Consider the following 55,623-nt stretch of genomic DNA (forward strand, 5'->3'; position numbering starts at 1 on the left):
GAGCTGTGCGCCATCCGGATACACGCGCGTGTGTACGGCCGGATCGCGTGACGGCGTGTCGATGATGTCGGAGAACAGCCCGCGCAGCGCGACGCCTTGCGCCGGGTCGCCCATCGGGCACAGCAGCAGCACTTGCTCGCCCTTGGCCGGCGGCAGCCACTCGCGCGTGGTGCTGGCCGCGAGCGTCATCCACGGGATCCAGTTGGTCTGCAAGCCTGCGTCCTGCGCATCGGTCGCGTCACCGACCGCGACACGGCAGGTCGGCGGGCAACTCGCGCAATTGACGTCCAGCACCACGCCCTTGCGGATCAGGTTGACGATTAGGCGACAGATTTCGTTGGCATCCATATCGCCCATGTTGCCGGGCACGAGAGCGCGGTGCACGCATTGGCCTATGTCGTGGCGGCCCACACAGCCAACGCATCGTGCCGCGGCACGTAAACCGATCAGACAATGCGGCCTTGCCGCGTTATCGCTTGATCTGCATAAGTTCTACCTCTATCCCTGCCTGTTCCAATGCGCTGTCCGAGATCGTGAATCAACTGCATTCGAGCGATGCACTGCACTTTGCGCGCGAATTGCTCGATCAGTCGATCGATAGGGTTCTCACTGATCCGCCGTACTCATCAGGTGGTCTGCATGCGGGCACGCGTGCACAGTCCCCGATGCAAAAATACATCGGCAGTGATACCAAGACGGTGTATGAGGATGTTAAGTGCGACAACATGGACCAGCGCGCGTGGGCGAGCAAAGGGGTGATCCGTCAGCGCGATGTATATACGCCGGATGTGCGTCCCTGTGCGCTCGGCCTGCCGAAGCGGCACCTGACCGAAAAGCCGCTTGAACTCGCGCGCCAAATTGTGCGGTTGGCCCCTGCGGATGGCGTCGTGTGTGACCTATTCGCCGGCAGTGGCACATTTCTGGTGGCGGCGAAGGAAGCGGGATTAAACTAAATGGGCTGCGGAACCCATGCCCGGTACCGAGACGTGGCGATGCAACGGCTGACGGAGTCAAGCGCAGACGCGCTTCAGTGACGCCTTATTGAAGCGCGCGTTGTCTTAGCAGCTAGGGCGCTTCGTATGCGCGCGGCTGCCGCGGGCCAAATTACTGTATCTGTATCGGATAATCGCGGAACAAATCATAATTCTGAGCGTTCAGCATCGCATTGCGCGTAGCCTCGTCAAACCGGTTACGCTCGAAAAAGGCCTTGATTTCGGTTCTCGCATCCTCCCATTGCTGCTGATTTGATCTCAGCCCAATGATGTGTATACGGTGGATTACTTTCACGATGTCGGGTCCATTGCTGCCATCGAGCAAGCGCATTGCGCGCTGCCAGACCTGTTTTGACAGTGCGTCGTTCAACTGCGGTGTTTCTTCAAGCAGCCCGAGTGTCGCTAATGCGCGCTGCGCAGGCGGCACGCGCTGCAGGGCGGGTTCGAGCAGCGAAAGCTCATACGCCTGCTGATTGGGTGGTATCACCCGTACTAAAGCGCCCGGCAGGTAGCGTAACGCGCTGCCTAGTTGATGATCCGGCAGTGACAGCGTCAAATGCCGCAAATGAGCGAAGTACACTGGCCTTTGTGCCTCTGGCAGCATCGATACTCGATTGGCTAGTGCGCCGATCGGCGCGCCCCGATGCGACGCTGGCAGGCGTTGCATCCATTGGAACAGTGTTTCGTACAACTCAAGGATCGTCGCGTTCTCAAGATCATAACGATAAGAAAAATAGTCGAATGACGAGCCAGATAATGAGAATGCAGCTAGCACTTTGGCTAATACCGTTATCAGTTCCGCCTGTTCAGACGTGTTTAACGCAGGGAGCCGGCTTAGAAAAGCCCGATATCTGCTTTCAATCTGCGATGCGTCAAGCCACACTGGTGGTATACGACCGTAGAATGGTAGCATCGATGCGATGGCGCCCCAGGTGCTACCTTGTTCGGGGGAGCGTCGTTCGGCGTCTGCATACACGAACTTATACAGAGTGTGTTGGTACTGGAGTGGAGTCCCAAGTATGCTCTGAATCATGTCTTTTTGTACCTGCAAGCCTTGCTTTGGCAAGCGGCCCGCGGCTTGAAAAACCGCTTTGAATACCTCGGGCTTCACTTCGTGCTGAATTTTTGCCCGTTGCCATAGCGTCTGAAGCAGCTCAGCGCGCACGGGTTCGGCGCGAATACGCTCAATTTCGGTCAACAACTGTTGTACCGCCGCTCGATTGTGTATCTCCGTCCCCGTGCGATCCAACGGGGCGATATGGGAAATGCGTTTGTGACAAAGCCAGCCTAGTCGCCTTTCTTGCAGTGCGTGATAGGTCTGGCTGTTCACCGTTGCCAAATTGCCGATGTCGTGGGCCGGCATCTGGTCGGCCACTTGTTGGAGAATTTCAGCTGGCAGGTCGTGGAATGTCGTGGGCCGGCTGGTCAACGTGTTAACCAAGGCACTGCTTGGCGGTGACGCGGCGGGTTGCGGGCACGTTTCCAGCACGCAGATGTAGGCCTGCTGATGGTTTAAAGCAGCATTTAGATCGAAGCCCATTTACAAGTTCAGCAAGAGGTTAAACACACGCAGCGCAAAGCGATGCTGCGTCGTAAGATAACTGACAACAGGTGGATAAATATAATCATGAGCCGCAATCGCTAGATTTTAGACGGATAACGCGTTGTCGATTTTAGGGCCTTAGGCCAAGCCATGACGGCGTACAGCCGTTGGCGTGCCGAGCAGGAATAACGGGTTGGCCAGCTAGGGGTCATGGCATGCAAAAGCAGCCAGTTATCGACATATAGGGGCCAGCAGTCGCGCACATATATGAGCTAGCAGTCGCTCGCAAATCAACCTTTGATCGGCGCCGGTCAAGCCGAGCAGCCCACGCGCTGGGTATCGGTAGTACGGTCCGCGCGGTGCAACCCGCTCGCGCTCACCGAACTGATACACGCGGGCAACGCGCGAGACACGGCCAACGAATCCGAGGGTCGATTCGTATTCGCTCACCTCGATGTGCATTAGCCGCGCGGTGCGCAGCTTCGCGAATATCGTACACTTGATTCGTCCGCGCTTGTTACGCAGCCGCTTAGGGCTAACGCGCGCCTTGCGCGACGCATACGCGGTGCCATCGGGATTGCGCTGTGCAGCGATACGGGCCTTTTGAGCCTGCCGCAGCGCCCACGCCGTGCAGTGCAGCGCGGCGTGCGGCCGGTGATAGTCGCGCAAGCAGCGCGCCGGCCCAGTGTTCAAGTGCACTGAGCTCGTTCACGGCTGTACGACCCACAGCATCACTGCCTCGGTCGGCGTGTCGTCGACGTGCTCGATTACGCGCTGGCCCATTGCATCGGTGCGCACTACCACGCTTTCCGTCAGCTTCAGTTTGATCGCGATGTCAGCCGCTTCGTGTTTGCGCAAATCGGCTTCGAACGCTATGCCATTTTCCCTAGCTTCGGCATTGGTGACTCAATCGGGCTGGATCGCACGAACCCATTCAATGATCGCCACCATGATCGCGTCCGCGTCGCCTGCATAGTCCAGGATCAGCACGTTAAGCATGTATCGATACTCAAACGATGGAGAGCGCGTGCCGGTAGCCACCAGCGTGCCCTGGTCGATGAATACGCTCAACGTATCGGGTGCCGACTGCAGGGCCGGCAGTATGGCAGCGTGGCCACGAGCGCTGCCCGTAAGCTCGCGGGCTTATTTATCGCGGTGGGCGTTTTGACATTCGACGATCATGTCGATTTGTGCCGCACACGCGGCCCAGGCAGCGCGGGCAGCCGTGAGCGACTCGGCCAGTTCACCATTCGTGCGCGGCGCCATCGCCGGCATCGTGCACGGCCACACGCGCGCACATTCGTGCCACATAATCGGCGGCGCCGGTAAGGGCGGCACTGGCGTGCACGCGCACCACATCGTCAGGCAGGGCAGTAGTGGCCCAATGGCGGACAGCCTGGTTCTCATCGATCAGTCTCCGGAAGGCCTTCTGGTAGGCAGCAAGCGTTGTGTCGATTGCCTCGCGTGTGCGCGCCAGCTGTGCATGCTGCGCGTCCTTCTCGCGCGCATCGCGCAGCAGTTGCTCGATGGTGGCGTCACGCTCGACGCTTGCCTGTACGGCACGTCGTTCAGCGGTGCGCGCCCCCTCCAATTGCGCAAGCAGTGTGCGGATGACGTGCCACTCGGTGACAATCGTCAGCAGTGCGGCGGTGGCCAACGTCCACCCAAAAAGCTTCCCTCTCATGCGGTCTCTGTCATTCGGCCCCCGTCAGGCGGCGAGCGCGGTGGCCTGCGCGTACTTGCGATACGCCTGAGCAAGCTTTGCGTCGTACAGGTTCCGGGCGTAGCCGGGGCCGTTGTAGAGGCGGGCAAACTGCGTCCATTGACGCTCGCGCAACGCGGCCAGCAGCCGACGGTCCGCTGCCACGAACCGCACGAACGCGTCCAGCTGCTCAGCTTCATTCGCTTCCATGCAGCCGACGAAGTCGTCAACGCTCGCATAGCTGAGCCGCGCCCAATGCTGACCCAGAACCTGAAACGCGCCCCAACTGGCCGACTCGTGCGCGGCGAGCGAGTCGATCTGAGTGGCGATCGTCAGCCGCGTGTACTCCGCCGCACCGCCGTGGTAGCCGCCGCACGTCGGCGCGACGATGTTCGGGTATTGCGCCGCGAGCGGCGCCGGATCGATATGCCGCACTGTCAGCCGCTGCCAAAACACGTGTCGCTCAAACAGGATCGTGGGCCGACCGTTGCGCAAGAAACCGACGCCGCGCGATTCGACGTCTTTGACCGCGCGAATGCACGCGATCGATACGCCGAGCGTGTCGGCCGCGCGCGTCAGATCTGCATCGGTGCAATGCTTGACATCATGCTCGCCGTTGTTCAACGCGATCAGCGTTTGAGGTCCGGCGATGCCGTCGACGACAAGCCCAGTGTGAATTTGCAGCGCGGTGACGGCGGCTTCGGTGGCCGCGTCGTACCGATGCGTGACTTGCGGCCGGTATCCGGCGCGAATCAGTCGCCGCTGCAGGCGCCCGACTTCATAGCCATGATCACCTAAACGCAACAGATTCATCGTGCGGGCGCGCTTGCATCCAGCAGCCGTGCGACGTTGCCATGCGCAGCCCACATCCAGGCCGCCAGGAAGACTGCGGTGACGGCCTCGGATAACCCAGCCGGTCGATCGTATAGCACTCGATCAATAATCGCGCTGCCCAACGCGGCAGCCAGTGCCCACGCAAGCCATGCGATGCCCGCGCGATGACGCGCGCCACGGCGGCGATACGCGAGCACGCACAGCAGCGATGCGCAGTGTGCGGCAAGCGTCATGCAGAATAAGAACGATGGCATTTCAGCGTGCCTTTCGCAGAAAAGCAAGGAAGTCAGCCGAGCGGATGCGCTCGATAAGCTGCAGCGTGATGACGATCACCAGCGCCGCGGCAAAGAATGCGGCGACACCGGTGGAGCGAATCGCCGTCGCGTGCACGATCTCCGGCGCTGCCAGGTAACCCATCACAAGCGAGATCAGCAGGTACGCAACGCGCTTCAGTAAACCGATGTCTTGCGACGACACGACGACAAGCGCTGCGCCGGTAAACGCGCCAATCAGGGCATTGCCGTCGATGCCAGGCATCACGCTGGCTAGGCCAAGGGCGATCGAAAGCACCGCCGCGGTGGTCAGGTTCGGTTCAGTCATATCGGGCGGCCCCCAGGTCAATCAAATAGTTGCACCAGCGGCCTGGTGCTGAAAATCGCGGCGGGCTCGGGCAGCTCAACAACGGTGCCCATCGGCAATACGACGCCGAGATCAGCTAAGCCAGGATTGGCTTGTAGCGCGGCTTCAACGGTGCCGTCGGTGCGGCCATAATGGCGCCAACACAACGCATCGAGCGTGTCGCCTTGTCGTGAAATGATTTTCATCGGATTCGCTTGAATGTTGACCGTGCCATGCCGCTGATCTCGTTGACTGTTTAGCGCACAGTGCATCGTGCTTCGCTATGCGTTTTAACCCGGTCGCTGGCGCGTTGTGTATCGGGTTGGGAGAAAAGTTGCGATGTGGGCAAAGACTGACACAGCGCTGCACCCATGAGCGATGGCGGGTTTGGAATGAATTGTGGTTTGGGTGGGTGGCAAGCCGTACACATGTGTAAGGTTCCTATGCGCGCCTTCGTGCGCCTATCGTTTTTCTCCTCCACGCGGTTTATTTTTTACGTGATCCAATATTGCTAGAGCCTCTATCTGGTCGTGGACTCTGGCCATGGACGTCTCTTTCACGGTGAGGCGAAACCACGTCGACTGGCTCGCGTCCTGTTTCGAGGTGTTCATCAGCCTCTCGCCCCGCGGCATAAAAAAATGGTTAAAAACGTGATGGAAATGGTCACGGTTTGCACTGTCCTGCTCAATCGTTGACATCGGTGTACGCGCCAGACACGCAGCGCTGTGTTGCGTGCGCTCGTGTAAGTGGCTTCGTCGATTGGCCCAGGGGTAGCACCTGCGGCATGGCTTCGTGCGGGGCACGTAGCACGGGCCGGGCATGCCACGTGCCGATAGGGGTCCAGTTCGACCATCCTCTCGCTGGATGCGGGCGCCAGTAGTTCGTTGCCGTCTTTGCTGATCTGCGGGCGTCAGCAGCTCATTGCCGCTTTTGCCGGTCTACGGGCGCCCGCAGCTCGCTACTGCCTTTGCTGATCTGCGAGCGCCAGCAGCTCGTTGCCGTCTTTACCGGTCTACGGGCGCCCGCAGCTCGTTGCTGCCTTTGCCAATCTGCGTGCGTCAGCGGCTCATTGCCGCCTTTATCTATCACCGCAAGCCACCAGCGCTTGTGCCCGTCGGTGTCGCGCTGACAGAAGAATTGTCCCATTGTCTGGGTAAACACTTCCGAGATGCGCAGTCCGCCTAAATAGAGCGGGGCAACAAGCCACCGTGCGCGCCAGTCGTGCGTGCCCTCGCGCTGTGTTTCATGCGGCAGGCGGTCGATAGAGACCTGGACCTGCTGCACAGGCCGCGCTCCAGAAAGCGCGTGATGCGTGGCGCGGCGCGTCGGGCACGCTGGCGAGATAGCGGCAGCGGGTTGCCGGCCAGATAGCTGGGCGTTGACCAGCCAGCTAAACAGCACAAAGGATGACCATCGCCTGGCGCTGGCTAGCGGCGGCCAGCGGCCCATGGAAGGGTCGTTAGCGCAGAGGGTTGTCAGCGCAGATCGTGCTGTGGAAACTTACGCCCGGTCGTAGCCCAACGGATGCGCGGTTATGACTGTAAATTCAACTAACCGACGCTCAACACCATATTTGCTTCACGTACGGGTTCATTTCACGTACGGGCTGGCGTTTTCTGGGAAGATCAGGCGGTAGTTTCTTAAGTCTTCCTGAAATGCATTGCTCTGTTCGAGTTGCTGTCTCAGCGCTTGTCGGGGCTGCGCATAGTCAAATCGCGAGGTCCAGTCTTGAATACGGGCCATCGACTGGATAAAGGCTGCGGCGTCTTTCTGATTCGATAACCGTTTCAGCGGAAGCAAGTAGTCCTCGCGATACACGGTTGGGACAATGATCCGACACAGATTGGCCTCGGAGAGGACACTATTCATCGCGAGGCGCGCCGTGCGACCATTGCCATCCCGAAAGGGATGGACCTCAGTGACCACAAACATCGTCATCAGTGCGCGAGCCATCGGATCAGTGAGCGCGCTGATCCGCTCAAAGCCTTGCTTGAGTGTGCCCGGCACCAATTCAGGGGCGACAAAAAGTGTGTTGCCAGCTTGATTGGACTGCTCCTTCCATTGTCCAGGAAGTTTATCTTGCCTGGCCTCCATCACCAGTGCATTGACGGTTTTGAGCCAATGCAAAAACTGCTCCGCTGTAGTTGCCGTTGTATTGCGCCAAGCAGCGGAGGTCGCCACGCGGAACGTGCCAAGGATGTCATGAGAGTCCTCTGGACGGTTCTCAATAATGGCGCCTTCGAAGATAATTTTTTCTGCCTCAGCTACCTCGAACGTCGTGCCTTCGATGTAGTTTGAGAAATAGGCCTCGAAGAACGCAAAATTTTCCATCGCCACACCTTGCGCAGCAGGGTCAGCGATGTGTTGAAACACGCTCTCGCTGAGCTGCGCAAATAATGTGTCGAAAAGATCGATGCGCTCGGGGTCATAGGGCTTGCCAGCCGCACGCGCTAATGCCAGCTTGCTCTGTAGTCTCTTCTGTTCGTGCGTGCCAAGCATGGCGCCAATGATGCCGTCCAACCGAGACCCTTCCTTTTTCATGCCAAGGGTGTGCGCAACGGCTCTTGCTTTATCCCGTAACTCGTTCAGCTTGACATCACCTCGGATCGTGAGGATTTTGTCGAGTCGCGCTTCCAAGTCATCCTGTGGTAACACCCTTTGTGACGCACCGCGCCCCGTTACCAGGTTGTCAAGAAAGCCACGTGCCTCGCTCGGCAGGGCAATGTTTTTGTACAGCACGTCGGGCGCGGGTGCCTCATACAACGGGCCCGGCCCTGGATAAACTTCGATGAGCAGGCCGGGTAGTTCGAGCGTGCGACGCGTACGCCCACGGCGCACATACAGAACGCCATTGACCGGTCGGTGCTCCAGCGCAGACTTGTAGGCGAGCACAGCATCGGGTAGCAAATGGCTGACAATGGTCGCCCAATTCCGAATGACAACCGCTTCAAGCGGGCTGTCCAGATTGCGTGTGTAGACACCCGCATAAACGCGTCTGAGCGAGCCGGCCTCTACGAGGCGGCGCAGCGCGCGCGCCTGTGCCTCATTCTCGCTTGAGAAAAGGATGTCCGCGGTGCTGTTGTCCGAATTGTGTACCATGCTTTACCCGATATCGGCCTACTTGTCCGAAATATGCTGAAATTATAAGCAATATTGTCCGAAATATAAACGATACAATTCGTGCTGATAGACGAACTGGTCCTCATATGTGAACGACGACCGCGGCTTGTCCAGTCAAAATATTCGCTCCAACTGACGCTTAGCCTCTTTGCAGTAGGCCTCAACGGAGTGTTCGCGCCGGCCATACGCGCGATGGGGGGTCAAGGCGCGTCATGAAGCGCATGAAGCGGAACCCGCCTGCGATCGCGCGATGGCCGAGACGGAAGCCGCCAGGCAAGCTGCCGCTTCCACCGAGGTCCAGCTCGAGACACTGCGCGCGCAGCTCGCCGAATGCCAAGATTCCCTGGCCGTCGATCGATGCGGCGCTTCGCGGGTTTGGCACTGAATGAAGACGCCATGCCTTCGAACACAGCGATGTTGCGGTTTCGCCATTTGCTGGAGTGGCACCAATTGGCGTAGGCGATGCGGACCGAGGTCAACGCGATGCTTGGCGAACGCGCACTGCTGCTGCGCGAAGGCATGAGTGTGGACGCGACGCTGATTCATGCCTTAATCTCGACGAAAAATACGCAGGGCAAACGCGATCCCGAGATGAGCCAGATCCAAAAAAATCAAATCAGTGGTACTTTGGCATGAAGTCGCACATCAGTGTGGATGCTGAATCGGGCCTGGTGCATCGCGTCGTGACGACGACTAAGGTCAACGACAAGCGCTGTTTTGATGAGTTGCTGCACGGCGACGAAACGAGTGTGTGGGCCGATCGCGACTACAACTACCCAGATATCCGCAGGCGCTGCGCCGAGCAAAGCATATCGGCGTGCATCGCGCGACGCAAGCGGTCGGGTGAGCCGCGCTGGCGAATTGAGCGCGAGATTAATCACGTGATCGCCAAGGTTCGCTCGCGGGTGGAACATGCGTTTCGCATCCTCAAACAGCCATTCAGCTATGTGAAGACAAGGTATTGAGGCTTGGTAAAGAACACGACCCAAATCGTCACGCTGTTTGCGCTAGGCAAGCTGTACCTGGCGCGACGCCGGCCCGCGAGCTAACGCCAAAACGGTGGACAGACCGGAGTTCGACCGCTTTAATTGCACTCGATTGAATGCCTCGCTCCCGCTTGTGCGGTAGCTTGCAGTCCGGCAAATCGCGCTTTCAACGCCGCGTTCGATGCTTCGCTTTGGAAAACACTGTTGTGAAGCGCTTCCTTAGCAGGCCTTGTATCATCTTAGTTTTGCAAATTGCAAATTGCAATTTGCAATTTGCGAGTTGCATCAGGCTTCGATTTAATGCCGGTCTTACTGGTGGGATCTCAGCCGTGACGCTTCTTCCGTTAGCTTAACGAGTTGAACGCTCGTCGGCGCGCATTCCCATAGCTTACGTTAGGCGTGCGATGCGCGCTCCAACACTTCATCAACCCATTGATTAATGCTTTTGCCCGCGGCCGCGGCGGCCACGCCAACCGCCGCATGCACTTCGGGACGAATTCGTAGCATCAACTTACCCGATGCCGGCTTTTGTGGGTCACGACCCGCCTTCGCACAATCCTCGAGATAATGATCAATGGCCTCATGAAAAGCAGCGGTTAACTCGTTAACTGCCTCGCCGTGGAAGCTGATGCGGTCTGCGACGCCCAGTACACGTCCCACGAAGATTTCGTCGCGCGGATCAAACTCGACCCGCGCTAAATATCCTTTGTAAGCCATTGCGTTCATCATGGTTTGACTCCCAATTGCGTTAACCACTGTCGCAGCTCTTCCACCTGATATTTTTTCGCTTCCTTGCCTGGATGCGGCCGATGCAGGTATTGACGGCTGCCGTTCAATTCAAATGCCACCCGCGAGCCAGCACCTTCTCTGACTTCCCCACCCAGCGCAATGACCAGCGATTGGATGTCAACAAATACGATACTGCCAGGCGTTGGCTTTTGGAATATCGCTTCCAGCGTCTTAACGTGCTTGGCCTTCATCGAGATATGATAGCAGAAATTGATAGCATGTGAAATGGCTTGATGGCAGCGAAAACACTGTGTGTAAAACGGCCACTGAGCTGCGCAGCGTGTCAGGGGCTGTGCGTAGCGTTAGCCATGAAACTTATTAGGGACGGCGTGGGTCTGTCATAGCACTTTGGCTGTCGCGGTCGTGGGGGAGCCACGGCAAGCTGGCGCGGGAGAAAAAGTAGCCTCCGACCGAACCGGGTGCGCTTCCGGCCCGTAGCCGACTCGGACGCTGCGAGAGTGCTGCTGAATGCCGGCGAACCGGCGCAGCCATTATGGCTGAATATTTTTTCGTTATGCCTGGATATTTTCTGGATTAGTAAGCTTGGCGATTAAAAGTCCGCAGGCAGCTTGTAGTTACGTTACCAAAATTTGGACAAGCGTATAATAATTAGCGAACATGTATCGTGGTGTAGCTAAAGTGCACCTTGCAAAGACTGGAACGGCGTTAATCGGACTTGAATAGAGTGGGTTTTGCAGTACGCGAGTTATGCAAAGCGTTGATCTATAAAGATGGACCGGCCGTTGGGGGAACTCCGAAGGCAGGGGTTGCTGGTTCGATCCCAGCCGGGCGCGCCAAAATCCTTATAAAAATCAAATAGTTATCACAGCACTGTGCACAAGTTATGCATCGAAAAAGGTCTGAGATGGCCTAATTTCGGACTCGCAGTGTACCCAAATTTGTACCCACCTGTCCCCGATGCCGGGGCCTAATTTTGCCTTGCTAATTCGTAAGGCCTGCGCCGCCGCGTGCCCGCCCGGTTTCCCCCATTGGCCTGCCGACGAATGCCCTGGAGAACTCCGAGGGGGTGGTCGGGGGAGTCTGCCGGGCGCGGGTCGCTTCATTTCTGCCTTGGCAGGCAGTTGCTAATCTAAAGTTTTTGATTTTAAATCAATGTCTTGCATACGCATGGTGGCGGGTCAATCTTCTTTCGGGTACACAATCGGGCCTAAAACGGGACGGGACACACTCAATATAAGCAAGCAAGTATAGACGAGGGTGCGCTGTGCCCGTGGTGGGGTTATACGCAAGCCGTAAAGCTATGTGGAGCGTCGCTGCTGTTTTTAGCGGGCCTAGCTTCTGGCAACGTGCCACGAATGCGTGTGCACGCGTGGGCTATCTGTTTGCCGTTTGCTGTGGTTTGCTTGCTGTTCGCCCGTTTGTAACGCGTTGCGAGCTATGGGTTAATTTCAGTCACCTTATCGACACAACACATCATTTCATCCTTCGATCGCTGCCGGGAGGCTTGCTGACCTTGTCGCAAGTCGCGTATCTGTGCCGCACTCCTGGAGCGAGCGAAACAACGCGACGAGTGCCAGTGACAATAGCGTACCCTAGGGACTGAAGGAGCGGAGTGCTCCTACAAGATAAGGGTGATAGTGGGCTCTCTACAATGACAGTGCCCCGACTTGTAAGCAGTGGGTGGTGCCTCCGCTTCTAGCCTGTTACTGTCTTTCACCGCCCAAGCCATAAGACTTGCTGATTGTTTATACATAATGTCGGAACGACATCTCCGAGCGAACTTCGAAGAATGCTACCCTTAGCGAAGGCTGAATGTAAGCCGGTATCTGTCCCATTCGAGCAGGATGCGAAGAATGCTATAGAAAGGGCTTTGCTCAATATGTACAAAGGGGTTAATACTTGAACAAGTACAATAAATTACTTGCCGCTATAGTTCTGGCTTTTACTCAATACGGCTGTGGAGGAGGCGATGGTGATGTATCCAGTTCTGTAACGGATGCTCAAGGGCTTTACAGCGGCATAACAAGCAAGAATCAGACAATAAGTGCTCTGATCCTCGATGACGGCTCATTTTACGCATTATATGTGAATCCAAGCAGTTTGGGAGTAGTCGTGGGCAACGTAAAGGCCTCGGACGGTAAACTATCTTCTTCGGATATTATCGACTACGATTTGACCAACGCAGAAACGCATAAAACGACTATTTCCGCAACGTACGCGCCAAAGGGTCGGTTAGACGGTACATTATCCTATCCAGGCACGAATGGGAACAGCGTTACTTTTACAATCGACTATGACACAGACTACGAAAAGACGCCGACACTTACTGCGATAGCGGGCACTTACGGAGGCACGAGCAAGGGATTAAATACGAGCGATCCTACTGGCGTTTCTATTGCAACTAACGGGTATATAGCGTTAGATAGCGGAACGTGCAAGGCGAAAGGAACAATCGCACCTCGTACTTCCGGAAACGTGTATTCGATGACACTGAATTTTGATGAGTCTCCGTCTTGCACGTACTCTGGTCAAATGTTATCAGGCATCGCGGGGGTGGATGACAACGAGGTAATCATGGTTGCTCGTGCGTCGGATACGTCACATCCGTTGCTATTTCACGGGACTCAAATAGCAGACCTCGAAGGCTGACCGACTAATTCGAACCTGACCGACGGGCGGTCTTACAATTGCCGCCCGCACTATGCTCTTGTCAGCAGTGTGTTGATTATTGTGATTGGTCTGGGAAAAACGTCGGGCCAAGCACTTGCTCCATCGACCACGGACAGGCGTCGGGAAACACATCCAAGCCGGTCTCCTCAATGGCCTTAGAAACCGCATCGGCCCAAATTTCACGTTGCCAGCTGGCGTCCTGCAACACGGGCTTCAGGCTTGGCGTACGGCCCAATCGTTCAATGATTACACGGCGCTGCTCCTTGATCGTACGCTGCCAGCTCGAACCCCGGCGGCCCGACTGATACTGCCATTTGAGCAGGTGGGCCAAAAGCACGGCCATCCGGTTCGCCAGTTCGCGTTGTTCGCTCTTACCCACGTCCTCAATTTCCTCCGCGATGTGCTCTATATCGATGGCGGATAGTTTGCCCGCACGCAGTAGTGCAGCTTGCTCGTTGGCCCACGCTATTACATCTTCATCGTAGCTTGTTCCCATCAGTCATCTCCCTCGGTTAGAGGTTGCTTCTATCAGACTTACCAGTTATCTATTATAGAGCCATCAATTAGCCGTCATCTGACGCCATGGGTTAAATGGTAGCTGGTGATACGAATGCTATGTCTAAGATTGCTCAATCAGCGCCCGTTCATCATATGTGGCCCCCACGTAGTCCGTCCTGAACAATTAACTTTGCTCTGCGGTAAGTTCATGCCGCCGACACCATGTAAGCCTCGCGATTGAGCAAAGCAACCCGGATCAGGGCGTAAAAAAGCCGCAGCTTGCGCAGGATCATCCGCAGGTTGTGGCTGGCGCCGTACAGCACCGCGTGGATGGCATCGCCTAGTGCCCCTTTAAGCCAGTTGCGATTGAGCTTGTCGTCTGACTTCATGTGTCCGATGGCCGCCTCGATTGCGCTGCGACCTCGGATCATTGTGCACAAGCCTCGCGTGATACCGCGTCGCAAGCCTGGGTGATAGATTTTCACGCCATCAATGGCCACACCTTGTAGCCACGGTCCACGACGGCGATCTGCGGTTGCGCCTCGCTCAGGATCGCCGCTTGTTCCAACGCTTGGGCCAGCGTGTGCCCGTCGTACGGATTGCCCGGCATCGAACGAGCGCCGACTACCAGACCTTCCTTGTGCGTGGTCGTAATCGACACCTTCACGCCGAATTCGTACGGCTTGTGCACTTTACCCTTATTCGATGTCTCCAGGTCCTGCTCATGCAGGAACCGCGGTACAGTCATACCGGTTCCGCCCACGCGGCGCGCACATCCAGCCTCCATCTGGCTTGTCTGGCAACTGCGTGCTCTGCGCGACGTACGTGTTTGCCCTATTCCGGCAAAAAATGACATAACCTTATAATTGTATTTTCATAAAGTACTGGCGCGCTAGCATATTAAATGTGCACCCATTTGAATGGGTGCACTGCACTCCAATACGGCCGGCTGAGCGGTGCATTTGCCACTTTTGTGTAGCTCAAAATCAAAAGCAGCGAGCATGCGCGTCATTTTGGATCGCGTATATCCGCGCTATCGGACACTGTCACCTTGGGCATAATGAAAGCCCTAATCAGACAATAAATCCCCGCCAACCCCACTAGTACGTAAATAATACGGGTCATCATCGATCCGGCGCCCAGTATCGCCGCGACAAGATCAAACTGAAACAGCCCGACCAGCCCCCAGTTTAGAGCGCCAATGATGACAAGCACGCCGGCAATCCAGTCGAATAGGTTGGAACGTGCGCCACAGGTGGTCACAATAGTCATAGTGATCTCCTCAAAAAAGGCAATGAAAGGGGATGTACCTTCTATCGCGCAACGAGCGTGCCTGCACGAACTCCTATGCTGTCGCGTCGGTTTCTTGGCGGCCTTGCGGTCCTGTTGGGGTATCAGTCGATATGGTGCCATAGCGATGTCCACGCTGGGTGAGTGCAGTGGTCACTTTTGAGCATCGAGCAAATCAATGTCTATGACCGACCGTGCCAGATCAGCGACAAGCGCTTTCAGCAGTCTAACAAAACGACGTTGATGCGCCGCGAACTTATCGGCTGTGTAGCAAGCGGGGTTTGCCTCAAAGTCAATCCGTAGTGTATTGGCGCTCGAAAAGGTCACAACGATCATTCAATCGTTGACCGGTCCGTTTGACAAATTGTGATTTGTCGCCGTGTATGGGCCAAAAGACAGTCTGCTGTCAAATGGCATCACATTGACCGTCGATTTGAACGGGGATTGATCGGGCATCAGTTCAAGTTTGCGCCGTAACACTTCACTGGGGTAGCGCTGCCTCAGCACAACGCGCTATACACGTGCTTGACGCGTTGTGCGAGCAGGTAGCGGCTGAATCCGTCCATCACAATAGGATGACTGCGCTGAAATTCTGCACCGCATTGACCACGCTGGTGAGCCGACAGTCTGTCGAAGACTCGTATCGCTTTCGACAAAATGCAGTCGCGGATTGTTCGCTTCGTCGATCACCTGTCGCAACGCCGCTTCAGATCGCTACGCACTGAACTCAGAAAGACCTGCTGCTGCGGTCGAGTCACTGCTTGAGGTCAGATGCACTATAAAACACCATGTTGGGAACAACGCAGAAATCGGGCACCGTTGCCCGAAAAGCAATGAAAACAGGTGGTCCCAATAAGCACTGGTCGGAATTTTGATGCTAATCGCCCCGTTCAGGTTTTTAGTTTTTCATAATTTGCGCCATACCGCGTGCTGCGCGTGCAGCGTCGTTTGGCCGAACAACCACGGCCCCAACGAAAAGACACCCTGCCTCACGACGCTGACCCGTGCCATGGCGCAAAAATCAGAAACCTTGATGTCCTTGAGCGACGAAGTGGCCACCTGTTAAACGATCCGAAAGCAGCAAACGAAGTCCACTAAAACAGTGTAGCTACGTCCCCACGTCAGACCGAAATAAGGTCAAGCAGCTGGATACGGGCTCATTCGCTCAGTCGGTTGCGCTCGATAAAGACTAAAATTTCGGCTTTTGCCTCTTCCCATTGCTGTTCAGACAGGTGGGGGGCTACCCGGGCGCCGGCTTCATCTAGTACGTGCAGCACTTCTACTTCATAGGCACCGTCGAGCAGACGCAGCGCGCGTTGCCATATCTGCGTTGACAGCGCAGTATTGAACGGCACCATACTGAGCAATCCGAGTGCCACCTGTGTGCGCTGCGCGGGCGGCATACGCTGAAGGAGAGGTTCGAGCTGCGATAGTTCATACGCGTGGTAAGCCGGCGGCAGCAGTGCCAACGCGTGCGGCAAATAGCGTAGCACGCGACCCAACTGGTGGTCTGGCAGTGACAGCGTCCAGCGCCACAGGTTGGCATAGTAACCAGGCCTTTGCTCGCCTGGCACCAGCCATATCGCGTTGGCCAACGCGATAATCGGCTCGTTGCGGTGCGACGCTGGTAGACGCTCTACCCATTGAAGCAATATCTCCCAATACTCAGCGCGTGTCCCGTTCACGTCATTGCTGTAGCGGCGCATGCTAGGCAGCAGCCTTGCCAATTCCACAATTACGTCAGCTTGATCGACGGCGTCCAATACGGGAAGCCGGCCCAAAAAATCCCGGTACTCGCGCAAAAATCGCGGCGGGTCGCCCCGCAAACTTTTGAGCAGTGATGCAACGGCAGGCCACAGGCTGCCTTGCTCGACACCCCAGCGCTGCGCGGCAGCATACGCAAAATCGTACAAAGCGCATTGCTGCTCGGGCGAGAAATCGCACAAAGATTCGAACATGTATTTTTGTATCTGTGCACCTCGCTCCGGCACACGGCCTGCAGCCTCATAAACTTGTTGAAACGCCGTTGGCTGTTGTTCTTTCGGTAAATCCAGTATCCATGGCCACAGCATGCTGAGCGGTTCGGCGCGCAGCACTGGCTCGGCGCGAATACGCTCGATTTCACCGAGCAATTGGTGCATCGACGTCAGATCCCGCGCAAGATGAACTCGTTTGCAGCAGAGCCAACTGAGCCGCTTTTCTTGCAGCGTGTTATAGGTCCACCTATCCGTGCTCGAAAATTGGCCCATGTCGCAAAGCGGCACGTGTTCGGCCACCTGCTGAAGGATTTCAGGCGGCAGGTCATAGTACGTCGTCGGGCAGCTCGTCTGGTTCGACGCCAAGCTGTTTGCTGAGCAATCCGTTGCGTCAGTCAGTGAATCTGTCGTCGAGCGTTGCCGCACACGCGGGCTGCTCAGGACCGTCAAGCGCGAAGCATCGGGCGGGGCGCCGGCTGCAAAGCGGCCTGCTTGCTGGCCGTGCATCGCATACAAGGCTACCTGAGGACTGCGGAAGCGGGGGGCAAATTAAAGTCCATTGACAAGCCTATTCGATTGTAGATTTTGACCAGCGCGGACGCGATGATCAGCTCCAGCACTCACGGGCATAGTCCTCGTTATCCTGCGCTCCAGTGCCCGAGTGTCCCTCCCGGTATTTATAACCTCGGTGGCGCAAGGCTTGAAGTCATCGCACATGCGATCTGCAAACTAAACGAAAACGTACGGTGTAGCATGGCGGTGAATCGTGACCGTAAAATTTTCGGCGGATAACGCATTGTTGGTGCACCGCGCACGCTCGAGCAGTACACCAAAGCAGTACTATCGTCAATATGCGGGTTCGATGTCGCCGACATAGCACGGCTAAGGCAGGCGGGTGTAATTGGATACAACGCAGACCACGTGCGACGGCATTGGCCGAGAATAGATCCTGTAAGAAAACATCCACAACTCGAACTTCGACGTGGAAGCTTCCGACTGCATCGCCGATCTGATGGACGGATGATTCGCGCTCTAAGTCACCGAAGACCCGGCCAACGACAGCTTCATGTTCGAGCCCTGGCTGTGCGCGCAGTGCTACATCGCATTCACGTGACCTGATGGTGCAGCCCGGCCTTGGAGCAATGCCGCCGCGTGCAATGTGTCATGGTGTTTTCTTGACGAAGATTAAAGTGTGCCACCCGCGTTTGCCGCACACTGCCATTTTGGGCGCGCTGCCGCCATCGTCAAGAGGTTCAACCGTGCTTGTGCAAAATGTCGTATGCAAACGCCTCAGGATCAAGGGCCGGACACTGTTGCCGATCGTACAGGGCGGCATGGGCGTGGGCGTGTCTGCGCATCGTCTGGCGGGAACCGTCGCGTCGCTCGGTGCGGTAGGCACGATTTCGAGTGTAGATTTGCGCCGCCATCATCCGGATCTGATGGAGCAAAGCCGGCGCTCGCGCGACCGGCAACTGATCGATTCGCTGAATCTGGAGGCACTGCGTCGGGAAGTGGTGGCCGCATTGCAGCTAGCCTCGGGCAATGGCCTGGTTGCGGTCAACGTGATGCGCGCGGTGTCCTCATATGCATCGTACGTCACGCAGGCATGTGAAAGCGGCGCGGGCGCGGTCGTGGTTGGCGCGGGCCTACCGTTGGACCTGCCGGAGTTGACCGCTGACTTTCCGAACGTGGCGTTGATCCCAATCCTGTCGGATGCGCGCGGTATCGGCCTGGTGCTGAAGAAGTGGATGCGCAGGAACCGCCTGCCGGACGCCATTGTGATCGAGAACCCTCGTTATGCGGCCGGGCATCTCGGCGCGCCAACGCTCGACGGGCTGGACCATCCGAACTATGCGTCCCAGCAGGTGCTAGAAGGCGCACGCGAGTTATTTAAGACGCTTGGGCTGGAAGCGGAGAACATCCCGTTGATTGTCGCGGGGGGAATTCACCGCCACGAGCAGGTCCGGCATCTGCTCGACCTCGGCGCCAGCGCCGTGCAACTGGGAACCGCATTCGCGGTGACGGAAGAAGGCGACGCGCATCCGAATTTCAAAAAGGTGCTGGCCGAGGCAAAGCCAGAGGACATCGTGACGTTCATGAGCGTGGCCGGCTTACCTGCGCGCGCCGTGCGCACGCCGTGGCTGGCCAGCTATCTTGAGAAGGAACAGAAGCTGCAGCGGGCCGCCAAGCCGCGGCGATGCACGGTCGGATTCGACTGTCTGCAGCAGTGCGGGCTGCGCGATGGCATTGGCAAGCATGGGCAGTTTTGCATTGATATGAGGCTGGCCCATGCGCTCTCGGGTAACATCGAGCGCGGGTTGTTCTTTCGCGGCTCGGAAACCTTGCCGTTTGGCCATGCAATCCGTCCGGTACGCGAGCTGCTTGACTATCTGCTGGGCGGCGCGACGCAGGCGCGCGCCGGCGACCGAGGATGCCATCTTTTCGGCGCCGGCACGACGGTTCACCCGAACGGATGCCCAACGGGCACACTATTGAGGCCTTCATTGAGCAGCGTACGCAAGGACCAGTCGGCGCAGTAGCTGGAGAGCATGTCCAGGTCGGGGATATGCAAGTCCGCGTTGCGGTGCACGTGCCCGATGGCCTGCGAATAGACAGGGGTACGCCTGCCGTTCGCTGGAACAACGTCCCGCACCAGCGTGGGTTGACGACGGAAACGCTTATTCGCGAGCACCCGATCCGAGCCTACGACCATGCGCTTGCAAATCGCCTCAGATCTTCACCTCGAATGGCTGCAGCAGGCATTGCTCGAACCGTTCGACGGCAAGACGGTCGTCGTCACGCATCACGGTCCGCACCGGCAGTCAATCCATCCGCGCTACGATGGCAACCTGGCGAATGCGGCTTTTATTTCAGACCTCACGCCGCTGCTCGATCGGGTGGACCTGTGGATACACGGACACGTGCACGATTCGTTTGACTATAGCGTTGGCCGGTGCCGCGTGCTCACGCCCTCCCGTGGCTATGCGCTGAACCGTCGACAAGCTCGGGTGCCGGCCGAACGGCAATGGGAAAATTCGCCGTTCGACGCGCGTTGCGTCGTCGCCGTCTAAACTGACGGCCGGTGCGCCGCGCCGGCCGCGCGCGGCTATGGGCTACAGCATCCGACGCAGCGTTCGGTCTCGCAACAACACGTGACGACCGATCGCGGCCAACGCATGCAGTCCAATCACCCAGTAGAACAGATTGCCGATGAACACATGCATTGCCTTAAGCAGTGGTCGCGCGATGGGATCCGCGCCGATCAGCCGGATATCCAGCCCGATGACCGGCAGCGAGACCGGGTTGCCGCCGGCGTTGACCATCAGGATGCCGAGCAGTGGCTGCGTGAAGATGAACAGGTACAGCGCCAAGTGTACGACGCGCGCAAGGAACATCAGTATGCGCGTCGACTCGACCTCTGCGGGCACCCCATGCCACAGGCGCCAGAGCAACCGCAGCGATGCGAGGGCCAGCACCAGCGAGCCGGAATAGAAATGAATCGTATTCCAAAACGCGCGGCTGTCGCTGCCCTTCGGGCCGCGTACCTCGATCGCGACATAGGCGAGGGCAACAAGCAAGAAAATCGCCCAATGCAAGAGAATAGCGGGTTTGGAATAACGATCCGTCGCGGGGGTGGCGGGCATCTCGATGTCCTCATGTCGTTGTGATAGTGGGCCGGGCGTCCGGCGGGCGGGACGTCATTGCACGTCGTTTTGCTCGAGTTGCAATGGCGCATCGTCATTATCCTGTGCCCGCGCGAATGTGTAATCGCCGAGCCTCGGTGCGCCCCGCCAAGCCGCGCTTAAAGCGCTCGTTCTGCTTGTACCCGCTTGCGGAAGAAGGGTTGTTGCTTTCATCGCAGCGCTCCGGTTCATTGACTGCGTTAGGATCGGCTCGTGACTTATGATGCAGTGGTAGCCGCCGAGCGTAGCAGGCTCGGATTGACTTTCCAAGTTCTATTCTATTTAATATATTAATCATATAGAACGATGTGACAAGGATTGCCACGTGGAGCTGAATGTCGCAGTCGGCGCTAGGATACCCGGATCGGTCAAGGTCGGGACGGTCTATGGCGTGTTATTGAATTTCCGCGGCGTGCTGCAGGCGCTGGGCGACGCGGTGAACCAGCCGCCGTACCAGCGGCCGCCACAAGCCCCGGTCCTCTATATCAAGCCGGCCAATACGCTGGCCGGCGATGGTGACAAGGTGCAAGTGCCGCATGACGATGCCGGCGCTTGTGCGGCCGCGGTCGACTCGCTGGAAATTGGTGCGTCGCTGGGCATCGTGTTCGCGCGCCGCACCACGCGCGTGAAAGAACGCGATGCGCTCGATGCGGTGCTCGGCTTCACCGTCGTCAACGATGTCAGCGTGCCACACTCAAGCCTGTACCGGCCGGCCGTGCGGTTCAACGCTCGCGACGGGTTCTGCCCGCTGGGTCCGGTCATCGTGCCCACCGGGCATGTTGGCACGCCCAACGCCTTGGACATCACGGTGCGGATCAATGGGCAAGTTCGCCAGCAGGCCAATACACGCGATGCGATCCGCGGCGTGGCGCGCCTGATTGAAGAGGTCAGTGCGTTCATGTCGTTTGAGCGCGGCGACGTGCTGCTGCTCGGCGTGCCGCCGCATGCGCCGCGTGCTCAGCCGGGCGATGCTGTGGAGATCGAGATCGAGCGCATCGGCGTGCTGCATAACGGGTTCGTGAGGGAAGCTACAACATGAAGACTGCCCGCGTTGCCGTCGACGGCAATATTCATTTTGCCACGCCGGGCGCTGGTGACACCGTGATCCTGGCCACCGGACGCACCGTCGCGGCCGACGACGTGGTATGGCTGCCGCCGATCGAGCCGCGCACGACGTTCGCGCTCGGGCTTAACTACGCGGACCATGCACGGGAACTTGCGTTCAAGGCGCCGGACGAGCCGCTGGTGTTCCTGAAAAGCGCCAATACATTCGTCGGCCATCGTGCCTACACGGTGCGTCCCGCCGATGTGCAATACATGCACTATGAGTGCGAGCTTGCCGTGGTGATCGGGCGACGCGCGCGCCACGTGCCGAAGGAGCAGGCGTACGACTATGTGCGCGGCTATATGGTCGCCAACGACTATGCGGTCCGCGACTACCTCGAAAACTACTATCGTCCAAATCTGCGTGTGAAGAACCGTGACACGTGCACGCCGCTTGGACCGTGGCTGGTAGACCGTGACGACGTGCCCGACCCGATGAACCTGACCCTGCGTACATTTGTGAACGGTCAGCAGACGCAGCAAGGCAACACGCGGGACATGATCTTCGATATCCCGACGTTGATTGCGTACTTGAGCGGCTTCATGACGCTGGATGCCGGCGATATGATCCTGACCGGTACGCCGCAAGGGTTGGCCGACACGCAGCCGGGCGATGAGGTGGTGACGCAGATCGATGGTATCGGCCGGTTGGTCAACACGATTGTCGCCGAGCGGCACTATTACGGATGCGACCAATAGCGGCCGAATGCCGCGGCATAAAGTGCGGCGGAAACGATGCGGCGCCGCATGGGCGCAGCCGCCGCGCTGCAGGGAGGACAGATGACGATCAAGCATTGGATTGGCGGCAAACAGGTGGAGAGCGCGCAAACGTTCGTCACAAGTAACCCGGCCACCGGCGAGCCGATTGATGTGGTCTGCGGAGGTGGCGAGCGCGAGGTCGCGCTGGCGGTGGCCGCGGCCAAGGCCGCGTTTCCGAAGTGGGCCAATACGCCCGCCAAGGAGCGGGCGCGACTGATGCGCAGGCTGGGCGAGTTAATCGAGCAGAACGTGCCGCAGTTGGCGCAACTGGAAACCTGCGACACGGGCTTGCCCATCGCGCAGACCCGCAAACAGCTGATTCCACGCGCGTCGGAAAATTTCAATTTTTTTGCCGAGGTCTGCGTGCAGATGAACGGGCGCACGTACCCGGTCGATGATCAGATGCTGAACTACACGCTGTACCAACCGGTCGGCGTTTGTGCGTTGATCTCGCCGTGGAACGTGCCGTTCATGACCGCGACGTGGAAAAGCGCACCGTGTTTGGCGCTAGGCAATACCGCGGTGCTGAAAATGTCGGAACTCTCGCCGCTAACCGCGGACCAGCTCGGTTTGCTGGCTCGCGAGGCTGGCATCCCGGCTGGCGTGTTCAATGTGGTGCAGGGCTACGGCGCGAGCGCGGGCGATGCGCTGGTGCGTCACCCCGACGTGCGCGCGGTGTCGTTCACTGGCGGTACCGCAACTGGCAAGCAAATCATCGAGCGCGCCGGACTGAAGAAGTTTTCGATGGAGTTGGGCGGCAAGTCGCCGGTGCTGATATTCGACGATGCCGATCTGGATCGTGCACTGGACGCGGCGCTGTTTACGATTTTTTCGATCAATGGCGAGCGCTGTACGGCCGGCTCTCGGATCTTCGTGCAGCGCACGGTGTACAATGATTTCGTGCATAAGTTTGCGCAGCGTGCAAATAATTTGATCGTGGGTGATCCGATGGATGAACAAACCCATCTCGGTGCGATGATTAGTCAGGCGCACTGGGAAAAAGTCACCGGCTATATCCGGCTGGGTGAGCAGGAAGGCGCCACGGTGCTCGCCGGCGGCGCGGACAAGCCGCAGGGGTTGCCCGCGCACCTGCGCAACGGCAACTTTGTCCGTCCGACGGTGCTGGCTCATGTCGAGAACCGGATGCGGATCGCGCAGGAGGAGATTTTTGGACCGGTCGCGTGTTTGATCCCGTTTGACAATGAGGACGACGGGCTGGCGATGGCCAACGACGTGAAGTATGGCCTGGCGTCATATATCTGGACGCAGGACGTGGGCAAGGTCCATCGGCTTGCGCGCGGCATTGAAGCCGGCATGGTGTTCGTCAACAGCCAGAATGTGCGTGATCTGCGCCAACCGTTCGGCGGCACGAAGGAATCTGGAACAGGCCGCGAAGGCGGCGATTACAGCTTCGAAGTATTCGCCGAGGTCAAGAACGTCTGCATCTCGATGGGTTCGCATCACATTCCGAAATGGGGCGTGTGACATGGGCAAGCTCTCGCTCGCAGCCAAGATCACCCACGTGCCGTCGATGTACCTGTCCGAGTTGCCCGGCAAGCATCACGGTTGCCGGCAGGCGGCCATCGACGGCCATCGCATCATCGGCGAGCGCTGCCGTGCGCTGAACGTCGATACCCTTATCGTTTCCGATGTGCACTGGCTGGTCAATGCCGGCTACCACGTCAACTGCAACGCCCGTTTTCAGGGAACGTATACGAGCAACGAATTGCCGCACTTTATCAAGGACATGACGTATGCGTATCCGGGCAATCCCACGTTGGGACGGTTGATCGCCCAGACCGCGACCGAGTACGGCGTGCACACACGCGCGCACGAGGTTGATAGCTTGGGGCTCGAATACGGCACGCTGGTGCCGATGCGGTACATGAACAGCGACCAGCACTTCAAGGTCGTGTCGATCGCCGGTGGATGCGCATGGCATACCTTAGATGAGAGCCGGCGCTTCGGCCAAGCGTTGAAGGAGGCGATCGCGCGCAGCGACGCCAATGTCGCGTTTCTGGCGAGCGGCTCGCTGTCGCACCGCTTCAACGACAACGGTTCGCCGGAGGAGTCGATCCACGATATCAGCCGGGAGTTTTTCCGTCAGGTAGACCTGCGCGTGGTCCAGTTGTGGAAACAGGGCGATTTCGCCACCTTCTGCAAGATGCTCCCCGAGTACAACACCCATTGCCGTGGCGAGGGCGGCATGCATGACACCGCGATGCTGTTGGGGCTACTCGGCTGGGACCGCTACGACCAGCCGGTCGAGATTGTGACCGATTACTTCGCCAGTTCCGGCACCGGCCAGATCAATGCGATCTTTCCGCTGCCGTGGTGACCCGGACTGTTGACCCAGGAGTGGATCGATGCCTCATGTCATTGTCGAATATACGGCCAATCTGCGCGCCGATGCCCGCATTGGCGAGCTTCTCGCCACGATCAACAACACGCTGATTGCGCAAAGCGGGGTGTTCCCAATCGGCGGGATCCGTTCGCGGGCGATCGCGCTGGACGACTATCGGATTGCCGACGGCAGCGGCGACGATGCGTTCGTCCATGTGACACTGAAGATCGGCGCGGGTCGCGACGAGGCGACGAAGAAAAAAGCATGCGATGCGCTGTTCGCGGCGATCGACGCCCATTTTGCTGCGCTGTTCGCCACGCGCTATCTGGCGTTGTCGCTGGAGGTGGTCGAATTCAGCGAAGCCGGCACCTATAAGCATAACAACGTCCATGCGCGGTACCGCCGTGCGTGAGCTTGACCTCCTTCTGAATCCTGGACGCCGCATGGAAGAGACCCTCATTGAGCACATTGCGACGCAGTTGGACGAGGCCGAGCGTTCGCGCACGCCAATCCGGCAAATTTCGCTCGAATATCCGCAGATCACCGTCGAGGACGCCTATGCGATTCAGCGCACATGGGTCGCCAAGAAGCTGGCGCGCGGACGCATGGTCAAGGGGCACAAGATCGGCCTGACATCCAAGGCCATGCAGTACTCGTCGCAGATCGACGAACCGGACTATGGAACGCTGCTCGACGACATGTTCTTCGGCGAAGGCTCGAGCGTGCCGATCGATCGGTTCATCGTGCCACGCGTGGAAGTTGAACTTGCGTTCGTGCTGGGTAAGCGACTCAGCGGTCCGGCATGCACACTGTTCGACGTCTACGACGCGGTCGACTACGTGATTCCGGCGCTGGAGATCATCGACGCGCGCAGTCACGCGATCGACCCGGACACGAAGCGCCCGCGCAAGGTGTACGACACGATCGCGGACAATGCCGCGAATGCCGGCGTGGTGCTCGGCGGCCGGCCGGTCAAGCCATGCGACGTCGACCTGCGCTGGGTTGCTGCGATCATGTCGCGCAACGGTACGATCGAGGAAACCGGCGTGGCCGCAGGTGTGCTGAACCATCCCGCTAACGGCGTCGCGTGGTTGGCGAACAAGCTGCATCCGTTCGACGTCGCGCTGGAGCCAGGCCACGTGGTACTCGCCGGCTCGTTCACGCGGCCGTGCCTGGCTTGCAAGGGCGATACATTCAACGTCGACTATGGACCGCTTGGCGCGATCTCGTGCTACTTCGGTTGACCGAATTGGCCGGCAATGTCTTCGCGCCGCGTACCGTAGCGCGAGCATGACTACGCTGGACAGCCGCACGTAAAGCCAATTCAGCCATTTTCTAGAGTCGACTTCTTTCAATTCTTGCAATTATCGGTCGCAAACACGTGGACGCTCGACAAGTGAGGAAAAAATGAGAGCAAGTATGGCGGTGGTAGGGGCATTGAGTGTGGCGGTGGCGGCGTGCGACGGTAGCCAGGTGTCGCCCACGGTTATCGCGGGTCCGTATTCGGGAACCTGGAACGGACAGTCCGCCCGGATCCTGGTGCTGGACGACGGTCGTTTCTATGTGCGATACATGAAGGCTGACATACCGAGTGCGCTGGCCGGCGTGGTCGCGGGCACGATCGCATCGATCGACGGGAAAGTCGCCCAGGGCAGCGGCATCGACTACAACTACGGCGAGCCGGGCGTGACGGCGCTGACCTGGAGCGGCATGTACGCGGCTGGCCAAACGATCGCGGCTAAGGCGTCCTATGCGGACGGCAGAACGGCGCAACTGAATGCGCGCTACGATTCGCACTGGGCCCGGGCGACGTTGGTGGCCGCGACCGGCAGCTTTTGCGGCGTGGGGATGACTCACCGGGGAACACAAGTCGATTTCGATGCCGTGCGCTTCACCGTGGACGCCAAGGGGGAAATCGCCGGCCTGGCACAGCAGTGTCAGTTTTCTGGTACGCTCGCGCCGCGCGTGTCCAGTAACGTCTATGACGCGACGCTGAATTTTGATGGCGGTGCCGGTTGCGCCTACCCGAATACTCCGGCAAGCGGGTTCGCCATGATGCGCGATACGCAACTGGAAATATTTGTCCAGACTCCCGATAAATCCAGCATTCTGCTCGTCATGGAAAAGCAATAGTGGGGTCACGTGCCCGCCTGTACCCGATCCAGGCGTGGCGGCCCGACGTACACCGACAGCGGCGCCGATTGTTGCGACGATGATTCACACTGCGTGTCATCTGGGACGCTGGAAAAACGCGGCGGTTTATGCTATTCTCCCTCGCTTTAAAGTGAGAAGGGTGTCCCGGTTGACCTGTTCCGGTGTTCCACCGCTTCTCATCGCGCCCGCCTGCGCGTTTGCTTCCCCCCGTATTCCCTGAGGGCCCGCCATCGTGCGGCCAGCGCAGTTGTAGTCCGGTTTTCCGGGCGCGTCAATACGGCTGTGGTGTCCATTGGGCCTCTCCGTGTCGACGCGTCGTTGCGTAAGCGGGGGGTGGGAAGTGGCGATGCAAGGCGACAGGGCGATGAACGTATTGAACCAGCCAGGGACAACATGACCACGATTGTTATCAAGGAAAACGAGCCGTTCGAAGTGGCGATCCGCCGCTTTCGCCGGACCATCGAGCGCAATGGCCTGATCGCTGAGTTGCGCGAGCGCCAGTCGTACGAAAAGCCGACGGCTGTGCGCAAGCGCAAGAAGGCCGCCGCGGTCAAGCGCCTGCAGCGTCGCCTGCGTAGCCAGCAACTGCCGAAGAAGCTCCACTAAACGGCTTGCCGGTCCGCCCCCAGGCGCATCGCATCGATTCAAACGGCCCATGTCCACCGGACATGGGCCGTTTGTCGTCTGGGCGTCGATGATGTGGGGTCCGAGGTGTGGCGGTCTGGCGTTGCCGATGGCGAAATATGTCGGAGCCGAGGTGAGGGCGCGCCTCGTACCGCCGGCCGGAGATTCGGTTGATGGCGCGTTGCACCTGGCGTCGATGGCCGTTGCACAATCGTCGAGCGTGCCGCGTTGAAGTGACGTTAAAGTGGTATGCTTTAGCGCGTTTCGCGCGCGGCTCGCCCGCGCGCCATGCGTGCATGGCCGTATCGCGCCGGCGTGCTTTGCTCTCAGTGACCTATCTATGTACCAAGTCATTGCCACTGATCTGGACGGCACGCTACTCGATAGCGATCACCAGGTCGATCCGTTTACTGTCGCCACGCTGCAGGAGTTGCAAGCGCATGGCCTGCATTTCGTGATCGCAACCGGGCGGCATTTCCGCGACGTGGCAGGGATCCGCGACCGGCTCGGCATCCGGCCGTATCTGGTCACTTCCAACGGCGCGCGTGTGCACGATGCGCGGGACAACCGCCTCCACGCGCACGACCTACCCCCGGATATCGTCAAGCAACTGGTGGCGCCCCATATCGCCGGCACGCACGGCCGTGTCATCGTCAACTTGTTTGTCGACGATGCATGGCTGATCGATCGCGAAGCGCCTCAGCTGTTGGCGTTCCATCAGGATTCCGGATTTCGCTACGAGGTGGCCAACCTCGCGACACATGATGGTCAAGGAGTGGCGAAGGTACTGTACATCGGGGATGCCGCTGACCTGGGCGTGGTCGAGCGTAACCTGGCTTGGCATTTCGGTGATGCGTTGTACGTGACGTATTCGCTGCCCGATTGCCTCGAGGTGATGGCCGCCAGCGTGTCGAAGGGACGTGCGCTGGCATTCGTGCTCGAGCAGCTTGGCCTACCCGCCGAACGGTGCATTGCGTTCGGCGACAACATGAATGACATCGACATGCTGGAGTCGGTCGGACACCCGTTCATGATGGGCAACGCCAATCCCGGATTGATCGCGCGGCTACCCCATGTCCCGTGCATCGGCAACAATTTCGAGGCCGGTGTCGCCCACCATTTGCGCGCATTGTTCGCGCCGCAGCGCGAGTATCAGGGCCTGCGCACCGGCAAAACATGGAGCGACTGCGGCAAGCCGCCCAAATGGATCGCGGGCAAGAACCGTGAGCGTTTCTTAATCCCGTGACGCCACGCGGGCGCCTCTGTCAGCCGGTCGCGACCTTGCGCAGCATCGGCTGGCGCGCGCCGCGTGCCAGCGACGCATACGCGTCGACGTAATGCTGTGCCATGATCCGCGCCGTGAAGCGCTGCTCGAAGCGCGCGCGGATTTGTTTGCGAGACAGCGCCTCTACCTGCGACAACGCGGTTACCGCGCCGTCGACATCTTCGCAAATGAAGCCGGTTACGCCGTGCTCGACCACCTCGGGCACTGAGCCGCGGTTGAAAGCGATCACCGGCGTGCCACATGCCATCGATTCGATCATGACCAGCCCGAACGGCTCGCACCAGTCGATTGGGAACAACAACGCCTTCGCACCGGACAAGAAAGCCGGCTTTTGTGCTTCGTTGATTTCGCCAATGAACTCGACATCGCCGAGTGAGAGCAGGGGCTCGATTTCGCTCTTGAAGTATTCGCGATCGACCTTGTCGACCTTGGCGGCGATTTTCAGCGGCAGACCGGCCTGTGCGGCGATGCGGATCGCGTGATCGACGCGCTTTTCCGGGCAGATGCGGCCCAGGAACGCCAAGTACGTCGGCTTGATGTCGGTTTGCGGCACGAGCAGGCTTTCCGGTAGCCCGTGATGGATGGTATCGACCCACCCAGCACGCGGTAGCGGCCCGCGCTGCGAATCCGAGATCGAAATGACGTGTGCCTGCGGGAAGCTGTCGAAGATCGGTTGCAGCTCCGGCAGGTCTAGGCGTCCGTGAAGCGTGGTGACGAACGGGGTGTCGATCTGCGAGAACAGGGGAAACGGCAAATAATCGAGGTGAAAATGCAAGATGTCGAACTCGTGGGCCACGCGGCGCACCTGTTCAAGCATCAATATATGCGGCGCCATCCAGTCGCGAATGGACGGGTCCAAGCGCAATGCGCGGGGCCATGCCGCTTCAAGGCGTGCCGAAGTACGCGAATCGCCGCTCGCGAACAGTGTCACATCGTGCCCCAGCTCCACCAGCCCTTCCGTCAGGTATGACACCACGCGCTCGGTGCCTCCATAGAGTTTGGGCGGCACGGCTTCGTGCAGCGGTGCGATTTGTGCGATACGCATTGCGTGCTCTCCTTACGAAAAATCGCCCTGCGCCTCGTTAAAGGCGCTGCGTGTGGGCAACGCGGAAAAAATCGGCGAATCGGGCTGCCGGCGTGCCGCAGTCGCGGTCAGCCCGACGGATCGCGACATCGCGATCGGAAGTTTCATTATCGAGGCGAGAGCGAGGAATTCGAGCAATTTTTCAAACCCTTAATATTGTTACAGCACGAAACATCGGCATAACATTGCATTCCGATTTGCACCGCGCTCGTGTAGGAAATTTGTACGTTGTCACCATGACGGACCGATGCCCCGCTACTTCGACCTAGGCAGGCCGTTTTTCTATGGGCGGCATGTGGCGGTGCACCCGCACGGTCACCGGTCTTACTGCTTGCCGTTACCGGCTATCGGCACGTTTCGTCATATGGGCGGTTGGACGGCCTGCAGTTCGGCTTGTTGCGGGGGCGGCGGCATCATCTGCCGTGACGCGCGTGCGGGGCAAATTTCGGGCTTTGACTTTTTACGCTGTCTCACCCAATGCGTTGCCTCGTATCCGCTTCCTGTTCGTCAGGCCAGCGCTTTGCCGGGCGCACGAAAAAAACCAGAACGGCAAAGCCGCTCCGGTGATTTCCTCAATAGAGAGGCAAGGATGGCGACGATTTGCCGCGGGCCGGTGTGTCAGCCGACAAAGGCTTTCTCGACCACATAGTGGCCCGGAGCCGAATTGCTGCCTTCGGTGAAGCCCATGCCATCGAGCAGTTGCCGTGTGTCGCGCAGCATGTGCGGGCTGCCACACAGCATGATGCGGTCGTTGTTGACCGAGAACGCCGGTACGCCGAGCCGCTCGAACAATTCGCCCGTTTCAATCAGCGCCGTGATGCGGCCGCGATTCTGGAACGGCTCGCGCGTCACGGTCGGGAAATACATCAGTTTGTCGCGGATCAGCTCACCAATGTGCTCATGCTGCGGCAAGTGCTCGGTGATGTACTCCTTATACGCAAGTTCGTCGACGAAACGGCAGGTATGCGTGAGCACGATCTTCTCGTAGCGATCGTAGACGTCCGGATCCTTGATAACCGACATGAACGGAGCCAGGCCGGTGCCGGTGGATAGCAGCCACAGCGTCTTGCCAGGCAACAAGTTGTCGACTACCAGCGTGCCGGTCGGTTTCTTGCCGATGTAGATTGAGTCGCCCACCTTCAGGTGCTGCAGCCGCGACGTGAGCGGGCCGTCCTGCACCTTGATACTCAAGAACTCGAGGTTTTCCTCGTAGTTCGCGCTCGCCAGGCTGTACGCGCGCAGCAGCGGTTTGCCATCCACCTCCAGACCGACCATCGTGAACTGACCATTATCGAACCGAAAGCCCGGGTCGCGCGTGCAAGTGAAGCTGAACAGCGTGTCAGTCCAGTGATGCACGCTGAGAACGGTTTGTTGAGTCAGGTTGCTCATGGTGTCTCGATCGGATCGATGGCCGTCGGGCCCGGCACGCGCGACGGTCCGGCCAAAATATTGAATAAGAGGCTATTTTACCGCGTTACGGCAAATTTATTCGATATTCGGACAAGGGCGCGCCGATAGCGGCGGTGACGCACGCCGCGCGATGGGTCCCTGTCTCCATAGCAACCACGCGGCTGCGCCGCTTAACGCCGATACGGCTTAGATTCCGCGTACAGCCGATCGAACTCGGCAGCATAGGCGCTGGTTAGGGCGGGCGCGCCACGGAACACGTTAAAGTTCTCGGCGTTCTTGCGATCACCTGCTCGCGTGAAGTTCATCGAACCGAACGCAACCAAGTCATCCACGACGATGAACTTGTGGTGCATGATTGGATACTGGGAGTCGATTCGCACGTCGATACCTGCATTAGACAGGTACGTTGCCCCGCTGTATTTTCCGGTTTCGTTAGATTTGTCCAGCACCACTCGCACTTGCACGCCACGCACCCGCGCATTGCGCAGCGCCTTGGCAATCTCGGGCGACGTGAACGCGTAGCCGGCCAGCCATACGCGGCGCTTTGCGCCGCCGATCAGCGCTGCGACCGCTTCGCCGGCCCCGCCGTTGGGCGAGAAATACGTGTCAACAGTCGCCTTGTCGAGACGCACCGGCGCTGCATCAACAAACGATGTGGCGCACACGAGCACCACGAAGGCATAAAACAACTTTTTCATGGGCGGCAATTTTAGCCGGATATCGGTCGGCATATATCGTTTTTGCGAAATAGCCTAAGTCGGCGCGATGCAGAAGTGGGGGCCCGGACGGCGATGGCGCAGTGGAACTGGCACGGCTCCGCGCGCCGGCATGAGCCAAAAACAGATCTTGCAATGGCTCGCGCGATATCTGATGCTCAGGTATCGCGACAAGATAAGATTGTCGTGCTGTTGGACGGTCAACCACAGGAGCCGAGCATGAAACGACCTTTCTTTCGCGGTTGCCGCCGCGCGTTCACGTCATCTGTCTTCAAGGGCGCACTCGCGTTGCCGTTGGGCGCGCTGATGTCTCAAGCCCGTGCGCAGTCCAGGCCGAACGCGCATGAATACCTTAGTCAGCAGCCTGTGCTCCAGGACGCACCTCGATTGACGGATGCGGTGATGACCGAACATAACCTCATCCTAAAAACCCCTGCACCGCGAACCCGATCGAGTCTCGCTCGGCAGCTCGCAGAAGGGGGCGTAACGGCAGGCAGTACGATTCTCGTGCACTCGTCCCTCAGCTCGCTTGGGTGGGTCGCAGGCGCAGCCGTGGCCGTCATTCAAGCGCTGATGGACTGCATCGGGCCTAACGGGACGCTGGTCATGCCAACACACACTGCCCATCTGACCGATCCTGCAGAATGGGAAGCGCCGCCCGTGCCCTCCAATTGGGTGGAGACCCTGCGCGAGGAAATGCCGGCGTACGATCCGGCGACAACGCCAACTCGCAATATGGGTGCCGTGGCTGAGCTGTTTCGTACTTGGCCCGGCGCCCGCCGCAGCTTGCACCCCACCTGCTCGTTTGCTGCAATCGGGCCGCGAGCCGATCAGATCACAGCCGACCATGCACTCGAGAGCCCGCTGGGTGAAAGGTCACCCTTGGCCAAGCTTTATGACGCAGACGCCTGTGTTCTCCTTCTGGGCGTAGACTTCGACGTTTGTACGCTGCTCCACCTAGCGGAGCAACGGGCGTGGCCGAACAGACCGAAAACGCGGGAAGGCTCGCCGATCCTCGAGAACGGTGTCAGGCGGTGGGCAGTCTACGAGGCTCCTGCCCTTCTCGACTCCGAACATTTCCTGCCAGTGGGCCGGGCAATGAAAGACCGCGGGGCAGTCAAGACATTCAGCGTGGGTAATGCGCGCAGCATGCTCTTTTCTGGTCGTGAGGCGGTTGACTTTGCGATCCACACTTGGAAGGGCCAACTCCCTCCTGGCTAATCGGCCACGGTGGACTCGGGCGCCGCCACCATGGACCGGCTGCTGCATGACGTGCGCGAACAATAATCCGCTACCCGGCTGCCTCTAGGTAGTCCAGCCGCAGCCGCGCCATGTACGGCAAGTGGTCCGATAACCACGCGGTGCGGGGCGCGGGCTCGAGCCATTGCACTGGCGTGACGCCCCGCACGAACATCTTGTCCAGCGCCAGCGCGGGCGAGAATGCAGGAAACGTCTTGCCGGCCTCGCCCAGCGTCGAGGCCACCTCACGCAAACCGATCTCGGCAAATAACGGCTCTGAGTCGTTCTTCCAGTCGTTGAAATCGCCGGCGAGCACCAATGGGCCGGTTGCGGCTTCGCGGGCAATCCAATGCGCGATCCAGTGCATCTGGCGCAATCGCGACTGGCGGGTGAGCGCCAGATGGACGCATAGCAGCGTGACCGGCGTGTTGTAAAGCGTGGCGCGCGCCACCAGCAAACCCCGCTTTTCGAAGCGGTGCGCGGAAATGTCCCAGCGCCCGCCCAGGTCGAGCGGATGCGGCGACAGGATTGCATTGCCGTGTCGCCACGATGGCTTGAACACGTTTGGCCCGAGCGTCAGCTGCAAGCGCAATGCTTGCGCTATTTCGGTAGCCTGGCATTGCCATACGTCAGTGAGCGCGCCCTGCAGTGGCTCGCCGAAGCCATTACTGGCCAGCACGGGCGCAGGCATCCGGCGCGCCATGGCCTCCTGCAGGAAGTACACGTCGGCCGGCGTTGCCTGCATCCAGCGTTGCATCGATTGCCATGCTTGCAGGCCGAGCGGCGAGCGGCCCTTGTGCAAATTCCAACTGACGGCAATGAATTCCTTGTCGCCGGTGCACGGCACGCTAGGCAAGGTATCGTCGGGTCGCATCGCTCGACCATCTTCACGCGAGTTCATCACCCGCTCACTGGTCCACGATGCTCGCCTGTACGCGATAGATGAGTTGCGGGCCATGGTCCACCAGCTTCCACGATACCGTTTGCCCGGGCGGCACGACCAGGCCGGGATGGACAGCGGTGACTCGGCGCGGCTGCGGTGGCAGCGCACAACCGTCGGCGCTCTGCGCGGCACGCGGATCCTCGAAGATCTCCTGCACGTCCAGCGACAGGACTGCCTTGTCGCCGTCGACGTGGGTCGGCGACACGGTCAGCGTGCGCGATAACTTGATGTTGGTCACCGGTTGGTTCTGGCAGCCGCTCTCATGCACGACGCTGCGCTTGTGCGTCTGCGACTTCGCTTGGCCGACCGTGGTCGTTGCGCCAAAATGGTCGACGCTGCGCCCATCCTGCACGACTTCAACATCCCAGCGCACCTTCGGCGGGCCATCCTGCGCGTATGCCATGGCGGCGGCCGAGGCCAGCAGCACGCCTGTGGCAAGGGGACGAAGAGCATTCAACAGACTTGTCATAAGGGATTCCGACCTGGATCGCCACGATGGGTTCATGCTCCGCACGGCGCCCAAGTTCTGCATGCGCGAAACAGTCATGATAGCGGGGTTTGGCCACGCGCGCGGGCACGACGCGGCGTTGGCAGCAGCGCCGCGCGACTGCTAGCTTGCACAACTTATTGACGCCGATACACTGAATTGGCGCCGCGCGGGGCGGCATGGCAGCAGAGGAGGTGAATATGACTACCGCTATGGTCAGGCAGGAAATCGCGGTGGCGGCATTCAAGCCGATCTATGACTTAACCCAGGTCGAGACGGCCTTGCATGACTTGTCCGATGGCGCCAGCGAGGCGCTGCGAAGCACCTACGAGAAAATGCTGAAAGTTGGCGCATTGCGCTTTTGCGTCAAGCCCAACCGGTTGCCGTCAATCGATGCGCTCCTTGACGAGTCCCCGAACTTTAACGAGCCGCTGGAGGACGTGCGCAAGCAGATTGCGCTGGTGGCCGAGACCGACGACAGGCTCGAACTGATGCCCATGCTCCTGCTGGGCGAACCCGGCATCGGCAAGACGCACTTTGCCCGGCAACTCGCGCGCCTGGTCGGCACTGGCTATCACTATGTCGCGATGAGCTCGCTCACGGCGGGCTGGATCCTGTCCGGGGCGTCATCGCAGTGGAAAAACGCCAAGCCAGGCAAGGTCTTCGATGCGCTGGTCAACGGCGCTTATGCGAACCCGCTGGTGCTGGTCGACGAAATCGACAAGGCCGGCGGCGATGCACAGTACGATCCACTCGGCGCGCTGTATGCGCTGCTCGAGCACGACACCGCGCAGTCGTTCATCGACGAGTTTGCCGAAGTGCCCATCGATGCATCCAGTGTTCTTTGGGTGGCCACGGCCAACGACGTGCATCGCATTCCGGAGCCGATCCTAAACCGGATGAACGTCTATGAGATCCCGGCGCCGGATCGCGATGGCGCGCGCCGTATTGCCCAGTCGATCTACTCGGAGATCCGCGAATCGCACGCATGGGGCGCGCGTTTTCCGCCAGCGCTCGAAGAGGCGCCGCTGGACGTGCTGTCCACCTTGTCGCCGCGCGCGATGCGGCGCGCCATCGTACACGGCTTCGGCAATGCGCGGCTGGCGGGGCGCAATGCGGTGAGCGCACACGACGTGGTACTCGATCGCCACGCACACAGACGCTCGATCGGTTTCTGACGCTGCCCGGGCCGCGCGCCGCGCGGCGGCTAGAGCAGCCGCACGAGCAGCGAGCCCAGCAGCGTCAACAGCAGCGTTGACATGAATGGCAACGGCAGGCGGCGGTCGCGCCAGCTGAGCGTGAAGTCCCCGGGCAAGCGACCGATGCCCAGGCGGGCGAGCCAGGGCCAACTCGCGCTAAGGATCGCGGTTGCAATGAAGGTGGTGAGCAGCCAGCGGAACATGGATAGGCCAGCCTCAGGGGGTCACAGGGTCACAGCATGTGCGAACGGTCGCCGCGCTCAAACGCGTCCAGTGCGCCATCAAAGCCACGGCAAAACGCGATTACTTTGAACAGTTCGCCCATCTCCGCCTCGGACAGCAGCTTCTGTACCGCATTGGCCGCAGGCAGGAAGCGGGCTGGGTCGGCCGGATCCAGTTGCGCAAGCGAGTCCGTAATGCCCGCGTTCATCAGAAAGCGCGCTTGCGACGTGTATCCGAGCAAATGCGCGCCCGCGTCGCGGGCTGCCTGCCCGATGGCGCTGAACTGCACATGCGCGGTGATGTCCTGCAAGCCGGGGTAGAGGAACGGATCGCCGTGTGCGCGGTGCCGGTAGTGGCACATCAGCGTGCCCTCCGTGCGCTGCGGATGGTAATACTCAGCGGCCGGGAAACCATAGTCGACGAACAGCGCGGCGCCGCGGCCGAGCGCCGAGCACACAGTGTGCACAAACGCGGCTGCCGCTTCGTGTGTCTCGGTCACGTAGTCGTGCTGGCCAGGGACGCACGCCAGTGTGGCCGGCACAGCGGTGGCGGCCAGGGGTCGGTCGGCGAACACAAAGCGACTCGCATCCGCCACGGCGACGCCGCGTTCATGCCAGCAGCCATCCTGCCGCGCGAACAGCCGCACCGGCATGGCGTCCAGCACCTCGTTGCCGACGATCACGCCATCCACGCGCTCGGGCAGCGCATCGATCCATTCGACGCAGGAGGCGAACTGCGGTGCCGTCTGCGCAATGCACTCGCGCTGACGCGCGCGCAGCTCGCCGGACAATTCCACGATCGTGTAGCGCGTGCACCCGACACCGAGCGCATGCAACGTGCGCAGCAGGCCGGCGGCGAACTTACCGGTTCCCGCCCCGAATTCGACGACATGACGCGTGCCAGTGGCGCCGAGCACGTCGGCCACCGGCTTGGCGAACGTCTGCGCAAACAGCGGCGAGAGTTCCGGCGCCGTGATGAAGTCGCTACCGTCGTCGGGGCCGCGGCCGAACTTGACCGAGCCGCCGCTGTAGTAACCCAGGCCCGGTGTATAGAGCGCGAGTTCCATGTACCGGTCGAATGGCAGCCAGCCTCCGGCCGCGCAGATTTGCTTGGCGATGTGCTGCACTAACGCGCGCAAATGGGCGAGCGCGGTATCGCCAGGAACAGGTAAACTATCAGGTTGCGTCGTATTCGGCTTCATTCCGGCATTGTAAATGAGCGACCCGTCGTGCGCCGGTCAGCATCCGGCTTCCCCCTCTTGTGCGCCGCCCGCGCGCCGTGCCGCACTGGTAACCGGCGCGGCACGGCGCATCGGCCGTGCGCTGGCGCTCGGCATGGCCGCGCGAGGCTGGGACATTGCACTCCACTACCATACGTCCGAGGCCGACGCGCAGTCGCTGGTCGCCGACATCCAGGCGCTGGGCCGGCGTGCTGTCGCGTTGCGCGCCGATCTGGCCGACGAGGCGCAGGTGCGGCGCCTGGTGCCTGATAGCATCGCCGCGCTCGGGCGCATCGAATGCGTGGTGAACAACGCGTCGCTGTTTGACGAGGATACGGCAGCCACGTTCGGATACGGCAAATTGCTGAACATGACGGCGATCAATGTCGGCGCGCCGCTAACGCTTGCGCGGGCACTGCACGAATCGATGCCGGAGGCGGCGCGCGACGACGAGACGTTGCGCGGCTCGGTCATCAACGTGCTCGACCAGAAGCTATACAACATGAATCCGGACTATCTGTCGTATACGTTGACGAAAGCCGCGCTGCAGGCGGCCACCGTGGCGCTGGCCCAGGCGCTCGCGCCGAAGCTGCGGGTCGTGGCCGTCGCGCCCGGACTTACGCTGCGCTCCGGTAGTCAGACCGATGAAAGCTTTGTCGACGCGCATCGGCGCACGCCGCTTGGACGCGCATCGACGCCGGCCGACGTGGTCGAGGCGGTGTGCTACCTGGCCGACGCGCGCGGTGTGACGGGTGCGACGCTGCTGGTCGATGGCGGCCAGCACCTCGTGCCGTCGCCGCGCGACGTGATGTTTATGACGGGTGCGTGAGCGCGATGCGTGCGTGCCTACTGCCGGGCCGAGCCGTGTCGCGCGGCCACTGCCCCCACTTTTGACTGGATCGCCCATGCTCTCCGCCCTTTCGCACCCGAGCCTCGCAGACTGTCGACGCCTGTTCCTGCGCAACTACGAGATTTACATCAACATTGGCGTGCATGATTTCGAGAAACGCGCCGAGCAGCGCGTCATCGTCAACATCGACCTGTTCGTGCCGCTGGCCGAATCGACGCCGCGCGCCGACAAGCTGGCCGAAGTCGTGGACTACGATTTCATGCGCTCGACCATTGCCCAACGGGTCTCGCGCGGGCACGTCCATTTACAAGAAACGTTTTGCGATGACGTTGCCGCCGCGATGCTGGCGCATCCGAAAGTGCGAGCGGTGCGCGTATCGACCGAGAAGCCGGACGTCTACTCCGATTGCGAGTCGGTGGGCGTCGAAGTCATCCGTATCAAGGAAGCCTGACATGCATGCACCCGAGACCGGCGTGCGGGTCTTGACCCGTCGCGAGCAGAAACAGGCCTACGAAAACAACAAGCTGTTCAAGCGGCTGGCCCGGCAGACCGGCCAGGCCATTGCTGACTACAACATGATCGAGGCCGGCGACAAGGTGATGGTCTGCGTGTCCGGCGGCAAGGACAGCTATGCGTTGCTGGACATCCTGCTGCGGCTGCGCGAGCGAGCGCCGATCGATTTCGACATTGTCGCGGTCAATTTAGATCAGAAGCAGCCCGGGTTTCCCGCGCATGTGCTGCCCGAGTATCTCGCGGCACGCGGCGTGCCGTTTCATGTCGAGAATCAGGACACGTACAGCATCGTCAAGCGCCTCGTGCCCGAGGGTAAGACGACGTGCTCGCTGTGCTCGCGGCTGCGGCGCGGCATCCTATACCGCGTCGCGGGTGAGTTGGGTGCGACCAAAATCGCGCTTGGCCACCACCGCGACGATATCCTGCAGACCGTGCTGCTAAACATGTTTTACGGCGGCAAGCTCAAGGGCATGCCACCGAAGCTGCAGTCCGACGATGGCAAGCACATCGTGATCCGGCCGCTTGCCTATGTGAAGGAGCATGATTTGGAGAAATATGCGCAATTGCGTGAATTTCCGATCATCCCATGCAATCTGTGCGGCAGCCAGCCGAACCTGAAGCGCGCCGAGATGAAGACGTTGCTGCAGGAATGGGACAAGCGCTTCCCCGGACGGGTGGACAACATGTTTAGTGCACTGGCCGACGTCGTGCCGTCGCACCTGATGGATCATCGGCTGTTTCCGTTCGCCGAGCTACGCGCGACGGGCGTGGCCGATCCGCACGGCGACATCGCGTTCGACGACGAACCCTGTGCCACGCCCGACAGCGGCACCGTGCCGATCGTGCCATTGGACGCGCTGTGAAGCCGCAACGCTGGCACGCTATGTGTGGGTTGCACGACGGAATGCAGTAAGCCCGATGCTAAAATCGGCCCTTCAAGACTCGTTGGACGTTGACGCCGTGAATATCGTCATTCTTGCAGCCGGCATGGGCAAGCGCATGCATTCCGCGCGGCCGAAGGTGCTGCATTCACTGGCTGGCCGGCCATTGCTGTCCCATGTCATCGACACGGCGCGCGCGCTGGCGCCGAGCCGGCTCGTCGTGGTGGTCGGGCATGGCGCCCAGGCCGTGCGCGAGGCTGTCGCCGCGCCCGATATCCAGTTTGCCCTGCAGGCCGAGCAACGGGGTACCGGTCACGCGGTTCAACAGGCGCTGCCGTTCATCGATCCGGCACTGCCCACGCTGGTGCTGTACGGCGACGTGCCGCTCACGCGCGCCTCGACGCTGCGGCGCCTGGCCGACGCGGCAGCCAACGGCCGCTATGGGGTGCTGACCGTCACGCTGGACGACCCGCACGGTTATGGTCGCATCGTGCGTGATGGCGCCGGACGCATCACACGGATCATCGAGCAAAAGGATGCCGCCCCGTGGCAACGGGAAATCCGCGAGGTCAACACGGGCATCGTCATCTCGCCGAGCGGGCGGCTCGACGTGTGGCTGAGCGCGTTGACCAACGACAACGCGCAATGCGAGTTCTACTTGACCGACGTCGTCGAGCGCGCGATCGAAGACGGTGTCGAGGTCGTCGGTGTGCAGCCGGACGACGTGTGGGAGACGCTCGGCGTGAACAGCAAGCGACAATTAGCTGACTTGGAGCGCGTCTACCAGCGCAACGAGGCACTGCGACTGCTGGACGCTGGCGTCACGGTGACCGATCCGTCGCGCATTGACGTGCGCGGCACGCTGGCGTGCGGCACCGAGGTGTCGATCGACGTCAACTGCGTGTTCGAAGGACAAGTCGTGCTTGGTGATCACGTCAGCATCGGGCCGAACTGCGTGATCCGCGAGGCGACGATCGCCGCTGGCACGCGCGTGGACGCGTTCACGCATGTCGACGGCGCGCACGTGGGCGAGAACGTCGTGCTCGGCCCGTATGCGCGACTGCGTCCCGGGGCTGTGTTGTCCAGCGACGCGCATGTGGGCAACTTCGTCGAGGTCAAGAACGCAGTGCTCGGGCAGGGCGCGAAGGCCAACCATTTGAGCTATATCGGCGACGCCGACGTCGGGGCGCGTGTGAACATCGGTGCCGGGACAATCACCTGCAACTATGACGGCGCGCACAAACATCGCACCCTGATCGGCGATGACGTATTCGTTGGCTCCGATACGCAGCTTGTCGCACCGGTCGTCGTGGGTTCGGGCTCGACCATCGCAGCTGGCACCACCGTCTGGCGCGACGTGCCCGCCGGGGCACTGGTGTTGAACGAGAAAACGCAGGTCGCGAAGCCAGGGTACGCGCGACCGACCAAGAAAAAGGTCTGAATGCACGGCGCCCGATAAGACGGCCCGACGCTCACCCTCCATTTTCCACGGACAAACATCATGTGCGGCATTGTCGGCGCGGTAGCGCAACGTAACATCGTCCCGATCCTCGTCGAGGGGTTGCGACGTCTCGAATACCGCGGCTACGACTCGTGTGGTGTGGCCGCCATCGTCGATGGCACCGCCCGGCGCGCCCGCAGCGTATCGCGCGTGACGGACCTTGACCAGCAAATCCGCGACACGCAATTGGCCGGCGAAACCGGCATCGCGCATACGCGCTGGGCGACGCATGGGGCGCCGGTCACGCACAATGCGCATCCGATCTTCTCGCACGACACGATTGCGCTGGTTCACAACGGCATCATCGAAAACTATGAAACCCTGCGTGAAGGCTTGCGCGCGAGCGGTTACGAGTTCGTGACGCAGACCGACACCGAGGTCATCGCCCACCTCATCTACAGCCTGTATCGCGGTGACTTGTTCGCCGCCGTGCGCGAAGCGGTGAAGCAATTGCATGGCGCCTACGCGATTGCTGTGTTCTCGAAAGACCAGCCGCATCGGGTATGCGGCGCGCGCGCCGGCTCGCCGCTGGTGGTCGGGCTGGGCCAACAGGAGAACTTCCTGGCCTCGGATGCGCTCGCGCTGGCGGGCAGCACCGACCGCTTCATTTTTCTCGAGGAAGGCGACGTGGTCGAATTGACGCTGGACGGCGTGCGGATCGCGGACCGCGACGGCGGCCTCGTGCAGCGGGAGATACGCACCGTCAACGCGTATGGCGGCGCGGTGGAGCTTGGACCGTACCGGCACTTCATGCAAAAGGAGATTTTTGAGCAGCCGCGGGCGATCTCCGACACGATGGCGCAGACCGACGCATTCGATCCCGAGCTGTTCGGCGCTGGCGCCGGTGACGTGTTCCACGGGATCGACAGCCTGCTGATCCTTGCGTGCGGTACCAGTTACTACTCCGGCTTGACGGCAAAGTACTGGCTTGAATCGATCGCGAAAATCCCCACGCAAGTCGAGATCGCAAGCGAGTATCGCTATCGTGACTCCGTGCCGAACCCCCGGTCACTGGTCGTAGTGATTTCCCAGTCCGGCGAGACGGCGGACACGCTCGCCGCGCTCAAGCATGCGCAGGCGCTCGGACACGCACATACGCTGGCGATTTGCAACGTGGCGAGCAGCGCGATGGTACGGCTCACTGCGCTGCGCTTGCTGACGCACGCGGGCACCGAAATCGGCGTGGCGTCGACCAAGGCGTTCACCACGCAGCTCGTTGCCCTGTTCGTGCTCGCGGTGACGCTGGGGCGGCTGCGTGGGCATGTCGACGCGAGTCTTCAGGCGCATTACCTAAAGCAGCTGCGGCACCTGCCGGCGGCGCTCAATAGCGTGCTCGCACTCGAGCCGCAGATCATCGCGTGGGCAGAGGAATTTTCGCGCAAGGAAAACGCGCTGTTCCTCGGCAGGGGCATGCATTATCCGATTGCGCTCGAAGGCGCGTTGAAGCTGAAGGAAATCTCGTATATCCACGCCGAGGCGTATCCGGCCGGCGAACTCAAGCATGGACCACTCGCACTGGTGACCGAAGCAATGCCAGTGGTCACCGTCGCGCCGAACGATGCGCTGCTGGAAAAACTGAAGTCCAATATCCAGGAAGTGCGCGCACGGGGTGGCCAGTTGTATGTGTTTGCTGACGCGGATACGCGAATCGTCAACGATGAAGGCTTGCATGTGATCCGGATGCCCGAACATTATGGGTTGCTATCGCCGATCCTGCATGTGGTGCCATTGCAATTGCTCGCGTATCACACTGCCTGCGCGCGCGGCACCGACGTGGACAAGCCGCGAAATCTGGCTAAGTCGGTGACGGTGGAGTAAGGGAGGATGGAGGACACCAGTGCCGGCGCGGCGTGTGCCGCACGCGCCGGATCGATCGCCGCTGCGCTGCATGGCGCAGATTGACCCATGGCTAAAAAACGGGGAATATCGCGCAACGGCCGGCCTGTCTCGCTTCTACCCGGCGACGCGTGCTGATGTGTATCGGGCTGACCGATGGCTCCTACCGGAGCCTAGCGGCATGGGCGAGCAACACCGGTGGTTACCTCAAGGTCCTCCTCGAACCATTCGCCGACTCTCCGTCTTGCATCGAGCCCGGACACCCGAACATTGCCGGACTTCAAGCTGCACAAAAGTATTCATCCGCTCAAGCCACCCAGCAGGTCGTCATAGCAAGTAGCCGCGGCGCGGTGGATTGACGCAAGCCACTGCGGTATGGGCCACTGCGGTATGGGTTGCTGCGGCGTGGATTGTTGCAACGCAGGTTGCTCGTAGCGTGGGCTTGCCGCAGTTCATTAGGTTGAAAGGTGCGCTGCTGTAGCGCGAATCAGACGGCTGTGCTCGGTTTCGCACACTGTCGGCGGTTTCGGTGGTGCAGGATATGGACCGAGAACGGCGCGCGGGCCACATCGTGCGCCATCTGGTGCGCACAGGAGACCAAAGAAAACCAAATAGGCAAGACGATGAATGCGCTAATCGAAGACTCGAGCCGGGGCCCGGCGATACTGCCGGTCGCGCTGCGTGCAGCGACTCGTGAGGAGTACGGATATTTCTTTCACCTGTACCGGAATGCCCTGAGCGGCTACTTCAGGCAGACGCTGGGTTGGGAGGATGATTTTCGCCGGACGGCGTTTCGAGTGAGCTACCCGATTGCACGATGCCAAGCCATCGTGGTTGACGGCGTGTCGCGGGCGGCAGGGGTGTTGTCCACACAGGTGTGCGAAGACGGCGGGGTGGAGGTCGCGCTGCTGTTAGTAGATCCGGCATGCCAGCGCCGGGGGATTGGCACGACTCTACTGCACCGTGTATGTGACGCCGCCCATCGTGAAGGCCGCGCGGTCAAGCTGCAGACTTTCAAGCTCAACGAGCGCGCCGCGCGATTCTATCTGCGTCAAGGGTTCCAAATTGTCACCGAAGACGAGTATTATTTACACTTCCGGCGTGTACCATGCGGCGCCGACCCAACGGTTGCGGCCCCGCTGTCGGCGTGCGTTGACGCGCGGCTCACAACATCGTGCGCTGGCTCATGGGCGATACCGGTCGGCATCGCGGGGGCGGGGTGCGCCGGATCTAGAGACCAGCTTGCGCGCAAGCCGTAGGCAGCACGCGTTGCGCCTGGCCGGGCGGTGCGGCGACGTCCGCGGCGCGTCACCCTTGTTCCGACTCGTCGATCGCCTTGCATTCGCGCCGCACCTCGTTGCCTCGCCGCGCTCGTAACCGCTGCCGGGACAATACCGTGATGACTTGCTGCGTCGTCGCACCGGCCGGGATTTCATTGCGGATCGTATTGGGCACCATCGGTAGCCCAGCGCGCTGCCGGCGCAGGGCCTTGGCAATGGCCCGTCGGCACTGTTGGCCATGGCAATCCCATTCGTCGCGAAATTTTCCGCAGTAACGGCATTCATCCATATCAATAGTCTACCGCCAAACCGGCCGATGGAGATCGCGGCCCTCGTGCCGCCTCGTTTCGCTTCGGCACATGCCGCACAAATTGCAATAAGCTGCCTGTCATTACCGGGATGCCTGTAATTGACCCAGGCGCCTACGCTGCCGTTGCGCCACGGCACGCAGTCCTCAGCACATTGGCAGCCAAGCCGCCCGGCGGTACAGAACTTGCAATGGCGCCGTAACGCGCCAAACCGAACTGGCTCCCATGACTTCGTCCACATTTGCAAGCGCGGCCCGCAGCAGCGGGTTGCGCGCCCGGATCGCCACCGACCTATGGCACGCCATTTGGCGTCACAGGGGGCGGGTGCTGGGCGCCGTATCATTGCTGCTGCTAGCCAAGGCGGCTGCGGTGGCGGTCCCGCTGCTGCTCAAGGATATCGTCGATGCGCTGGGCAATGTCACGAGCCGGCCGGCCGCGATACCTATCTTGTTGCTGTTCGGCTATGCCGTGGTGCGCTTCGCGTCGAATGCGTTGAGCGAGGTGCGCGACATGACGTTTGTGCAAGTCACGCAGCGCACTGTGGCCGACTATACCGCGCGCACGTTTGGTCACCTGCATCACCTGGGCGCGCGCTTTCACTCGCAGCGTGAGACCGGCTCGGTGGTACGCGACCTGGAGAAGGGTACTGCCGGCATCGGTTACCTGCTGGGGGTTGCGGTCTTTACGATCGTGCCGACGTTCATCGAAATCGCGTCGGTGCTCGCCATCGTGATCAGCAAGTATGGCGGCGGCTTCACGCTGATCATTTTCGCGACATTCGCCGTCTACGCGAGTTATACGGTGGTGTTCACGCAGCGCCGCATGCGGGTGCAGCGCCGCATGAACGCGTTGGAAGCCCAGGCCAATAGCCGTATCGTCGACAGCCTGCTGAACTACGACACGGTCAAGTACTTTGCGCGCGAGGATTTCGAGCGCAAGCGGCTCGACCAGGTGATGCAGCAATGGCAAGAGGCGGGTATCGAGAACCAATATGCGCTGTCCACGCTGCATATCGGGCAGAGCGCGTGTATCGGCGCGGGCATCGCGGCGGTGATGTTGCTGGCTGGCCAGCACGTGGTAAGCGGCGCGATGACGGTCGGCGATCTGGTGCTAATCAACGCTTACATCATCCAAGTCAGCCTGCCGCTGAACACGCTGGGCTTTGTGTTCCGCGAGGCCAATGACGCGTTGACCAACGTGGAGCGGTTGTTTGCGCTACTGGATGCGCGCGACAAGGCAGGCGAGGACGGTGATGCGGCGGCGGCGCAGCCGCTCGTAGTGCGCGGTGGCGAAATCCGCTTCGAGCATGTCGACTTCAGCTACGAGCCCAGTCGCAGGATCTTGTGGGATGTCTCGTTCCGGATTGAGCCGGGCCAGACGGTGGCCGTCGTGGGAGGCAGTGGCTCGGGCAAGTCGACGTTGGCCCGGTTGTTATTTCGCCTGTATCAGCCCGATGCGGGATCGATCACGATCGACGGGCAGGACCTGCGGCTAGTCACGCAGCGCAGTCTGCGGGCGGCCTTGGGCATCGTGCCGCAGGACACGATTCTATTCAACGATACGATCGCATACAACATCGGCTACGGTCGCGAAGACGCGACAAAGGCCGACATTATTGCCGCCGCGCGAGGCGCGCAATTGGACGAATTCATCGAGCGCCTGCCAGACGCCTACGACACGCGGGTCGGCGAGCGAGGCGTGCGCTTGTCCGGCGGCGAGCGCCAACGCGTGGCCATTGCACGCGCGCTGCTCAAACAACCGCCGATCGTGGTGTTCGACGAAGCGACGTCGGCGCTCGATACCCGTTCGGAGCGGGCGATTCAGCAGGAACTGATGCGCGTGGCCGAGCACCGCACGAGCCTGATCATCGCGCACCGGCTCTCGACCGTGGTCGATGCCGATCGCATTCTGGTCATGGAACACGGGCGACTGGTCGAGCAGGGGACCCACACCAGCCTGCTGGAGAAGGGCGGGGTCTATGCGCAGATGTGGGCGCTGCAGGCGCAGCAGCGCGAGTTGGAGCGCACCGAACAGCGGTTTGCGCTTTTGCCGATCAACGTCGGCGCGTTGGTCGACAACGTGCTGGACGCGTTGCAGGAGGTCGCGGTACGCCATCAGGCGAGCCTGTTCAAGCGCATCACCGACGACAACCTGATCGTCACTGGCGACGCGGCGACGCTGCGGCGCTTTATCTGGCAGTTGTGCCGCACCGGCATTGAAGCGGGCGGGGCAGGCAGCCGCATCGAGGTGAGCGTGGCCCGCCACGACAACGATGCACGCGTGTCGATCTGCACGCCGGATCTCGAGACACCGGAGTTGTCATGGTTGGATCTGGAGTCACTCCAGGCCGTGCTCGAGGAGCAGCGTGGGTATATCTTGCGCAGCCGCGACGATGCCGGATCCACGATCCACATCACGTTGCCGCTGCGGGCCATCGCGGAGTTGCCCACCGCTGACGGCCTCGCGCCGCAACCATTGCAAGCGCTCGACACCGCGCGACTGGACGGCGTACGCGTGGCCTGTGTGGATGATCACGAGGAGGCGCGCGACGCGCTGTCCGCGCTGCTCACCCGTGCCGGGGCCCAGGTCGTGGCGTTCGGATCCGGCCAGGCGCTGCTGGACTACCTCGGACACACGCGGCGCGACAGCTGGCCGGCCGTGATGGTCTGCGACATCGACCTGGGCGAGGAAAACGGATATTCGATGATGGCCCGCGTCAGGCGGCTCGAGGCGGCGCGCCCGGACGGCGCCGTGCATCGGATTGAGGCGATCGCGCTGTCCGGCTACTCAAGCGAGTATGAACGGGCGCGTGCCGTCGAGGCCGGTTTTCGCGGCTATCTGACCAAGCCGGTCAAGGCGGTCGATTTGATTGCCGCACTTAGGGCATTAACCACTCATTTAGGAGAGACTGATGAGCTTGACCACTCCCAGCACGCCAGAGAACCTATCCGCCCCGCGCCGCACCGGTAGTCTGTATGCCGACCGTAGTGCGGCCAGCGCCGCGATCGAGATGCTGCTGCCAACGCTGTCGGCGGCGCTGCACAACACAGTCGTCGGCCAAAGCGGGTGTTTGCATATCGTCGTGATGGATCCGGCGCTCGGTCCTGGCGACGCGAGCTTCGAGGACGCGATCCTGTACGAGCATTCGATGCCTGATCCGGCGCAGTGGGACGCCGACTACCGCGCATATGCGCGAGCCAAGGCGCGGCTGTCGTGGGAGCACGGCATGGACAGCCAGCTTGTCCAGTCCAGCCAGCCGCACCGCTTACGCCGCGGTGACACGAACCTGTGGGGCAGTGTGGCTCAACACGGCATCGTGGTGGGCGTCTCGGGGGCCCAACCGTGGTTTGACGAGGCGTTGGCTGGATGTGTCGCGCATTGCCTGCGCGCTATTGCGCGGCACCGCGCTGAAGCGGCGGCGGGCACGTTGGCGCTGTGACCCCCACCGCGGGCTCGCGCCACGCACCCCGTCGCACTGAACCCGGGCGTTTTTGCCAGGCCCGTTATAAAAATGGGTATCGGATCGGGGCAGCAGCCTGGCCGCAATGGCGGCTGCAAGAACTTGTTCGTCTGCGAGCACATCGGGTCGGAGCGGGCACGCCATTCGCTCAACAGGAGCCAGAACGTTTGTCTCGACAAACGTCTGACTTACTGAAGGAGCGAACGTGGCACAGACTGCAGACCTATCGAACCCGATTCTCACTGGCAAGACAGCGTTAATCACCGGAGGCGCCCGTGGCCTCGGTGCGGCGATATGCGACGAGTTAGCACGCGCCGGCATGAACATCGTCGTGGCCGATCTTCATGAGGAGCAGGCGCGTGAAACCGCGGCTGAGTTGGGCCGGCACGGCGTCAAAGTCGTATGGCAGCGGATTGACGTCAGCGACGAGGCCTCGGTGCAACAGGCCATGCACGCGATACACGAGTCGGTGGGCGAGCTCGATGTAGTCGTGAACAACGCGGCGATTGATGTGACGGCCGCGATCGAGGAAGTGGAGGTCGCCGCGTGGCAGCGCGTGCTGATGACGAACCTGTTCGGCCCCTATCTAATATGCCGGGCGGTCGTGCCGATGATGAAGGCCCGAGGCGACGGCCATATCGTCAACATCGCATCGACTGCTTCAAAACGCGCATGGCCGAACGCCTCCGCGTACCACGCGACGAAGTGGGGGCTGCTGGGCTTCTCGCATGCGCTGCATGCGGAGCTGCGTCCAGCCGGGGTCCGTGTGTCGTCCATTGTGGCTGGCGGCATGCGCACACCGTTCTTACTGGACCGATTCCCCGATATCGACGTCGACACGCTGCAGCCACCCCAAAACGTGGCCGCGGCGGTACGGTTCGTGTTGACGCAGCCGCCCGGCACGGTGATCCCTGAAGTCATGGTGCTGCCAATGAAGGAAACGTCATGGCCGTAACAGGAGCCGGCCGCGGCGCGGTGCTGTTGGACAAGGACGGTACATTGCTAAAAAACGTGCCCTACAACGTCGACCCGGCGCGCATGGTGCTGGCGCCGGGCGCCGCACAAGCACTACGCCGGCTTGGTGCACTGGGCATGCCACTCGCGGTGGTGTCGAACCAGCCCGGTGTGGCGCTTGGCTGTTTTCCCGAGGCGGCGCTGTGCGCCGTGCGTGAGCGGCTTTGCGCGCTGTTTCGCGAGCACGGTGCAGTGCTCGCCGGGTTCTTTTATTGCCCGCACCATCCGAAGGGGGCGGTGGCGCACTACGCGATCGAATGCGATTGCCGTAAGCCGCGATCGGCGTTGCTGACGCAGGCCCTCGCGTTTCTGGACGCCACGCCGCAGTACAGTTGGATGGTCGGGGACATCCTCGATGATATCGAAGCGGGTCGTGGCGCAGGTTGTCGCACGATCCTGGTCGATTGCGGCAACGAAACTGAATGGCGGCGCAGCCCGCAGCGTGAGCCGGACTTCGTGGTCGAGCGGCTCGACGCCGCGGCCCACATCATCGCCGCGCAGCGCAACGGCACGCCCGCCGAGAGGATCGGACAGGAGGCGGCAATATGAGCACAGGCTGGAGCAACGCGCGACGCATCCTGTGTGTGCGGCTCGACAACATGGGTGACGTGCTGATGACCACGCCTGCGCTGCGCGCGCTCAAGGGTGATGACGGCCGTCGCCATCTGACGCTGCTCACCTCCAGCGTCGGCGCCGCGCTGGATGGGCACCTGCCGATGGTTGACCAGGTGTGGGGATACGATGCACCGTGGGTTAAACACCCGAATGCGTCGCCGGACGCCGCGCCGGATTTAGCGATGATCGAGCGACTGGCAGCCGGCCGGTTTGATGCCGCAGTCATCTTCACGGTCTACAGCCAAAGCCCGTTGCCGGCCGCGATGATGTGCTGGCTGGCGGGGATTCCGCTGCGTCTGGCGCACTGCCGCGAGAATCCGTACCGCTTGTTAACTGACCGCGTTGCGGAAACCGAGCCGCACCAGCGCGTTCGCCACGAAGTGGTCCGGCAACTCGAACTGGTCCGCTCAATCGGTGCGACGACAACCAATTGGCAAATGGAATTTGCCTACAGCGAACAAGACCGACGGTCATTGCAGCGTCGGCTGCAGGCCGTCCGACGCCGGCAAGGCGCGCCGTTCGCGCAACCCGGCCATGGACGCTGGCTGGTGGTTCACCCTGGGGCCAGCGCGCCGTCGCGGCGGTGGCCTGCGGAGCGCTTCGGCGAAGTGGCTGCGCAACTCGCACCACAGTTCGACGCGGTTGCGGTGACCGGCAGCGCGGCGGAATCCGCGTTAGTCGACGCGGTATGCGCACGTGCCGGCAAGCGTGCGGTGCCGCTGGCCGGCCGGTTGTCGCTGGGCGAGATGGGCGCGTTGGTCGGCGCAGCGGATGTGTTGATCACCAACAACAGCGGGCCGGCGCATCTTGCCGCGGCCGTTGGCACACCAGTTGTCGATCTCTATGCGTTGACCAACCCGCAACATACGCCATGGCGCGTGCCGCACCGCGTATTGTCCACTGACGTTCCGTGCAAATACTGCTACCGCAGCGAGTGCAGCGAACCGGGACACCCATGCCTGACTGGCGTGGGGGTCGACGAGGTCGTCGCAGCTGCGCGCAGTTTGCTGGCCGGACACGATGCTGCCCAGGCTGAGCGCTGGGCCACATGTCGTTGGCAGCTGGGCAGCCCGTCCCCTGCCAACGTAATTCCAATCGCAACCGCGATAGCGAGAGCCTGACCATGCCAGACACCCGTACTCCACTTTATACCCTGGGGATCAATGCCGCATTCCACGACAGCGCCGCGTGCCTGGTGCGCGACGGCGTGGTGGTCGCCGCCGCCGAGGAGGAGCGTTTCACGCACATTAAGCATGGCAAGCGGCCGGTGCCGTTCTCAACGTGGGAATTGCCGTATCACGCGATCGACTACTGCCTGTCGGAAGCGGGTATCGTACTGCGCGACGTGCACCACGTCGCGTATTCCTATGACCCTTGGCTGCAAATCGATCGTGGGCAACAAGAGCCGGTGTTCACGTTGCCTTTGTCTCCGTCCGCTCATCGCAAGGCAAGCGGACACGTATCGCCTTGGGATCCGCTGTTCTTGTCTTACATCGTCAACGCGCCGAGGCAGCTGGCCGACGGAGTGCCACACCATTTGAGCAAGCGCTGGCGCGGCGTCACGCCAGACGGTCCCTTTGAATGGCATTTCGTTGAGCACCATTTGTCGCACGAGGCGAGTGCGTTCCTGGCTGCGCCGTTCCAGCGCTGCGCGGTGCTGACAATGGATGGCCGGGGCGAAAAAGCCACCACCAGCTACGGCGTGTTCGACGGACACCAGTATCGACGCATCAAACAGGTCAATCTGCCCAATTCATTGGGATTGCTTTACGAGCGAGTGACACGCTATCTCGGCTTCCTGCACTCGTCGGACGAGTACAAGGTGATGGCGCTCGCGTCGTTCGGCAAACCGGCCTACATGGACGCGATGCGCCGCCTCGTGCGCTATGTAGACAATGGCGACTACGAAGTCGAGAGTATTGACCTCGTCTCGCTGTTTGGGCCAGCGCGCGAGCGTGGCGGCCCGCTCGAGCAGCGGCACTATGACATTGCCCATTCGTTGCAGGCGATGCTGGAAGAAGTCGTGCTGCGTATGGTGGAGTGGCTCGCACACACCACAGGGGAGAAGCAGCTTGCGATGGCAGGCGGCGTGGCGCTCAATTGCGTCATGAACGCCAAGGTCCGGGACAGCGGGTACTTCGACGACGTATGGGTCCAGCCCGCCGCGGGCGATGCCGGCACGGCGTTAGGCGCCGCGCTGTGGACGGACTTCCAGCAGCGTGGCGTGCGCGACGGCAAAGCGATGGACCACGCGTACCTCGGTCCGGCGTACGACGAGGCGACCATCCAGGCCTTGCTGGATGAGGCGCAACTGCCCTACCGACGGTTGGACGACGTGGCGGCCGAGACCGCCGCGTTGCTAGCCAAGAATCGGATCATCGGGTGGTTCCAAGGACGCATGGAGTTTGGTCCGCGTGCGCTGGGCGCCCGCTCAATTCTGGCTTCGCCGATCGACCCCGGCATGCAGCAGCGCCTGAACCGCATCAAGGATCGAGAGGATTTCCGTCCGGTGGCGCCCGCCGTACTAGAGGAAAAAGCGCACGAATGGTTTACCGCACGCAAGCCAGGTCGGCTGCATGCCCCATTCATGCTGTTCGTGTGCGACGTGGCGCCCGGCCGGGAAGAGGCCATTCCGGCGGTACGCCACGTCGATGGCACGGCGCGGGTACAAACAGTGAACGCGGATCAAAACCCGCTCTACCACAGGCTGCTGACGGCGTTTAACCGGTTGACCGGTGTGCCGGTGCTGGTGAACACGTCGTTCAACACGCGCGGCAAGCCGGTCGTGTGCTCGCCACGTGACGCGCTAGAGTGCTTCTGGACCTCGCCGCTCGATGCGCTGGTGATCGGCCCGTTTCTGTTGGAGAAACGCCGATGACCGACGCCCCGGACACGGCATCGCGGATCAGGGTGTCGGTGGTCGTGCCAACCTATCGACGTCCTGATCTGCTGTCACGGTGCTTGGACGCGCTGTGTGCACAGGTGTTCGATCCGAGCACCTTCGAAATACTTGTGGTCGATGACGACCGCGCGCGTCACAGCGCGAAAGACGTGGTTCACGCGTTCGCGCAACGCAGTGACGGCAGGCCACGCGTGCGCTATATTCCAGCCTGGCGCACCCGCGGCCCGGCGGGTGCGCGTAACGCGGGCTGGTGCAGCGCACAAGGCGCGATTATCGCGTTTACCGACGACGATACGATTGCGGACCCGATGTGGCTACGGCAAGGGTGTGATGCGTTGATGCGCGATCCGATGGCCTGCGCGGTTGCGGGACGCATCGAAGTGCCGCTTGGCGATGCGCCGACCGATTACGAGCGCGATGCCAGCGGCTTGGCGCATGCCGAATTCGCGACAGCAAACTGCTTCGTGCGCCGCGACGCGCTCGTGCAAGTGGGCGGATTCGACGAGCGCTTCACTCGCGCTTGGCGTGAGGACGCTGACCTGATGTTCATGCTGCGCGAGCAGGTCGGGCCCATTATCGACGCACCGCAGGCTCGGGTCCTGCATCCGATACGCCCAGCCCATTGGGGCGTAAGCATTGGCCAGCAGTCCAAAGTGTTCTTCGATGCGTTGCTCTATAAGAAGCATCGACGCGTGTACCGCCAGCATATCCGTCGGGTGCCACCCTGGCATTACTACATCGCCGTGGCGGCGTTGCTCTTGGCTGCGGTATTGCTTGGCACCGGGCAGCGTGTCGCGGGCAGCGTGGCGCTGGGTATCTGGGCGGCGGTGACCCTCTGGTTTTGCTGGCGGCGGTTGCGCGGCACCTCGCGCGCTGCCTCCCATATTGCCGAAATGATCGTCACGTCAATGGCAATCCCGCCGGTATCGCTGTATTGGCGGCTGCGCGGCGCGCTTCACTTCAAGGTGCTTTTTCTATGACACCCGATACAGTGGAACCAGCCGGCGAGGCAAGGCGCGAGCCTGCCGGGCACGCGAGCATCGCGGTATTTCGCGCGTTGCAGCTGGGTGACATGTTGTGTGCGGTGCCCGCGCTGCGTGCGCTGCGGCGTGGCGAGCCCCATGCCAGGATCACGCTAATCGGCTTGCCGTGGGCGGAGCAATTCGCGCAGCGCTTTGCCGAGTACATCGATGACTTCCTGCCGTTTCCGGGTGCGCCCGGATTAGCTGAGCAGCCGGCCGATGCGGCGCGCCTTGCGGCGTTCTTCGAGCAATGCCGCGCCCGGCGTTTCGATCTGGCGATCCAGTTGCATGGTAGCGGCACGCATACCAACCGTATCGTCGCCCAGCTGGGCGCAGCCCAAACGGCCGGATTTATGCCGGCGCCCGGCGACGGGGCAGCGGGCGGCACGGCGCACCCGCTTGACAAGACGATCCCATGGCCCGAGTCGGTCCCTGAGATCATCCGCTATACGCGGCTGACGCAGGCACTAGGCTATGGCGATTGGGGCGAGCACTTGGCATTTCCGCTCACTCGGCTCGACCATGCAGCATGCCGCGCACTTTGCGAGCAGCACGAATTGCCGTCACAACAGTTCGCGGTCTTTCATCCCGGCGCACGGATGCCATCCCGGCGCTGGCCAGCACAGCGGTTTGCGTCGGTGGCCAACTGGCTGTCGCAACGCGGCATACGCATCGTCGTGACCGGTACGGCATCCGAGGCAACGCTCGCCGACGAACTGGCCCACCGGCTCGATGTGCCGTGTGTCAATTTGTGTGGGCGTACGTCACTCGGCGTAATGGCCGCCTTGATCGGGCGAAGCAAGGTGCTCGTATGCAATGACACCGGGGTGTCACATATTGCGGCGGCATTGCGCACGCCCAGTGTGGTGATCGCCTGCGGCAGCGATGTCGCCCGATGGGCGCCGCTGGATCGGGAACGCCATCATGTATTGGCTAACTATCCACCATGCAGGCCGTGCATGTTCGACGTCTGTCCGTACCAGCACGCATGCGCGACAGCGATCGACGTACGGGATGTTACGCATCAACTCGAGCAAATGTTCGAATCGGAGGCTTACAATGCCGCATAAACGTTTGCGGGTGCTTACTTGGCACGTTCACGGAAATTACCTCTATTATTTGTCGCAGACGCCGCACGACTTCTATGTCGTGACTAAGCCCGGCTCGCCGCCCGGCTATGGCGGCTGCGCAGGAAATCTGCCGTGGGGCCCCAATATGCACGAGGTGCCGTACGATCAGGTACACGCGGCTTCGTTCGACTGCGTGCTGTACCAGCACCATAAGCACTATGTCGAAGACCGGCAACACGCACTCAGCGAAGCACAGCGGCAATTGCCAGCACTTTTTGTCGAACACGACCCACCGCGCGAGCATCCGACCGATACATTGCATCCGGTTCAGGATCCAAATGTCCTGTTGGTGCACGTCACGCCGTTCAATGCGCTGATGTGGGACAACGGCGTGACCCCCACGCGCGTAATCGAGCACGGCGTGCTGCTGCCGGACGGCGTCGCATACCGCGGCACGCTGGCCAAGGGGGTGACGGTCGTCAATCATCTGCGCAAGCGCGGCCGGCGCCTGGGCGCAGATGTATTTGAGGCGGTACGCGAGGCAGTGCCATTGGATCTAGTCGGGATGGGGTCCACCGAACTGGGCGGCATCGGCGAAATCCCGAACTTAGCATTGCCTGGTTTCGTTGCGGATTATCGCTTCTTCTTCAACCCGATCCGCTATACGAGCCTGGGCTTGGCAGTGGTCGAGGCGATGATGCTTGGCTCGCCGATCATTGCGCTGGCAACCACTGAGATGGCGCAGGTCGTGCGCAGTGGCCACAACGGCGTAGCCGATACGCGGCCCGCCGTATTGGTCGACACCATGCACCACTTGCTCAAAGACCCGGTGCTGGCCCGCCAGTGGGGTGACGCCGCACGGCGCGATGCACAGGAGCGGTTCAACATTGCGCGCTTTACCGCTGACTGGGACCGCGCGC

The 55,623-nt window shown here is 60.9% G+C and carries 55 protein-coding genes and 8 pseudogenes (1 of these 63 only partly in view); 33 read left to right on the forward strand and 30 right to left on the reverse strand.

Annotation, left to right across the window (positions count from 1 at the left end; translation table 11 throughout):
* Positions 1–384 (reverse strand): phage baseplate assembly protein V (locus tag KPG66_RS00645; protein WP_442929385.1); only part of this gene is annotated, 384 nt, incomplete at its 3' end.
* 77 nt (positions 385–461) lie between these two features.
* Between KPG66_RS00645 and KPG66_RS00650 the strand changes: the two are divergent.
* Positions 462–950, forward strand: a pseudogene (locus tag KPG66_RS00650) (DNA methyltransferase); the annotation flags it as partial.
* 154 nt (positions 951–1,104) lie between these two features.
* Here KPG66_RS00650 and KPG66_RS00655 read toward each other — a convergent pair.
* From KPG66_RS00655 to KPG66_RS00705, 11 genes and pseudogenes are all read right to left on the reverse strand, one after another.
* The gene (locus tag KPG66_RS00655; RefSeq protein WP_237069723.1) at positions 1,105–2,532 is read right to left on the reverse strand and encodes an F-box domain-containing protein; all 1,428 of its coding nucleotides are present in this window, start codon (positions 2,530–2,532) and stop codon (positions 1,105–1,107) included.
* A gap of 234 nt (positions 2,533–2,766) precedes the next feature.
* Positions 2,767–3,234, reverse strand: a complete 468-nt coding sequence (locus tag KPG66_RS00660; protein ID WP_336886338.1) for a phage virion morphogenesis protein — start codon at positions 3,232–3,234, stop codon at positions 2,767–2,769.
* A 9-nt stretch (positions 3,235–3,243) separates the two neighbouring features.
* Positions 3,244–3,606: pseudogene (locus KPG66_RS00665) on the reverse strand (phage tail protein).
* A gap of 72 nt (positions 3,607–3,678) precedes the next feature.
* On the reverse strand, positions 3,679–3,942 hold the full coding sequence (gene lysC / locus KPG66_RS00670) for an Rz1-like lysis system protein LysC (RefSeq protein ID WP_237069724.1): 264 nt from the start codon (positions 3,940–3,942) through the stop codon (positions 3,679–3,681).
* Positions 3,863–4,219: pseudogene (locus KPG66_RS00675) on the reverse strand (Rz-like lysis system protein LysB); the annotation flags it as partial. The pseudogene KPG66_RS00675 and the gene lysC, both read right to left, overlap by 80 nt.
* Before the next feature lie 24 nt (positions 4,220–4,243).
* The gene (locus tag KPG66_RS00680) at positions 4,244–5,050 is read right to left on the reverse strand and encodes an N-acetylmuramidase domain-containing protein (RefSeq protein ID WP_237069725.1); all 807 of its coding nucleotides are present in this window, start codon (positions 5,048–5,050) and stop codon (positions 4,244–4,246) included.
* On the reverse strand, positions 5,047–5,325 hold the full coding sequence (locus tag KPG66_RS00685) for a phage holin family protein (protein ID WP_041752956.1): 279 nt from the start codon (positions 5,323–5,325) through the stop codon (positions 5,047–5,049). Before KPG66_RS00685 ends, KPG66_RS00680 begins: the two co-directional genes overlap by 4 nt.
* A gap of 1 nt (position 5,326) precedes the next feature.
* A complete protein-coding gene (locus tag KPG66_RS00690; protein WP_041752958.1) occupies positions 5,327–5,671 on the reverse strand; it encodes a putative holin in 345 nt (114 codons plus the stop codon).
* Positions 5,672–5,688: 17 nt separating this feature from the next.
* Positions 5,689–5,895 carry a tail protein X gene (locus KPG66_RS00695; RefSeq protein ID WP_041753974.1) on the reverse strand — a complete coding sequence of 69 codons (207 nt, stop codon included), beginning with the start codon at positions 5,893–5,895 and terminating at the stop codon, positions 5,689–5,691.
* Positions 5,896–6,739: 844 nt separating this feature from the next.
* A pseudogene (locus KPG66_RS00700) lies at positions 6,740–7,148 on the reverse strand (tyrosine-type recombinase/integrase); the annotation flags it as partial.
* Between the two features lie 131 nt (positions 7,149–7,279).
* On the reverse strand, positions 7,280–8,581 hold the full coding sequence (locus tag KPG66_RS00705; protein ID WP_237069726.1) for a Fic family protein: 1,302 nt from the start codon (positions 8,579–8,581) through the stop codon (positions 7,280–7,282).
* Positions 8,582–9,271: 690 nt separating this feature from the next.
* Here KPG66_RS00705 and KPG66_RS00710 point away from each other — a divergent pair.
* Together KPG66_RS00710 and KPG66_RS00715 are read left to right on the forward strand one after the other, a co-directional pair.
* Positions 9,272–9,445, forward strand: a complete 174-nt coding sequence (locus KPG66_RS00710; RefSeq protein WP_157864308.1) for a hypothetical protein — start codon at positions 9,272–9,274, stop codon at positions 9,443–9,445.
* A complete protein-coding gene (locus KPG66_RS00715) occupies positions 9,442–9,774 on the forward strand; it encodes a transposase (protein ID WP_237069727.1) in 333 nt (110 codons plus the stop codon). Before KPG66_RS00710 ends, KPG66_RS00715 begins: the two co-directional genes overlap by 4 nt.
* A gap of 414 nt (positions 9,775–10,188) precedes the next feature.
* Here the strand turns inward: KPG66_RS00715 and KPG66_RS00720 are convergent, their stop codons facing one another.
* Together KPG66_RS00720 and KPG66_RS00725 are read right to left on the reverse strand one after the other, a co-directional pair.
* Positions 10,189–10,524, reverse strand: coding sequence for a type II toxin-antitoxin system HicB family antitoxin (locus KPG66_RS00720; RefSeq protein ID WP_237069728.1), 336 nt, complete (start codon positions 10,522–10,524; stop codon positions 10,189–10,191).
* Positions 10,521–10,775 (reverse strand): type II toxin-antitoxin system HicA family toxin, encoded by a 255-nt coding sequence (locus tag KPG66_RS00725; RefSeq protein ID WP_237069729.1) that lies wholly within the window; start codon positions 10,773–10,775, stop codon positions 10,521–10,523. The genes KPG66_RS00720 and KPG66_RS00725 overlap by 4 nt, the downstream gene beginning before the upstream one ends.
* Positions 10,776–12,444: 1,669 nt before the next feature.
* Between KPG66_RS00725 and KPG66_RS00730 the strand changes: the two genes are divergently transcribed.
* Entirely contained in the window at positions 12,445–13,194 is a 750-nt protein-coding gene (locus tag KPG66_RS00730; protein WP_237069730.1) for a hypothetical protein, read from the forward strand.
* 76 nt (positions 13,195–13,270) lie between these two features.
* On the opposite strand, the gene KPG66_RS00735 is transcribed toward KPG66_RS00730, so the two are convergent.
* From KPG66_RS00735 to KPG66_RS00750, 4 genes and pseudogenes are all read right to left on the reverse strand, one after another.
* Entirely contained in the window at positions 13,271–13,711 is a 441-nt protein-coding gene (locus KPG66_RS00735) for a DUF29 domain-containing protein (RefSeq protein WP_237069731.1), read from the reverse strand.
* Between the two features lie 208 nt (positions 13,712–13,919).
* Positions 13,920–14,443 (reverse strand): annotated as a pseudogene (locus KPG66_RS00740) (transposase); the annotation flags it as partial.
* Between the two features lie 278 nt (positions 14,444–14,721).
* Positions 14,722–14,985 (reverse strand): DUF378 domain-containing protein, encoded by a 264-nt coding sequence (locus KPG66_RS00745; RefSeq protein WP_049786325.1) that lies wholly within the window; start codon positions 14,983–14,985, stop codon positions 14,722–14,724.
* A 1,175-nt stretch (positions 14,986–16,160) separates the two neighbouring features.
* Complete coding sequence (locus KPG66_RS00750; protein ID WP_237069732.1) at positions 16,161–17,345, reverse strand: F-box domain-containing protein; 1,185 nt, start codon at positions 17,343–17,345, stop codon at positions 16,161–16,163.
* Positions 17,346–18,097: 752 nt separating this feature from the next.
* Here KPG66_RS00750 and KPG66_RS00755 point away from each other — a divergent pair.
* Positions 18,098–19,519, forward strand: a complete 1,422-nt coding sequence (locus tag KPG66_RS00755) for an NAD(P)H-dependent flavin oxidoreductase (RefSeq protein WP_272907006.1) — start codon at positions 18,098–18,100, stop codon at positions 19,517–19,519.
* On the opposite strand, the pseudogene nrdD reads toward KPG66_RS00755, so the two are convergent.
* Positions 19,462–19,593, reverse strand: a pseudogene (gene nrdD / locus KPG66_RS00760) (anaerobic ribonucleoside-triphosphate reductase); the annotation flags it as partial. The gene KPG66_RS00755 and the pseudogene nrdD overlap by 58 nt on opposite strands.
* 97 nt (positions 19,594–19,690) lie before the next feature.
* On the opposite strand from nrdD, the gene KPG66_RS00765 reads away from it, so the two are divergent.
* Positions 19,691–20,050 carry a metallophosphoesterase gene (locus tag KPG66_RS00765; RefSeq protein WP_237069733.1) on the forward strand — a complete coding sequence of 120 codons (360 nt, stop codon included), beginning with the start codon at positions 19,691–19,693 and terminating at the stop codon, positions 20,048–20,050.
* Positions 20,051–20,092: 42 nt separating this feature from the next.
* Here KPG66_RS00765 and KPG66_RS00770 read toward each other — a convergent pair whose 3' ends face one another.
* Together KPG66_RS00770 and KPG66_RS00775 are read right to left on the reverse strand one after the other, a co-directional pair.
* A complete protein-coding gene (locus KPG66_RS00770) occupies positions 20,093–20,623 on the reverse strand; it encodes a cytochrome b (RefSeq protein ID WP_013433992.1) in 531 nt (176 codons plus the stop codon).
* 54 nt (positions 20,624–20,677) lie between these two features.
* Positions 20,678–20,836: a hypothetical protein gene (locus KPG66_RS00775; RefSeq protein WP_237069734.1), complete on the reverse strand. Its 159-nt coding sequence runs from the start codon at positions 20,834–20,836 to the stop codon at positions 20,678–20,680.
* Between the two features lie 151 nt (positions 20,837–20,987).
* On the opposite strand from KPG66_RS00775, the gene KPG66_RS00780 reads away from it, so the two are divergent.
* The 10 genes and pseudogenes from KPG66_RS00780 to KPG66_RS00825 all read left to right on the forward strand — a co-directional run.
* A complete protein-coding gene (locus tag KPG66_RS00780; RefSeq protein WP_237069735.1) occupies positions 20,988–21,701 on the forward strand; it encodes a fumarylacetoacetate hydrolase family protein in 714 nt (237 codons plus the stop codon).
* Positions 21,698–22,465, forward strand: coding sequence for a fumarylacetoacetate hydrolase family protein (locus KPG66_RS00785; protein WP_237069736.1), 768 nt, complete (start codon positions 21,698–21,700; stop codon positions 22,463–22,465). The genes KPG66_RS00780 and KPG66_RS00785 overlap by 4 nt, the downstream gene beginning before the upstream one ends.
* An 81-nt stretch (positions 22,466–22,546) precedes the next feature.
* Positions 22,547–24,010: a 5-carboxymethyl-2-hydroxymuconate semialdehyde dehydrogenase gene (gene hpaE / locus KPG66_RS00790; RefSeq protein ID WP_041753979.1), complete on the forward strand. Its 1,464-nt coding sequence runs from the start codon at positions 22,547–22,549 to the stop codon at positions 24,008–24,010.
* Position 24,011: 1 nt separating this feature from the next.
* Positions 24,012–24,863, forward strand: a complete 852-nt coding sequence (gene hpaD / locus KPG66_RS00795; protein ID WP_013433996.1) for a 3,4-dihydroxyphenylacetate 2,3-dioxygenase — start codon at positions 24,012–24,014, stop codon at positions 24,861–24,863.
* A gap of 28 nt (positions 24,864–24,891) precedes the next feature.
* Positions 24,892–25,281 (forward strand): 5-carboxymethyl-2-hydroxymuconate Delta-isomerase, encoded by a 390-nt coding sequence (locus KPG66_RS00800; protein ID WP_013433997.1) that lies wholly within the window; start codon positions 24,892–24,894, stop codon positions 25,279–25,281.
* Positions 25,282–25,312: 31 nt separating this feature from the next.
* The gene (gene hpaH, locus KPG66_RS00805; RefSeq protein ID WP_041753980.1) at positions 25,313–26,113 is read left to right on the forward strand and encodes a 2-oxo-hept-4-ene-1,7-dioate hydratase; all 801 of its coding nucleotides are present in this window, start codon (positions 25,313–25,315) and stop codon (positions 26,111–26,113) included.
* Positions 26,114–26,276: 163 nt separating this feature from the next.
* The gene (locus KPG66_RS00810) at positions 26,277–27,002 is read left to right on the forward strand and encodes a hypothetical protein (protein ID WP_237069737.1); all 726 of its coding nucleotides are present in this window, start codon (positions 26,277–26,279) and stop codon (positions 27,000–27,002) included.
* 414 nt (positions 27,003–27,416) lie between these two features.
* The gene (rpsU, locus tag KPG66_RS00815) at positions 27,417–27,629 is read left to right on the forward strand and encodes a 30S ribosomal protein S21 (protein WP_041752963.1); all 213 of its coding nucleotides are present in this window, start codon (positions 27,417–27,419) and stop codon (positions 27,627–27,629) included.
* Positions 27,630–27,987: 358 nt separating this feature from the next.
* Positions 27,988–28,785 (forward strand): annotated as a pseudogene (locus tag KPG66_RS00820) (Cof-type HAD-IIB family hydrolase); the annotation flags it as partial.
* A gap of 30 nt (positions 28,786–28,815) precedes the next feature.
* Positions 28,816–28,893 (forward strand): annotated as a pseudogene (locus KPG66_RS00825) (H-NS family nucleoid-associated regulatory protein); the annotation flags it as partial.
* A 19-nt stretch (positions 28,894–28,912) separates the two neighbouring features.
* Here KPG66_RS00825 and KPG66_RS00830 read toward each other — a convergent pair.
* From KPG66_RS00830 to KPG66_RS00845, 4 genes are all read right to left on the reverse strand, one after another.
* Complete coding sequence (locus tag KPG66_RS00830) at positions 28,913–29,977, reverse strand: glycosyltransferase family 4 protein (RefSeq protein ID WP_013434003.1); 1,065 nt, start codon at positions 29,975–29,977, stop codon at positions 28,913–28,915.
* Positions 29,978–29,989: 12 nt separating this feature from the next.
* Positions 29,990–30,154, reverse strand: a complete 165-nt coding sequence (locus tag KPG66_RS00835; RefSeq protein WP_237069738.1) for a hypothetical protein — start codon at positions 30,152–30,154, stop codon at positions 29,990–29,992.
* 480 nt (positions 30,155–30,634) lie between these two features.
* Positions 30,635–31,405 carry a ferredoxin--NADP reductase gene (locus KPG66_RS00840; RefSeq protein WP_013434004.1) on the reverse strand — a complete coding sequence of 257 codons (771 nt, stop codon included), beginning with the start codon at positions 31,403–31,405 and terminating at the stop codon, positions 30,635–30,637.
* A 191-nt stretch (positions 31,406–31,596) separates the two neighbouring features.
* On the reverse strand, positions 31,597–32,124 hold the full coding sequence (locus KPG66_RS00845) for a phospholipase D family nuclease (protein WP_041753982.1): 528 nt from the start codon (positions 32,122–32,124) through the stop codon (positions 31,597–31,599).
* A 237-nt stretch (positions 32,125–32,361) separates the two neighbouring features.
* Between KPG66_RS00845 and KPG66_RS00850 the strand changes: the two genes are divergently transcribed.
* Entirely contained in the window at positions 32,362–33,363 is a 1,002-nt protein-coding gene (locus KPG66_RS00850; protein WP_232509315.1) for an aminoglycoside N(3)-acetyltransferase, read from the forward strand.
* Between the two features lie 70 nt (positions 33,364–33,433).
* Here the strand turns inward: KPG66_RS00850 and KPG66_RS00855 are convergent, their stop codons facing one another.
* Together KPG66_RS00855 and KPG66_RS00860 are read right to left on the reverse strand one after the other, a co-directional pair.
* Entirely contained in the window at positions 33,434–34,255 is an 822-nt protein-coding gene (locus tag KPG66_RS00855; protein ID WP_041753984.1) for an endonuclease/exonuclease/phosphatase family protein, read from the reverse strand.
* 34 nt (positions 34,256–34,289) lie between these two features.
* Positions 34,290–34,793, reverse strand: coding sequence for a hypothetical protein (locus KPG66_RS00860; RefSeq protein WP_237069739.1), 504 nt, complete (start codon positions 34,791–34,793; stop codon positions 34,290–34,292).
* Positions 34,794–35,011: 218 nt separating this feature from the next.
* Here KPG66_RS00860 and KPG66_RS00865 point away from each other — a divergent pair, with 218 nt between their 5' ends.
* Positions 35,012–35,989: an AAA family ATPase gene (locus tag KPG66_RS00865; protein ID WP_237069740.1), complete on the forward strand. Its 978-nt coding sequence runs from the start codon at positions 35,012–35,014 to the stop codon at positions 35,987–35,989.
* A 29-nt stretch (positions 35,990–36,018) separates the two neighbouring features.
* Here KPG66_RS00865 and KPG66_RS00870 read toward each other — a convergent pair whose 3' ends face one another.
* Positions 36,019–36,213 (reverse strand): DUF2905 domain-containing protein, encoded by a 195-nt coding sequence (locus KPG66_RS00870; protein WP_041752965.1) that lies wholly within the window; start codon positions 36,211–36,213, stop codon positions 36,019–36,021.
* Between the two features lie 29 nt (positions 36,214–36,242).
* Positions 36,243–37,433: a class I SAM-dependent methyltransferase gene (locus KPG66_RS00875; RefSeq protein WP_237069741.1), complete on the reverse strand. Its 1,191-nt coding sequence runs from the start codon at positions 37,431–37,433 to the stop codon at positions 36,243–36,245.
* 13 nt (positions 37,434–37,446) lie between these two features.
* Here KPG66_RS00875 and KPG66_RS00880 point away from each other — a divergent pair, with 13 nt between their 5' ends.
* The 6 genes from KPG66_RS00880 to KPG66_RS00905 all read left to right on the forward strand — a co-directional run bounded on the left by KPG66_RS00880 (position 37,447) and on the right by KPG66_RS00905 (position 44,291).
* Entirely contained in the window at positions 37,447–38,280 is an 834-nt protein-coding gene (locus KPG66_RS00880; RefSeq protein WP_013434012.1) for an SDR family oxidoreductase, read from the forward strand.
* A gap of 76 nt (positions 38,281–38,356) precedes the next feature.
* Positions 38,357–38,752, forward strand: coding sequence for a dihydroneopterin aldolase (locus tag KPG66_RS00885; RefSeq protein WP_237069742.1), 396 nt, complete (start codon positions 38,357–38,359; stop codon positions 38,750–38,752).
* Between the two features lies 1 nt (position 38,753).
* Positions 38,754–39,677 (forward strand): tRNA 2-thiocytidine(32) synthetase TtcA, encoded by a 924-nt coding sequence (gene ttcA, locus KPG66_RS00890; RefSeq protein WP_237069743.1) that lies wholly within the window; start codon positions 38,754–38,756, stop codon positions 39,675–39,677.
* Between the two features lie 97 nt (positions 39,678–39,774).
* Positions 39,775–41,136: a bifunctional UDP-N-acetylglucosamine diphosphorylase/glucosamine-1-phosphate N-acetyltransferase GlmU gene (gene glmU, locus KPG66_RS00895; RefSeq protein ID WP_237069744.1), complete on the forward strand. Its 1,362-nt coding sequence runs from the start codon at positions 39,775–39,777 to the stop codon at positions 41,134–41,136.
* 60 nt (positions 41,137–41,196) lie between these two features.
* A complete protein-coding gene (gene glmS, locus KPG66_RS00900) occupies positions 41,197–43,014 on the forward strand; it encodes a glutamine--fructose-6-phosphate transaminase (isomerizing) (RefSeq protein WP_237069745.1) in 1,818 nt (605 codons plus the stop codon).
* Positions 43,015–43,655: 641 nt separating this feature from the next.
* Positions 43,656–44,291: a GNAT family N-acetyltransferase gene (locus tag KPG66_RS00905; protein WP_237069746.1), complete on the forward strand. Its 636-nt coding sequence runs from the start codon at positions 43,656–43,658 to the stop codon at positions 44,289–44,291.
* A gap of 49 nt (positions 44,292–44,340) precedes the next feature.
* Here KPG66_RS00905 and KPG66_RS00910 read toward each other — a convergent pair whose 3' ends face one another.
* On the reverse strand, positions 44,341–44,601 hold the full coding sequence (locus KPG66_RS00910; RefSeq protein WP_237069747.1) for a hypothetical protein: 261 nt from the start codon (positions 44,599–44,601) through the stop codon (positions 44,341–44,343).
* Positions 44,602–44,845: 244 nt separating this feature from the next.
* Here KPG66_RS00910 and KPG66_RS00915 point away from each other — a divergent pair, with 244 nt between their 5' ends.
* From KPG66_RS00915 to KPG66_RS00955, 9 genes are all read left to right on the forward strand, one after another.
* On the forward strand, positions 44,846–47,590 hold the full coding sequence (locus KPG66_RS00915) for an ABC transporter transmembrane domain-containing protein (RefSeq protein ID WP_237069748.1): 2,745 nt from the start codon (positions 44,846–44,848) through the stop codon (positions 47,588–47,590).
* Positions 47,532–48,059 carry a hypothetical protein gene (locus KPG66_RS00920; RefSeq protein ID WP_013434024.1) on the forward strand — a complete coding sequence of 176 codons (528 nt, stop codon included), beginning with the start codon at positions 47,532–47,534 and terminating at the stop codon, positions 48,057–48,059. The genes KPG66_RS00915 and KPG66_RS00920 overlap by 59 nt, the downstream gene beginning before the upstream one ends.
* A gap of 226 nt (positions 48,060–48,285) precedes the next feature.
* Positions 48,286–49,035 carry an SDR family oxidoreductase gene (locus KPG66_RS00925; RefSeq protein ID WP_237069749.1) on the forward strand — a complete coding sequence of 250 codons (750 nt, stop codon included), beginning with the start codon at positions 48,286–48,288 and terminating at the stop codon, positions 49,033–49,035.
* A complete protein-coding gene (locus KPG66_RS00930) occupies positions 49,026–49,643 on the forward strand; it encodes a D-glycero-alpha-D-manno-heptose-1,7-bisphosphate 7-phosphatase (RefSeq protein ID WP_237069750.1) in 618 nt (205 codons plus the stop codon). The genes KPG66_RS00925 and KPG66_RS00930 overlap by 10 nt, the downstream gene beginning before the upstream one ends.
* Positions 49,640–50,830 (forward strand): glycosyltransferase family 9 protein, encoded by a 1,191-nt coding sequence (locus tag KPG66_RS00935; RefSeq protein ID WP_237069751.1) that lies wholly within the window; start codon positions 49,640–49,642, stop codon positions 50,828–50,830. The genes KPG66_RS00930 and KPG66_RS00935 overlap by 4 nt, the downstream gene beginning before the upstream one ends.
* 2 nt (positions 50,831–50,832) lie before the next feature.
* Positions 50,833–52,587, forward strand: a complete 1,755-nt coding sequence (locus tag KPG66_RS00940; RefSeq protein WP_041752968.1) for a carbamoyltransferase family protein — start codon at positions 50,833–50,835, stop codon at positions 52,585–52,587.
* Positions 52,584–53,591, forward strand: a complete 1,008-nt coding sequence (locus KPG66_RS00945; RefSeq protein WP_049786328.1) for a glycosyltransferase family 2 protein — start codon at positions 52,584–52,586, stop codon at positions 53,589–53,591. The genes KPG66_RS00940 and KPG66_RS00945 overlap by 4 nt, the downstream gene beginning before the upstream one ends.
* Complete coding sequence (locus KPG66_RS00950) at positions 53,588–54,703, forward strand: glycosyltransferase family 9 protein (protein ID WP_041752969.1); 1,116 nt, start codon at positions 53,588–53,590, stop codon at positions 54,701–54,703. Before KPG66_RS00945 ends, KPG66_RS00950 begins: the two co-directional genes overlap by 4 nt.
* Positions 54,693–55,623 carry the 5' portion of a glycosyltransferase gene (locus KPG66_RS00955; protein WP_041752970.1) on the forward strand. The gene runs 20 nt beyond the window's last position, so 931 of the gene's 951 nt are visible here — the first part of the coding sequence; it begins with the start codon at positions 54,693–54,695; its stop codon lies beyond the right edge, outside the window. Before KPG66_RS00950 ends, KPG66_RS00955 begins: the two co-directional genes overlap by 11 nt.

It is taken from the genome of Mycetohabitans sp. B2 (assembly GCF_021733735.1).
Lineage (GTDB): Bacteria > Pseudomonadota > Gammaproteobacteria > Burkholderiales > Burkholderiaceae > Mycetohabitans > Mycetohabitans rhizoxinica.

Excerpts from the sequence above, each read along its gene's own strand:
- KPG66_RS00655 (WP_237069723.1), bottom strand. The coding sequence starts at position 2,532 with ATGGGCTTCGATCTAAATGCTGCTTTAAACCATCAGCAGGCCTACATC.
- lysC (WP_237069724.1), bottom strand. The coding sequence starts at position 3,942 with ATGAGAACCAGGCTGTCCGCCATTGGGCCACTACTGCCCTGCCTGACG.
- KPG66_RS00680 (WP_237069725.1), bottom strand. The coding sequence starts at position 5,050 with ATGAATCTGTTGCGTTTAGGTGATCATGGCTATGAAGTCGGGCGCCTG.
- KPG66_RS00685 (WP_041752956.1), bottom strand. The coding sequence starts at position 5,325 with ATGCCATCGTTCTTATTCTGCATGACGCTTGCCGCACACTGCGCATCG.
- KPG66_RS00690 (WP_041752958.1), bottom strand. The coding sequence starts at position 5,671 with ATGACTGAACCGAACCTGACCACCGCGGCGGTGCTTTCGATCGCCCTT.
- KPG66_RS00695 (WP_041753974.1), bottom strand. The coding sequence starts at position 5,895 with ATGAAAATCATTTCACGACAAGGCGACACGCTCGATGCGTTGTGTTGG.
- KPG66_RS00710 (WP_157864308.1), top strand. The coding sequence starts at position 9,272 with ATGCGGACCGAGGTCAACGCGATGCTTGGCGAACGCGCACTGCTGCTG.
- KPG66_RS00715 (WP_237069727.1), top strand. The coding sequence starts at position 9,442 with ATGAAGTCGCACATCAGTGTGGATGCTGAATCGGGCCTGGTGCATCGC.
- KPG66_RS00720 (WP_237069728.1), bottom strand. The coding sequence starts at position 10,524 with ATGATGAACGCAATGGCTTACAAAGGATATTTAGCGCGGGTCGAGTTT.
- KPG66_RS00725 (WP_237069729.1), bottom strand. The coding sequence starts at position 10,775 with ATGAAGGCCAAGCACGTTAAGACGCTGGAAGCGATATTCCAAAAGCCA.
- KPG66_RS00735 (WP_237069731.1), bottom strand. The coding sequence starts at position 13,711 with ATGGGAACAAGCTACGATGAAGATGTAATAGCGTGGGCCAACGAGCAA.
- KPG66_RS00745 (WP_049786325.1), bottom strand. The coding sequence starts at position 14,985 with ATGACTATTGTGACCACCTGTGGCGCACGTTCCAACCTATTCGACTGG.
- KPG66_RS00755 (WP_272907006.1), top strand. The coding sequence starts at position 18,098 with ATGGTGCAGCCCGGCCTTGGAGCAATGCCGCCGCGTGCAATGTGTCAT.
- KPG66_RS00765 (WP_237069733.1), top strand. The coding sequence starts at position 19,691 with ATGCGCTTGCAAATCGCCTCAGATCTTCACCTCGAATGGCTGCAGCAG.
- KPG66_RS00770 (WP_013433992.1), bottom strand. The coding sequence starts at position 20,623 with ATGCCCGCCACCCCCGCGACGGATCGTTATTCCAAACCCGCTATTCTC.
- KPG66_RS00775 (WP_237069734.1), bottom strand. The coding sequence starts at position 20,836 with ATGAAAGCAACAACCCTTCTTCCGCAAGCGGGTACAAGCAGAACGAGC.
- KPG66_RS00785 (WP_237069736.1), top strand. The coding sequence starts at position 21,698 with ATGAAGACTGCCCGCGTTGCCGTCGACGGCAATATTCATTTTGCCACG.
- hpaE (WP_041753979.1), top strand. The coding sequence starts at position 22,547 with ATGACGATCAAGCATTGGATTGGCGGCAAACAGGTGGAGAGCGCGCAA.
- hpaD (WP_013433996.1), top strand. The coding sequence starts at position 24,012 with ATGGGCAAGCTCTCGCTCGCAGCCAAGATCACCCACGTGCCGTCGATG.
- KPG66_RS00800 (WP_013433997.1), top strand. The coding sequence starts at position 24,892 with ATGCCTCATGTCATTGTCGAATATACGGCCAATCTGCGCGCCGATGCC.
- hpaH (WP_041753980.1), top strand. The coding sequence starts at position 25,313 with ATGGAAGAGACCCTCATTGAGCACATTGCGACGCAGTTGGACGAGGCC.
- KPG66_RS00810 (WP_237069737.1), top strand. The coding sequence starts at position 26,277 with ATGAGAGCAAGTATGGCGGTGGTAGGGGCATTGAGTGTGGCGGTGGCG.
- rpsU (WP_041752963.1), top strand. The coding sequence starts at position 27,417 with ATGACCACGATTGTTATCAAGGAAAACGAGCCGTTCGAAGTGGCGATC.
- KPG66_RS00830 (WP_013434003.1), bottom strand. The coding sequence starts at position 29,977 with ATGCGTATCGCACAAATCGCACCGCTGCACGAAGCCGTGCCGCCCAAA.
- KPG66_RS00840 (WP_013434004.1), bottom strand. The coding sequence starts at position 31,405 with ATGAGCAACCTGACTCAACAAACCGTTCTCAGCGTGCATCACTGGACT.
- KPG66_RS00845 (WP_041753982.1), bottom strand. The coding sequence starts at position 32,124 with ATGAAAAAGTTGTTTTATGCCTTCGTGGTGCTCGTGTGCGCCACATCG.
- KPG66_RS00850 (WP_232509315.1), top strand. The coding sequence starts at position 32,362 with ATGAAACGACCTTTCTTTCGCGGTTGCCGCCGCGCGTTCACGTCATCT.
- KPG66_RS00855 (WP_041753984.1), bottom strand. The coding sequence starts at position 34,255 with ATGCGACCCGACGATACCTTGCCTAGCGTGCCGTGCACCGGCGACAAG.
- KPG66_RS00860 (WP_237069739.1), bottom strand. The coding sequence starts at position 34,793 with ATGACAAGTCTGTTGAATGCTCTTCGTCCCCTTGCCACAGGCGTGCTG.
- KPG66_RS00865 (WP_237069740.1), top strand. The coding sequence starts at position 35,012 with ATGACTACCGCTATGGTCAGGCAGGAAATCGCGGTGGCGGCATTCAAG.
- KPG66_RS00870 (WP_041752965.1), bottom strand. The coding sequence starts at position 36,213 with ATGTTCCGCTGGCTGCTCACCACCTTCATTGCAACCGCGATCCTTAGC.
- KPG66_RS00875 (WP_237069741.1), bottom strand. The coding sequence starts at position 37,433 with ATGAAGCCGAATACGACGCAACCTGATAGTTTACCTGTTCCTGGCGAT.
- KPG66_RS00880 (WP_013434012.1), top strand. The coding sequence starts at position 37,447 with ATGAGCGACCCGTCGTGCGCCGGTCAGCATCCGGCTTCCCCCTCTTGT.
- KPG66_RS00885 (WP_237069742.1), top strand. The coding sequence starts at position 38,357 with ATGCTCTCCGCCCTTTCGCACCCGAGCCTCGCAGACTGTCGACGCCTG.
- ttcA (WP_237069743.1), top strand. The coding sequence starts at position 38,754 with ATGCATGCACCCGAGACCGGCGTGCGGGTCTTGACCCGTCGCGAGCAG.
- glmS (WP_237069745.1), top strand. The coding sequence starts at position 41,197 with ATGTGCGGCATTGTCGGCGCGGTAGCGCAACGTAACATCGTCCCGATC.
- KPG66_RS00905 (WP_237069746.1), top strand. The coding sequence starts at position 43,656 with ATGAATGCGCTAATCGAAGACTCGAGCCGGGGCCCGGCGATACTGCCG.
- KPG66_RS00910 (WP_237069747.1), bottom strand. The coding sequence starts at position 44,601 with ATGGATGAATGCCGTTACTGCGGAAAATTTCGCGACGAATGGGATTGC.
- KPG66_RS00915 (WP_237069748.1), top strand. The coding sequence starts at position 44,846 with ATGACTTCGTCCACATTTGCAAGCGCGGCCCGCAGCAGCGGGTTGCGC.
- KPG66_RS00920 (WP_013434024.1), top strand. The coding sequence starts at position 47,532 with ATGAGCTTGACCACTCCCAGCACGCCAGAGAACCTATCCGCCCCGCGC.
- KPG66_RS00930 (WP_237069750.1), top strand. The coding sequence starts at position 49,026 with ATGGCCGTAACAGGAGCCGGCCGCGGCGCGGTGCTGTTGGACAAGGAC.
- KPG66_RS00935 (WP_237069751.1), top strand. The coding sequence starts at position 49,640 with ATGAGCACAGGCTGGAGCAACGCGCGACGCATCCTGTGTGTGCGGCTC.
- KPG66_RS00940 (WP_041752968.1), top strand. The coding sequence starts at position 50,833 with ATGCCAGACACCCGTACTCCACTTTATACCCTGGGGATCAATGCCGCA.
- KPG66_RS00945 (WP_049786328.1), top strand. The coding sequence starts at position 52,584 with ATGACCGACGCCCCGGACACGGCATCGCGGATCAGGGTGTCGGTGGTC.
- KPG66_RS00950 (WP_041752969.1), top strand. The coding sequence starts at position 53,588 with ATGACACCCGATACAGTGGAACCAGCCGGCGAGGCAAGGCGCGAGCCT.